This is a genomic window from Asticcacaulis sp. (assembly GCF_035497195.1).
Taxonomy (GTDB): Bacteria; Pseudomonadota; Alphaproteobacteria; order Caulobacterales; family Caulobacteraceae; genus Asticcacaulis.
Window position 1 is genome coordinate 54,695 of sequence record NZ_DATJDZ010000022.1, and the last position, 57,671, is coordinate 112,365.

General features: G+C 58.1%; 52 protein-coding genes and 2 pseudogenes (1 of these 54 cut by a window edge). 35 read left to right on the forward strand and 19 right to left on the reverse strand.

From position 1 onward, the window contains the following. Window positions 1-254: 254 nt before the first annotated feature. Window positions 255-2,423: an excinuclease ABC subunit UvrB gene (gene uvrB / locus VL130_RS13700; RefSeq protein ID WP_325363489.1), complete on the reverse strand. Its 2,169-nt coding sequence runs from the start codon at window positions 2,421-2,423 to the stop codon at window positions 255-257. 654 nt (window positions 2,424-3,077) lie between these two features. Between uvrB and VL130_RS13705 the strand changes: the two genes are divergently transcribed. The 4 genes from VL130_RS13705 to VL130_RS13720 all read left to right on the forward strand — a co-directional run bounded on the left by VL130_RS13705 (window position 3,078) and on the right by VL130_RS13720 (window position 7,417). Continuing rightward, window positions 3,078-4,193 carry a cell wall hydrolase gene (locus VL130_RS13705; RefSeq protein ID WP_325363490.1) on the forward strand — a complete coding sequence of 372 codons (1,116 nt, stop codon included), beginning with the start codon at window positions 3,078-3,080 and terminating at the stop codon, window positions 4,191-4,193. 270 nt (window positions 4,194-4,463) lie between these two features. Further along, window positions 4,464-6,188 carry a HAMP domain-containing methyl-accepting chemotaxis protein gene (locus VL130_RS13710; RefSeq protein ID WP_325363491.1) on the forward strand — a complete coding sequence of 575 codons (1,725 nt, stop codon included), beginning with the start codon at window positions 4,464-4,466 and terminating at the stop codon, window positions 6,186-6,188. 222 nt (window positions 6,189-6,410) lie between these two features. Beyond that, a complete protein-coding gene (locus VL130_RS13715) occupies window positions 6,411-6,794 on the forward strand; it encodes a hypothetical protein (RefSeq protein ID WP_325363492.1) in 384 nt (127 codons plus the stop codon). A 248-nt stretch (window positions 6,795-7,042) separates the two neighbouring features. Continuing rightward, a complete protein-coding gene (locus VL130_RS13720) occupies window positions 7,043-7,417 on the forward strand; it encodes a hypothetical protein (RefSeq protein ID WP_325363493.1) in 375 nt (124 codons plus the stop codon). Between the two features lie 106 nt (window positions 7,418-7,523). Here VL130_RS13720 and VL130_RS13725 read toward each other — a convergent pair whose 3' ends face one another. Beyond that, complete coding sequence (locus VL130_RS13725; RefSeq protein WP_325363494.1) at window positions 7,524-7,658, reverse strand: hypothetical protein; 135 nt, start codon at window positions 7,656-7,658, stop codon at window positions 7,524-7,526. Window positions 7,659-8,008: 350 nt separating this feature from the next. Between VL130_RS13725 and VL130_RS13730 the strand changes: the two genes are divergently transcribed. Beyond that, on the forward strand, window positions 8,009-8,527 hold the full coding sequence (locus tag VL130_RS13730; RefSeq protein WP_325363495.1) for a TIGR02281 family clan AA aspartic protease: 519 nt from the start codon (window positions 8,009-8,011) through the stop codon (window positions 8,525-8,527). On the opposite strand, the gene dusA is transcribed toward VL130_RS13730, so the two are convergent. After that, window positions 8,511-9,563, reverse strand: coding sequence for a tRNA dihydrouridine(20/20a) synthase DusA (dusA, locus tag VL130_RS13735; RefSeq protein ID WP_325363496.1), 1,053 nt, complete (start codon window positions 9,561-9,563; stop codon window positions 8,511-8,513). The two genes, VL130_RS13730 and dusA, sit on opposite strands and share 17 nt — an antisense overlap. Window positions 9,564-9,681: 118 nt before the next feature. Between dusA and VL130_RS13740 the strand changes: the two genes are divergently transcribed. The 5 genes and pseudogenes from VL130_RS13740 to VL130_RS19550 form a co-directional block, all read left to right on the forward strand. After that, a complete protein-coding gene (locus VL130_RS13740; protein WP_325363497.1) occupies window positions 9,682-10,818 on the forward strand; it encodes a tyrosine-type recombinase/integrase in 1,137 nt (378 codons plus the stop codon). A 247-nt stretch (window positions 10,819-11,065) separates the two neighbouring features. Beyond that, complete coding sequence (locus VL130_RS13745) at window positions 11,066-12,253, forward strand: Fic family protein (protein ID WP_325363498.1); 1,188 nt, start codon at window positions 11,066-11,068, stop codon at window positions 12,251-12,253. After that, a complete protein-coding gene (locus VL130_RS13750; protein WP_325363499.1) occupies window positions 12,250-13,587 on the forward strand; it encodes a hypothetical protein in 1,338 nt (445 codons plus the stop codon). The genes VL130_RS13745 and VL130_RS13750 overlap by 4 nt, the downstream gene beginning before the upstream one ends. A gap of 8 nt (window positions 13,588-13,595) precedes the next feature. Then, window positions 13,596-15,980 (forward strand): hypothetical protein, encoded by a 2,385-nt coding sequence (locus tag VL130_RS13755; RefSeq protein ID WP_325363500.1) that lies wholly within the window; start codon window positions 13,596-13,598, stop codon window positions 15,978-15,980. A 951-nt stretch (window positions 15,981-16,931) separates the two neighbouring features. Next, window positions 16,932-17,186, forward strand: a pseudogene (locus VL130_RS19550) (DUF4062 domain-containing protein); the annotation flags it as partial. Between the two features lie 363 nt (window positions 17,187-17,549). Here the strand turns inward: VL130_RS19550 and VL130_RS13760 are convergent. The 7 genes from VL130_RS13760 to VL130_RS13790 all read right to left on the reverse strand — a co-directional run bounded on the left by VL130_RS13760 (window position 17,550) and on the right by VL130_RS13790 (window position 28,309). Continuing rightward, on the reverse strand, window positions 17,550-18,179 hold the full coding sequence (locus VL130_RS13760) for a peptidoglycan-binding domain-containing protein (RefSeq protein WP_325363501.1): 630 nt from the start codon (window positions 18,177-18,179) through the stop codon (window positions 17,550-17,552). Further along, a complete protein-coding gene (hxsC, locus tag VL130_RS13765; protein WP_325363502.1) occupies window positions 18,166-19,311 on the reverse strand; it encodes a His-Xaa-Ser system radical SAM maturase HxsC in 1,146 nt (381 codons plus the stop codon). Before hxsC ends, VL130_RS13760 begins: the two co-directional genes overlap by 14 nt. Beyond that, entirely contained in the window at window positions 19,308-20,750 is a 1,443-nt protein-coding gene (gene hxsB / locus VL130_RS13770) for a His-Xaa-Ser system radical SAM maturase HxsB (RefSeq protein ID WP_325363503.1), read from the reverse strand. Before hxsB ends, hxsC begins: the two co-directional genes overlap by 4 nt. Window positions 20,751-21,363: 613 nt before the next feature. Further along, complete coding sequence (locus VL130_RS13775) at window positions 21,364-22,809, reverse strand: IS1182 family transposase (protein ID WP_325363504.1); 1,446 nt, start codon at window positions 22,807-22,809, stop codon at window positions 21,364-21,366. An 82-nt stretch (window positions 22,810-22,891) separates the two neighbouring features. Then, window positions 22,892-26,116 (reverse strand): error-prone DNA polymerase, encoded by a 3,225-nt coding sequence (locus VL130_RS13780; protein ID WP_325363505.1) that lies wholly within the window; start codon window positions 26,114-26,116, stop codon window positions 22,892-22,894. Then, window positions 26,116-27,579, reverse strand: a complete 1,464-nt coding sequence (locus VL130_RS13785; protein ID WP_325363506.1) for a DUF6504 family protein — start codon at window positions 27,577-27,579, stop codon at window positions 26,116-26,118. Before VL130_RS13785 ends, VL130_RS13780 begins: the two co-directional genes overlap by 1 nt. Then, the gene (locus VL130_RS13790) at window positions 27,554-28,309 is read right to left on the reverse strand and encodes a damage-inducible protein (RefSeq protein ID WP_325363507.1); all 756 of its coding nucleotides are present in this window, start codon (window positions 28,307-28,309) and stop codon (window positions 27,554-27,556) included. Before VL130_RS13790 ends, VL130_RS13785 begins: the two co-directional genes overlap by 26 nt. Window positions 28,310-28,945: 636 nt before the next feature. Between VL130_RS13790 and VL130_RS13795 the strand changes: the two genes are divergently transcribed. After that, on the forward strand, window positions 28,946-30,142 hold the full coding sequence (locus VL130_RS13795; RefSeq protein ID WP_325363508.1) for a DUF932 domain-containing protein: 1,197 nt from the start codon (window positions 28,946-28,948) through the stop codon (window positions 30,140-30,142). Between the two features lie 28 nt (window positions 30,143-30,170). Here VL130_RS13795 and VL130_RS13800 read toward each other — a convergent pair whose 3' ends face one another. Further along, window positions 30,171-30,446, reverse strand: coding sequence for an HU family DNA-binding protein (locus VL130_RS13800; RefSeq protein WP_325363509.1), 276 nt, complete (start codon window positions 30,444-30,446; stop codon window positions 30,171-30,173). A gap of 206 nt (window positions 30,447-30,652) precedes the next feature. Between VL130_RS13800 and VL130_RS13805 the strand changes: the two genes are divergently transcribed. The 7 genes from VL130_RS13805 (at window position 30,653) to VL130_RS13835 (ending at window position 36,982) form a co-directional block, all read left to right on the forward strand. Then, window positions 30,653-32,797 (forward strand): ParB/RepB/Spo0J family partition protein, encoded by a 2,145-nt coding sequence (locus VL130_RS13805; RefSeq protein ID WP_325363510.1) that lies wholly within the window; start codon window positions 30,653-30,655, stop codon window positions 32,795-32,797. A 58-nt stretch (window positions 32,798-32,855) separates the two neighbouring features. Beyond that, window positions 32,856-33,296 carry a DUF6878 family protein gene (locus tag VL130_RS13810; RefSeq protein ID WP_325363511.1) on the forward strand — a complete coding sequence of 147 codons (441 nt, stop codon included), beginning with the start codon at window positions 32,856-32,858 and terminating at the stop codon, window positions 33,294-33,296. Between the two features lie 7 nt (window positions 33,297-33,303). Next, complete coding sequence (locus VL130_RS13815) at window positions 33,304-33,660, forward strand: DUF6915 family protein (RefSeq protein ID WP_325363512.1); 357 nt, start codon at window positions 33,304-33,306, stop codon at window positions 33,658-33,660. 71 nt (window positions 33,661-33,731) lie between these two features. Beyond that, on the forward strand, window positions 33,732-34,253 hold the full coding sequence (locus VL130_RS13820; RefSeq protein ID WP_325363513.1) for a hypothetical protein: 522 nt from the start codon (window positions 33,732-33,734) through the stop codon (window positions 34,251-34,253). Then, a complete protein-coding gene (locus VL130_RS13825; protein ID WP_325363514.1) occupies window positions 34,253-35,260 on the forward strand; it encodes a DUF7146 domain-containing protein in 1,008 nt (335 codons plus the stop codon). The genes VL130_RS13820 and VL130_RS13825 overlap by 1 nt, the downstream gene beginning before the upstream one ends. Window positions 35,261-35,571: 311 nt before the next feature. Continuing rightward, window positions 35,572-36,492 carry a DUF2493 domain-containing protein gene (locus VL130_RS13830; protein ID WP_325363515.1) on the forward strand — a complete coding sequence of 307 codons (921 nt, stop codon included), beginning with the start codon at window positions 35,572-35,574 and terminating at the stop codon, window positions 36,490-36,492. Window positions 36,493-36,553: 61 nt separating this feature from the next. After that, complete coding sequence (locus tag VL130_RS13835; RefSeq protein WP_325363516.1) at window positions 36,554-36,982, forward strand: hypothetical protein; 429 nt, start codon at window positions 36,554-36,556, stop codon at window positions 36,980-36,982. Between the two features lie 41 nt (window positions 36,983-37,023). Here the strand turns inward: VL130_RS13835 and VL130_RS13840 are convergent. Then, a pseudogene (locus VL130_RS13840) lies at window positions 37,024-37,212 on the reverse strand (DUF736 family protein); the annotation flags it as partial. A 335-nt stretch (window positions 37,213-37,547) separates the two neighbouring features. Between VL130_RS13840 and VL130_RS13845 the strand changes: the two are divergent. From VL130_RS13845 to VL130_RS13895, 11 genes are all read left to right on the forward strand, one after another. Next, window positions 37,548-37,856 carry a DUF736 domain-containing protein gene (locus VL130_RS13845; RefSeq protein WP_325363517.1) on the forward strand — a complete coding sequence of 103 codons (309 nt, stop codon included), beginning with the start codon at window positions 37,548-37,550 and terminating at the stop codon, window positions 37,854-37,856. Between the two features lie 324 nt (window positions 37,857-38,180). After that, window positions 38,181-38,453 carry a helix-turn-helix transcriptional regulator gene (locus tag VL130_RS13850; protein WP_325363758.1) on the forward strand — a complete coding sequence of 91 codons (273 nt, stop codon included), beginning with the start codon at window positions 38,181-38,183 and terminating at the stop codon, window positions 38,451-38,453. Further along, the gene (locus VL130_RS13855; protein ID WP_325363518.1) at window positions 38,450-38,992 is read left to right on the forward strand and encodes a S26 family signal peptidase; all 543 of its coding nucleotides are present in this window, start codon (window positions 38,450-38,452) and stop codon (window positions 38,990-38,992) included. The genes VL130_RS13850 and VL130_RS13855 overlap by 4 nt, the downstream gene beginning before the upstream one ends. Window positions 38,993-39,040: 48 nt before the next feature. After that, window positions 39,041-39,391: a DUF736 domain-containing protein gene (locus VL130_RS13860; protein ID WP_325363519.1), complete on the forward strand. Its 351-nt coding sequence runs from the start codon at window positions 39,041-39,043 to the stop codon at window positions 39,389-39,391. Next, complete coding sequence (locus VL130_RS13865) at window positions 39,388-40,008, forward strand: lytic transglycosylase domain-containing protein (RefSeq protein WP_325363520.1); 621 nt, start codon at window positions 39,388-39,390, stop codon at window positions 40,006-40,008. The genes VL130_RS13860 and VL130_RS13865 overlap by 4 nt, the downstream gene beginning before the upstream one ends. A gap of 210 nt (window positions 40,009-40,218) precedes the next feature. Next, window positions 40,219-41,955, forward strand: coding sequence for a relaxase/mobilization nuclease domain-containing protein (locus VL130_RS13870; protein ID WP_325363521.1), 1,737 nt, complete (start codon window positions 40,219-40,221; stop codon window positions 41,953-41,955). A 198-nt stretch (window positions 41,956-42,153) separates the two neighbouring features. After that, the gene (locus VL130_RS13875) at window positions 42,154-42,765 is read left to right on the forward strand and encodes a GntR family transcriptional regulator (protein WP_325363522.1); all 612 of its coding nucleotides are present in this window, start codon (window positions 42,154-42,156) and stop codon (window positions 42,763-42,765) included. A 129-nt stretch (window positions 42,766-42,894) separates the two neighbouring features. Further along, on the forward strand, window positions 42,895-43,059 hold the full coding sequence (locus VL130_RS13880) for a hypothetical protein (RefSeq protein WP_325363523.1): 165 nt from the start codon (window positions 42,895-42,897) through the stop codon (window positions 43,057-43,059). A 216-nt stretch (window positions 43,060-43,275) separates the two neighbouring features. Further along, entirely contained in the window at window positions 43,276-43,437 is a 162-nt protein-coding gene (locus tag VL130_RS13885) for a hypothetical protein (RefSeq protein ID WP_325363524.1), read from the forward strand. Window positions 43,438-43,499: 62 nt separating this feature from the next. Further along, window positions 43,500-44,162, forward strand: coding sequence for a lasso peptide biosynthesis B2 protein (locus VL130_RS13890; RefSeq protein WP_325363525.1), 663 nt, complete (start codon window positions 43,500-43,502; stop codon window positions 44,160-44,162). A 1-nt stretch (window position 44,163) separates the two neighbouring features. After that, on the forward strand, window positions 44,164-45,936 hold the full coding sequence (locus VL130_RS13895; protein ID WP_325363526.1) for an asparagine synthase-related protein: 1,773 nt from the start codon (window positions 44,164-44,166) through the stop codon (window positions 45,934-45,936). A gap of 14 nt (window positions 45,937-45,950) precedes the next feature. Here the strand turns inward: VL130_RS13895 and VL130_RS13900 are convergent, their stop codons facing one another. The 5 genes from VL130_RS13900 to VL130_RS13920 all read right to left on the reverse strand — a co-directional run bounded on the left by VL130_RS13900 (window position 45,951) and on the right by VL130_RS13920 (window position 52,659). Next, on the reverse strand, window positions 45,951-48,131 hold the full coding sequence (locus VL130_RS13900; protein ID WP_325363527.1) for a prolyl oligopeptidase family serine peptidase: 2,181 nt from the start codon (window positions 48,129-48,131) through the stop codon (window positions 45,951-45,953). A 23-nt stretch (window positions 48,132-48,154) separates the two neighbouring features. Continuing rightward, a complete protein-coding gene (locus VL130_RS13905; protein ID WP_325363528.1) occupies window positions 48,155-50,695 on the reverse strand; it encodes a TonB-dependent receptor in 2,541 nt (846 codons plus the stop codon). A gap of 81 nt (window positions 50,696-50,776) precedes the next feature. Continuing rightward, window positions 50,777-51,721, reverse strand: a complete 945-nt coding sequence (locus tag VL130_RS13910) for a FecR family protein (RefSeq protein ID WP_325363529.1) — start codon at window positions 51,719-51,721, stop codon at window positions 50,777-50,779. A 66-nt stretch (window positions 51,722-51,787) separates the two neighbouring features. Beyond that, window positions 51,788-52,363, reverse strand: coding sequence for an RNA polymerase sigma factor (locus VL130_RS13915; RefSeq protein WP_325363530.1), 576 nt, complete (start codon window positions 52,361-52,363; stop codon window positions 51,788-51,790). After that, on the reverse strand, window positions 52,360-52,659 hold the full coding sequence (locus VL130_RS13920) for a helix-turn-helix transcriptional regulator (RefSeq protein ID WP_325363531.1): 300 nt from the start codon (window positions 52,657-52,659) through the stop codon (window positions 52,360-52,362). The genes VL130_RS13915 and VL130_RS13920 overlap by 4 nt, the downstream gene beginning before the upstream one ends. A 72-nt stretch (window positions 52,660-52,731) precedes the next feature. On the opposite strand from VL130_RS13920, the gene VL130_RS13925 reads away from it, so the two are divergent. The 4 genes from VL130_RS13925 (at window position 52,732) to VL130_RS13940 (ending at window position 54,166) form a co-directional block, all read left to right on the forward strand. Beyond that, window positions 52,732-53,064, forward strand: a complete 333-nt coding sequence (locus tag VL130_RS13925; protein WP_325363532.1) for a helix-turn-helix transcriptional regulator — start codon at window positions 52,732-52,734, stop codon at window positions 53,062-53,064. An 83-nt stretch (window positions 53,065-53,147) separates the two neighbouring features. Continuing rightward, window positions 53,148-53,429 (forward strand): helix-turn-helix transcriptional regulator, encoded by a 282-nt coding sequence (locus VL130_RS13930; protein ID WP_325363533.1) that lies wholly within the window; start codon window positions 53,148-53,150, stop codon window positions 53,427-53,429. 72 nt (window positions 53,430-53,501) lie between these two features. Continuing rightward, window positions 53,502-53,768 (forward strand): hypothetical protein, encoded by a 267-nt coding sequence (locus VL130_RS13935; RefSeq protein ID WP_325363534.1) that lies wholly within the window; start codon window positions 53,502-53,504, stop codon window positions 53,766-53,768. Continuing rightward, window positions 53,765-54,166 (forward strand): type II toxin-antitoxin system VapC family toxin, encoded by a 402-nt coding sequence (locus VL130_RS13940; protein WP_325363535.1) that lies wholly within the window; start codon window positions 53,765-53,767, stop codon window positions 54,164-54,166. The genes VL130_RS13935 and VL130_RS13940 overlap by 4 nt, the downstream gene beginning before the upstream one ends. Here the strand turns inward: VL130_RS13940 and VL130_RS13945 are convergent. Next, window positions 54,151-55,872, reverse strand: a complete 1,722-nt coding sequence (locus tag VL130_RS13945) for an ABC transporter ATP-binding protein (RefSeq protein ID WP_325363536.1) — start codon at window positions 55,870-55,872, stop codon at window positions 54,151-54,153. The two genes, VL130_RS13940 and VL130_RS13945, sit on opposite strands and share 16 nt — an antisense overlap. Before the next feature lie 194 nt (window positions 55,873-56,066). Here VL130_RS13945 and VL130_RS13950 point away from each other — a divergent pair, with 194 nt between their 5' ends. Together VL130_RS13950 and VL130_RS13955 are read left to right on the forward strand one after the other, a co-directional pair. Further along, a complete protein-coding gene (locus tag VL130_RS13950) occupies window positions 56,067-56,489 on the forward strand; it encodes a helix-turn-helix transcriptional regulator (RefSeq protein WP_325363538.1) in 423 nt (140 codons plus the stop codon). A 93-nt stretch (window positions 56,490-56,582) separates the two neighbouring features. Continuing rightward, window positions 56,583-57,332 (forward strand): helix-turn-helix transcriptional regulator, encoded by a 750-nt coding sequence (locus VL130_RS13955; protein WP_325363540.1) that lies wholly within the window; start codon window positions 56,583-56,585, stop codon window positions 57,330-57,332. 109 nt (window positions 57,333-57,441) lie between these two features. Here VL130_RS13955 and VL130_RS13960 read toward each other — a convergent pair whose 3' ends face one another. After that, window positions 57,442-57,671, reverse strand: partial view of a hypothetical protein gene (locus tag VL130_RS13960; RefSeq protein WP_325363542.1) — the 3' portion only. The gene runs 94 nt beyond the window's last position; the window shows 230 of its 324 coding nt (coding positions 95-324); its start codon lies beyond the right edge, outside the window; it ends in the stop codon at window positions 57,442-57,444.

Genomic DNA, 57,671 nt, shown 5'->3' on the forward strand with positions numbered 1-57,671 from the left:
TCATGCCTCAGCGCACATGTAGCCCACGACTGAGGGTCTCTCGAAATCAAATAAAAATCCAGTGGGAATGTTGTGTGGTTACGTCAAGAACGCATGTTTTATCCACAGCGTGGCCAGAATATAACGCTATTTGGTTAAAGCGGAGGTTGAGTGACCGTCATGGGCGAGTTTACGGCGCTCGGCACTCGCCCGCACGGTTTTTGCTGCACGGTATGTCCCTACTGCGACGTTTCCAGAATAAAGGAATTATATATTCAGCCGTTATCCAGCATATCCTTGGCGAATTCCAGATCGAGTGTTTTCAGGCGCTTGATCTCATCACGCAGGCGGGCGGCCGTCTCAAATTCGAGATTGCCGGCCGCCTCGCGCATCTTCGCCTCCAGGTCACGCAGGGTCGCCTGGAAGTTGGAACCGAGGAATGGCTTGGAATCCTTTTCGGCGACGCCCATCGGGATCTCGATCCGGCCGCTTTTCTCGAACGGCGAGTCGAGCACGTCCGAAATGCCGCGCTTGACCGATTCCGGCGTGATGCCATGCTCGGCATTATAAGCCATCTGCTTTTCACGGCGGCGGCTGGTTTCGGCCAGGGCGCGCTCCATCGAACCGGTCATCCGGTCGGCATAGAGGACGACCTTGCCGTCGACATTGCGCGCCGCGCGGCCAATGGTCTGGATCAGCGAGGTCTCAGACCGCAGGAAGCCTTCCTTGTCGGCGTCGAGGATGGCGACGAAGGCGCATTCCGGAATATCGAGGCCTTCGCGCAGCAAATTGATACCGATCAGCACGTCAAAGGCGCCCAGCCGCAGATCACGGATGATCTCGATGCGCTCCAGGGTCTCGACATCCGAGTGCATGTAGCGGACACGGATGCCCTGCTCGTGCATATAGTCGGTCAGGTTTTCGGCCATCTTCTTGGTCAGCACGGTCACGAGGCTGCGATAGCCCTGTTTCGCCACCTCACGCACCTCGGCGATAACGTCATCGACCTGGCTGAAATTATCCTTGTGCACCGGGCGGATCTCGACCGGCGGATCGATCAGGCCGGTGGGGCGGATAACCTGTTCGGCGAAAACGCCCTGGGTGCGCTCCATTTCCCATTTGCCGGGAGTCGCCGACACATAGATCGATTGCGGCCGCATGGCGTCCCATTCCTCGAACTTGAGCGGACGGTTATCCAGACACGACGGCAGGCGAAAGCCGTATTCGGCCAGCACCGACTTGCGCGCAAAGTCGCCCTTGTACATGCCGCCGATCTGCGACACCGAAACGTGGCTTTCATCGACGAACAGCAAAGCATTGTCCGGCATATATTCAAAGAAAGTCGGCGGCGGTTCGCCGGGACCCCGACCGGTCAGGTAACGGCTGTAATTTTCGATGCCGGCGCAGGCGCCCGTCGCCTCGATCATTTCCAGATCGAAGGTGGTGCGCTGGTCCAGCCGCTGCGCTTCCAGCAGCTTGCCCTCGGCATGAAGCTGTTCGAGGCGGTGCTTCAGTTCGGCCTTGATGCGGCCGACCGCCTGGTTGAGCGTCGGGCGTGGCGTGACATAGTGCGAGGCGGCATAGACGCGGACCTCTTTTAGGTCCTGCATCTTCTTGCCGGTCAGGGGATCGAATTCCTGGATGCTCTCGATCTCGTCGCCGAACATGTTGATACGCCAGGCGCGGTCTTCATAGTGGGCGGGGAATATCTCGATAACATCGCCGCGCCGGCGGAAGGTGCCGCGCTCGAAGGCCTGATCGTTGCGCTTGTATTGCAGGGCCACCAGATCAGCCCGAAGCTGGCCTTCGTCGATCGTCTGGCCGACCGTCAGATCGAAGGTCATGGCCGTATAGGTCTCGACCGAACCGATACCGTAGATGCAGGAGACCGAGGCGACGATGATGACATCATCGCGCTCCAAGACGGCGCGGGTGGCCGAGTGGCGCATCCGATCGATCTGCTCGTTGATCGACGAATCCTTCTCGATGAAGGTGTCGGTACGCGGCACATAGGCTTCCGGTTGGTAATAGTCGTAGTAGGAGACGAAATACTCGACCGCGTTATCGGGGAAGAAGGCCTTGAATTCGGAATAGAGCTGCGCCGCCAGGGTCTTGTTGTGCGCCATGATCAGGGCCGGCCGCTGGGTCTGCTCGATGATCTTGGCCATGGTGAAGGTCTTGCCGGAGCCGGTGACGCCGAGCAGGACCTGATCGTGCTCGTGGGCGTTAATCCCCTCCAGCAGGTCGGCGATGGCGGTCGGCTGGTCGCCCGCCGGTTCATAAGGCGCGGCCAGACGGAATTTCCGGCCGCCTTCCGACTTTTCCGGGCGCTCCGGTTTGTGCGGCACCCAGGCTGTCGGCTGGACGGGATGAAAGTCCGTCACGAACGCGCCGGAATTATCGGAGAAGCCGGGATTTTCAGGATTTTCGGGAGAACGCGCCATGAACACAACATAAGGGAGGATAAAAAAAATGAAAGGGGCGCATAAAATTTATGCCCCCGCCACGTGAGTTTTTGATAACGCCGTTTTAACTATTTCGGTCACCAGAACTTGTCAGCGGCGTCATCAAACAGGCCGGATTTCCGTTTGGATTCCAGCCGGTTATTTGGCTGCCTCAACCTTACGTTCGCGGAAAGGCGATTGAAATTCTGATGAAGACACCGCTTAACGCTTCGTTAAATTAAGCTTATCTGAATAAGAATTTGACTACAAAGCATTGGCAAATAATAAAGATTGGATGATATGTATAATCGATAAAACGATTACTTCACTCTTCCTGTCAATAAAAAGATTTTAAGCTGCAATCAATTCGCATGATATGCTTATATGTGAACATACAGAACGTCATACAACTATCCGTGACAAAGCATCATGACAGTTTCAACACATTTTGGCCACAATTGCCCCCTAGATAGCGGCCTGCTCAGCAGGTCCTATCTGTCCTGCTGGCGTGAGTCTCTGGCCTGTAAATTGCATTGAATAAGCGTATCGCAATCTACCCAGATGACTTTCCGGAGGGCACGTAACGCCCTCGTCACAGAGGACCAGATAGTCTTGATATCAATTTCGATTGCGCGCTATCGTATGCGCGCCCTCATGGCAGCGAGTGCAGTGGGTCTTCTGGTTGGCGCGTCGATTGGCGCGGCCTGTCTGGGTGGCCATCTGGCGCACGAAGGCAGCGCCCCCAAGGACGCCGCCCGCCTGATGATGGCGACACGCGACGGCAAGGTCGATATGGCGGCGCTCGATGCGGTCGGCACAGTCGATCAAAGCGCGCTCAATATAGCCATGCGCTTTTCGCAATATGCCGGCACCGGCACCGAGAACAGCCTGCTTGCCCAGAACCTGACCGCCATGCGAACCTCGGAGGACGCCCGTAATCAGCGCGACCTGCCTGACGCCAAACTGGTACTCGCCAGCAATATGACGCTGGCCTCCCCATTCAGCGCACCAGTCAACGCACCGGCCGTGGCCGCGCCTTCGGTTCGGGCCGCCGCCGCCATGAAGTTCAAAAGCGCCAACCGCAGCGATTCCGACTGCCTGACCCAGGCCGTCTATTATGAAGCGCGCGGCGAAGGCGTAGAGGGAATGCGCGCCGTCGCCCAGGTCATTCTCAACCGCGTCCGTCACCCCGCCTATCCGAAATCTATCTGCGGCGTCGTCTATCAGGGCGCCTACCAGCGCACCTCATGCCAGTTCAGCTTCGTCTGTAACGGCGCCATGGGCGCCCCGGTTGAAAGCTGGGCCTGGCGCCGCGCCAAGTCGGTCGCCGATGCAGCGCTTGGCGGTTATGTGATGGCGGCGGTCGGCACTTCGACCAGCTTCCACACCACTGGCGTCAAGCCGGGCTGGGGCGGCACCATGGACAAGGTCGCCCAGATCGGCTCGCACATCTTCTATCAATTCCGCGGTCGCGGTTCGCGCCTCGCTAATTCGACGGATGGCGTCCGTCCGTCCAGTGGCGTGCCGCAGATCAGCGCACCCGTTAACGCCGCACCGGCAGCGCCGGCGCTCGATACCCAGACCGTCGCCATGCTGAATGCCCAATCGAAAGCGGCCGCCCTGGCGGCCAAGCCGAACGCGGCCCGCCCCGTTCAGGTCTCGGCCCAGATCCACGGCAAATCGGCGCATGATATTATCGCCGAAGTGACTTCAGCCAAGGCCCCGGCCGTTTCGGCGCCGGTGGATACCGCCAAGGGCATCGCTCAATAAAAACAATACCTCCATCTACCTGAAAAGCGCGCCTACCCTTACCGGTCGGCGCGCTTTTTTGCATTTTCGCCATTGCTTTTTACACTTTCGTCATTCCGGGCAACGGCGTTAGGATTTCAACAACCTTAATCTGACAGGTTGACGCAAAGGCTCATCTTAACCATGAGTCGCAATGGGCGTTTGCGCGCCTATACGCGGCCTGTGGCGAGGAAAGTCTGAAAGAAATTCAACGCCTTTATCCTATTTACAAGTTTGTCAGGGGCCACAATAATGACGAAACTCAAAACCGCTAATCCCGCCGGCGGGATGAAAATCTCCAATTGGTCGTTCACCATAAAATTCATGGCGCCCGCTGCGGTCGCCACCGCCCTTATGGCCGTGCTGGCTTTCGGCGCCATTTATGTCATGAACGGCCAGGGCAAGACTATTGACGCCATCAACACCAAGGCCCTGCCTCAGATCGTTGAACTTGGCGATATCAAGTCTTCCATCAAGGAAGCCAACGGCCAGCTTTATAACGCCCTGACCAAGAAGGCGACCGACCCGACGGCCAACGCCTCGGCCACCGTCACCCAGGTCACTGAAGACCTCGGCAAGATTGAAGCCCGCGTCAAGGCTGACGCCGGCAAGACCGCCGATCCGGCGCAAAAGAAGCTGCTCGGCGATCTCGGCAAGGAAGTGAAAACCTATAAGGAAGCCGTCGAATTCGCCGGTTCCGTCATGGATGTCGATTTCGCTTCGGTCGGCCCGATGATGTCGCAGTTCGACGATGGCTACGCCAAGATGTCGGACATCAGCGACCAGTTGATCAAGGCCAATGTCGCCGCCGCCACCCAATCCGCCACCGACGCCAAGGCCGCCCAGACCACCGGCATCAGCCTGCTGACTATTTTCGCCGTCATCATGGCCTGTATTTCCGGCACGATCGCCTTCGTCTTCTCGCGCGTCACCGTCACCGGCATCAACCGCATCGCCAAGACGACCGAGGAACTGGCCAACGGCAACCTCGATGTCGATATCTCGGCCCTCGCCCGTCGTGACGAACTGAAGTCGGTCGTCGACAGCCTCAATGTCTTCAAGGCCAATGCCGAAGAAAAGCAGCGCCTGTCCGATATGGAAGCCGCCACGAACAAGACCCGCGAAGAACGCGCCAAGCAGATGGCTGAACTGGCCGAACGCTTCCGCCACGAAGCCCAGGACATGCTCGACGCCCTCGGTTCCGCCGCTTCGGATCTCGACGCCAACGGCCGCACCCTGCTGACCATCGCCCAGGAAAACGAGCGCCGTTCGCAAGACGCCGTTGGCTCGATCCGCAACTCGGCCGATAACGTCCAGAACGTCGCCTCGGCCACCACGGAACTTAGCGCCTCGATCGGCGTTATCGGCGACCAGGCCGTCCGCTCGGTTGAAATCGCCGCCGAAGCTGTTTCGGAAGCCGACCGCACCAACGCTTCGATGGCCGAACTCAGCCGCGCCGCCGATCAGATCGGTGAAGTGGTTGACCTGATCAACGCTATCGCCCAGCAGACCAACCTGCTGGCCCTGAACGCCACCATCGAATCCGCCCGTGCGGGTGAAGCCGGCAAGGGCTTCGCGGTCGTGGCCTCGGAAGTGAAGTCGCTGGCCCAGCAAACCGCCAAGGCCACCGACGAAATCCGCGAACGCATCAAGGACATCCAGTCGGCCGCCTCGAACGGCGTCAACGCCATCAAGGGTATCGGCGAAACGATCAAGCACATGAACGAAATCGCCTCGTCCATCGCCGACAGCGTTCACCAGCAGGGCGACGCCACTAACGAGATCGCCCGCAACGTCAACGAAGCGTCGGACGGCACCTCGATGGCCTCATCGTCGGTCTCGCAGCTTTCCGCTTCGGCCGCCGATACCGAAAAGGCCTCAACAGAAATGCTCGGCGCCGCCAACCAGCTGACGCAGCGCACCGAAGCCATGAGCGAAAATATCCGCCGCTTCCTGTCGGAACTGACGGCTGCTTAAAGCGTAAAAAGCCTGCATGGCCTCGCAGGCCTGACGCCAAGAAAAGGAACGGAGACACTTTATTGTGTCTTCGTTTTTTTTGACGAAATTTTAACCATATTGCACTGCGGTACGATTCATACGATGTTAAACCTTCGGTCGTATTTACGCAGCACGGGCCTATCATACCTCCTCCACAGGCCCTCAGAACCCTGTTGTAAAACCCTGCGTGAAAGTTGCAAAATGCACATCTCGACCTCCAAGGCCCTGCTGGCCGGCGCCCTCGCCCTCTCCTTCGCTCTCGTCACCACCCAAGCCTTCGCGGATTGCGATGAAGGCCAGGAAACAATGGTCGGCAAGGCTATCGCCGCCGCCGCCAGCGCCAAGATCGCCCCGGTCGTTCCGACTCAAAGCAAGAAAATGATCAATCTCGAAACCTGCGACTCCGCCGGCGGCAACCTGATTTCGGAATTCAAGTTCAATGTCATCGGTTCGGACGGCCTCTACTGGGTCACCGGCACGGCCAAGGTCGCCGGCGGTCAGGTCGCCGACATGAAGTTCAGCAGCCTTAGCCCGAACCTGGCCGCCGCCTCGTCCAAGGCCGGCGTCAAGCTCGCCGCCAACTAGGATTAAAACGAGGGCGGCATGATCCCCCCGTTTTTTGCGATTTAAAAAGATGCGGAAAATCTCCGCATCTTTTTTTATGTCTTTTCAGGCGGCTGGCGGTCGTTAATCTTTGCATCGTTACATGCCAAGGACTCGGCCCGCCTTCCGTTAAGCGACCTTAAGGAAGTCTTTCCAGCCGGTTTAACTGAATGTTTTCCTCTCTCGTATAACATCGGTCTTACCCTGAAGAACCTCAAGGAGAGAAACAGATGATCAAGAAAACCCTTTTCGCCGCCGTCGCCATCATGGCCCTGTCGGCCGCCGCCGCCAGCGCCACTCCCTGTTCCGACGACCAGGAATCAGCCGCCGGTATGCTGGCTGCCGGCGTCGCCAAAAACGCTGTATCCAAGGTTGTCGCCGTTACCGGCAAGCAGATGGTTAATATTGAATCCTGCGAGTTCCGCGCTGGCAACTACCAGGTTGACTACAAATACAATTTCCTCGCCGCTGACGGCCTCTATTGGGTTGAACTGTCGGCCAAGTTCGGCGCAGACGGTTCCGGTGCGACCACCAAGGTCACCAAGTCCAGCCCGAACATGGCCGCCGCTGAAGCCAAGGCCGGCGTCAAACTGGCCGCCAACTGATCCTGGCCACACGATCCGTTCTGAAAGCCTTTTGACTTCGGGCGAAATGAAAAACCCCTCGTGAGCGATCACGAGGGGTTTTTCATTTTAGGGGTAGTGCGAGCCTCTACTTACGGTGGATCGGCTTGAAATCCTGCGGACGACTGACCGCGCGAGGTTCCTTGCTGCGCGGACTGCCGAAAAGCCCTCCGAACAGGGCGAAGGACGTCATGGCGTGTTGTTTCTTGTCTTGATCTTGCATGGGTTGCGTCTCCTTTTCCAAATGCGTTGATGGACCAGAAGACGCGGCGCAGCTCGCAGGGGTTTTCACCCTCTCAGTCGTCGTCGCGTCGTAGGTTAACTATGACGAAAACATTCCCCCATTGCAAGAACTAATCCGAACACGGATCATATTATATTCTTAAAATTAAATAACTAATTGTTTTTATTTATATTAATTTATAATAATGCGCGTTGAATTTGTCTATTTTTTAAATCAGAAACACATCACGCCGATTCACCATAAAGCAACCCTCTTCGAATAAGATGAGCGCAGGGTCAAAATGACTCTTCGGCGAAGATCAGGCCGATGCGGCGCGGAGTGTCAGTTTTATGTTTAAATCAGCGATCGTTTTGGGCAGCGCCGTCTTCTGCGCCGTCCTGGCCGGCACGGGCGTTCTGTCACTCGGCCAGCACACGACCCAGGCCGATGTCGCCATGCCGGAAGCCGCCAGCGTCATCGACACCAGCACAACTACCGATACGCATGTCACCGCCATTCCCAAGGCGAAGGACGGCCATTTCTGGGCCAACGCCACGGTCAATACCAGGGCCGTGCGCTTTCTCGTCGATACCGGCGCCACGGTCGTGGCCCTCACCCCGGCCGACGCCCAGCGTCTCGGCTTCGATGCCAAAACCCTGACCTACGACCGCGAAGTCACTACCGCCAACGGCAAGACCTACGCCGCTTCGGTCAATCTCAGCGTCGTCGGCATCGGCCAGAGCACCGTGCGTAATGTCGACGCTATGGTGGTGAAAGAAGGCCTGACGACCTCACTGCTCGGCATGAGTTATCTCGGCCGGCTGTCGCGTTTTGAAGCGACACCATCGAGCCTTATCCTGCATCCTTAAGCAACTCATAGGCCTCACGACGACTATCGACCGCAGCCAGCGCTTCACGCACCGCCGCAATCGCCCGATCCATAACCTCAAGCCCGGCGCCCGGCGCAATTGACTCCACGGTCATGATCCGGCGGAACGCCCGTGCGCCCGGCAGGCCGTGCATGATCCCAAGCATATGGCGGCTCATATGCGAAAGCGGCACACCGATCGCCAGTTGCCCCGCCATATAGGGCCGATAGGCTTCCAGCGCCTCAAATGGCCCGACATCTGCCTGTTCGCCGAAAAACAGGCGATCAACCTGCCCCAATAGCGCCGGCTCATGATAGGCGGCGCGGCCGAGCATCACACCATCAACGCCCTGCGCCAGATGCGCCTGCGCCTCTTCGAGCGTGCCGATGCCGCCGTTGATAGCGATAATCAGGTCCGGATAGGCGCCTTTCAGTTCATAAACCAGTTCATAGTCGAGCGGCGGCACGTCGCGGTTTTCCTTGGGTGACAAGCCCTTCAGCCAGGCCTTACGGGCATGGACAGCGAAAGAGGTCACGCCGGCCTTGCGGCAGGCTTCCACCATGGCAAACAGGCTGTCGTGTGGATTTTGGTCATCCACACCAATGCGGCATTTGACGGTTACCGGCAACTTGGTCGCCTCGATCATGGCGCGCATACCATCGGCCACAAGTTCAGGCTCGCGCATCAGACAGGCGCCGAACGCGCCCGATTGCACACGATCCGACGGACAGCCGCAATTGAGATTGACTTCATCATAGCCCCAGTCTTCGGCGATCCGGGCGCATTGCGCCAGTTCATCCGGCTCAGAGCCGCCAAGTTGCAGCGCCACCGGATGCTCTACAGCGCTATAGCCGAGCAAGCGTTCGCGGTCGCCATGGATCACCGCCTTGGTGGTGACCATTTCGGTGTAGAGCAGGGCATGGCGTGTGAGTGTGCGATGAAAGGCGCGACAGTGCCGATCCGTCCAGTCCATCATCGGCGCAACGCTGAATCGGGAACTCTTTTCCACACCCTGTTTTTTAATAATATCAGTCATTTGCCGACTTATCCACGCTATTATTCACACCCGTTAAAGCTCGTTTTAGCCCATTTATACATCGCGAGCACATCAATGATGTGCTATTGAAACTCATGATGTGCTGCAGGAGAAGACTATGGGAACAGTCCATCCCAGAAAGCGAAAAGACGGTACCACAAGCTACCAGGCCCAAGTGTTTATAAGGCGTTCCGGCGAAATCGTACACCGTGAAGTGCGGACTTTCGACCGAAAGCAGGCCGCAGCGGCCTGGCTTGAGGTGCGGGAAAATGAGCTAAGCACGCCCGCGGGGCTGGCCTTAGCACATCATAAGGACCCCGTCTTGTCGGATATCATCGATCGGTATGTGGACGAATCCCTAAAGGCGATCCGCAAGACCAAGGGCCAGGTGCTGAAATCCATCAAGTCCTTCGAGCTTGCGGATCTGCATGCTTCTAAAATCACAAGCGAAGACCTTGTGGCGTTCGCAAGAGAATTGAACAAGACGCGCACGCCGCAAACCGCAGGGAACTATATATCCCACCTTGCCGCCATTTTCACGATCGCGCGCCCAGCCTGGGGCTACAGACTAAGCGATCAGGCGATGAAGGACGCAGTGACCGTCTGCAAGCGTTTGGGTCTCATCAGCAAGAGCCGTGAACGCGATCGCCGTCCGACACTTGAGGAATTAGACGATCTCCTGACCCACTACAGGGATCGTGAGACGCGAACCAATAGTATGCCGATGACAAAGATCGTACCCTTTGCGATGTTCAGCACACGACGCCAGGAGGAAATCGTTCGGATCAAGTGGTCTGATCTCGACGAACGGAACGCTCGCGTTTTGGTTCGGGACATGAAGAACCCAGGCGAGAAAGTGGGGAATGACGTCTGGTGCGACCTGCCTCCGGAGGCACTGAAGATTGCCTTGTCTATGCCGAAAGTGGCCGACGAGATCTTCCCCTACTCTGTCCATGCCGTGACCAAATCGTTCACCAACACCTGCAAGTTGCTCGACATCGACGACCTGCATTTCCATGATTTGCGCCACGACGGGATTTCCCGCCTGTTCGAACTCGGACACTCCATTCCGCGGACAGCCTGCGTAAGCGGACATAAATCCTGGGCGAGCCTGAAGCGCTACACGCACATTCGTGAGTGGGGCGACAAATACGCGGGATGGAAATGGTTTGACATGGCCTTCGCGCCCTACCTCAGCGAAATGGCAAATGGCAAGGTCCGATCGCCCAACGGTTCAACGAAGCGACGACGATAGTTGCGCAGCTTGGTGGGTTTGCAGTCATTCACGCCTAACGTAGCAGAGGATCGACAATATAGCGTTGATTGCCACTGGAACAACGTATTCTCGTCCAAAGACATCCATGCTCGATAACTGGCGCAGCAACCGGAATTTAAACCGGCAAATAAACCGGCAGAAGTTCAGCGATATAAATTATAGTACATTGTTTTATATAAATATTATACATTAGACAACCGGAACAAAAACCGGCATAACATACGGCATGAACATATCGGTCATGGAACCCATGGTGCCGTCGGAAGCCGCCGGCGCCCTCGAAAACGAAGTCGTCGACTTGATCGCCGAGGCGAGCCGGCTTGCGGGACGGGTACATCCAATTCTTCGGGAGTCGATAGGCACACTTGTCCGGTCAATGAATTGCTACTACTCCAATCTGATCGAGGGGCACGACACCCATCCGCGCGACATCGATCGCGCTTTGGCTAATGATTTTTCCGAAGAGCCGAAACGCCGTGAGCTTCAGTTGGAGGCGGTGGCGCACATCCATGTTCAAGAGCTGATAGATAGCGGGCGCGACCCTGACGTCTGGCCGGCTTCGCCTGCCTATGCCGCGTGGCTGCATGAAATGTTCTGTGAGCGCCTGCCGCCCGAGCTTTTGTGGGTCACCAACAAGGATACCGGTGAGCGCCTCCAGGTTATTCCCGGCGAATGGCGGACCCGCGACGTTCAGGTAGGACGCCATGTCGCGCCGCCAGCGGACGACCTGCCGGTTTTCATGGCGCGGTTCGAGCAGGCCTATAGCGCGCCGATGCTTAGCCGGCTGCGCCAGATCCAAACGGTCGGCGCGGCCCACCATCGCTTCCTGTGGATCCACCCCTTTTTGGATGGCAATGGTCGGGTCGCCCGCCTTATGTCGCATGCCTTGCTGAAGCGCCTGGGCATTGGCACCAGCTTGTGGTCGGTGGCCCGCGGGCTGGCGCGCCAAGAGGATCGGTACAAGAAGCTACTGGAGTGGGCCGATGCGCCGCGCCAAGGTGACCGAGACGGAAGGGGCAATCTAACTGAGGCCGGACTCATCGATTTCTGCAAGTTTTTCCTGGACACGTCTGTCGACCAAATCAGGTTTATGAGCGGGCTATTGGACACAGATGCCCTCCTGACACGGATAGCCATCCATATCGAGGAAGAGATCCGGGCGAAGCGACTGCTTAAGGGCAGCTATGAGGTGTTGCGCGAAGCCGTGTATTCGGGGGAGGTCGAGCGGTCAAAGATCCCGATGTTGACAGGATACGAGGAGCGCGGTGCCCGCAATGTCACGGCCGCGCTCGTCGACCGCGGCATGCTTACAGCGACATCTCATCGATCTCCGTTGCGCCTCGCCTTTCCGGCGGATGTCGCGGAGCGTTGGTTCCCCAATCTCTATCCAACAAATGCCGGTTCAAGGCCATGACAGATAAAGTTGTTCAATTGATACGCCGGTTCCGGCCGATGACGCACCTCGGTGAATGGGCCTTCCTTTTTCCCGACACCTCGAGCCGCGTCCAGCGCTGGCACGAGATGGAAAGCAGCTATCGGGTACTTATCCTTGCCGACCCGGGGGCCGGCAAGACTTTCGAGGCGTTGGATCGAGCAAATAAATACCACGAAGCCGGCCGAAAAGCCTTCTTCATCCGGATCGAGCGCATCGATGCCAATTTCGCAGAGGCGTTCGAGGTCGGAACTGCAACCGACTTCGAAACGTGGCTGTCATCCAGCGAGGAAGGTTGGTTTTTTCTCGATTCTGTCGACGAAGCGCAATTGGAAACACCACGCGCGCTGGAACGGGCCATCCAGGTCTTCGGCGACCGGATTTACGGCGCTCTGGAGCGGGCCCATATCTTCATCACCAGCCGCGAGGATGCTTGGGAAGGCCTTTCTGATCGCACGCTGATCAAAGAGCACTTGCCGCATAGCACCCTTCAAGATGACGGGAGCGATGACAAGGCCCCCCGACGCGGAGACGATGGCCTGGTCGCTTTCCGCCTTGCAGGCCTATCGTTGAACGAAATCAAGCTGTTTGCGATCCAGTACGGTGTTAGCGACGTCAATGCGTTCGTCAGCGCCATCGACCACGGCAATCTGATGCCCCTTGCTGAGCGCCCATTTGACCTGAAAGCCTTGACGAAGAAGTGGAACGCCGACGGCTACCTCGGCAGTCGCTTCGACGTCCTCACGCGCCTGGTTGACCTGCAGGTCGCACCCTTGGCAACCGCCAAAACCGGCCCGCGCATTTCGATGGAAAGGGGGCGTGACGGCGTCCGCAATCTTGCCGCAGCCGCCATGCTGACTGGAAAATCGATCATTCGCCTGCCCGAAGGGGTGCTCACGGCAGATCGCATCGATCCGGCGACCGTGCTGTCAGGATGGAGCGACGCTGAAATAGGCGCTCTTTTGCGGACCGGCATCTTCGACGATATCGTCTATGGCAGTGTCCGGTTCCGTCACCGGGAAATACGCGAGTTGCTAGCGGCGCAATGGGCGGCCGACCAGCTTCAAAATCCCAGTGCGCTGAACTCTGTCCAAGATTTGTTCTTCAGGTCGATCTACGACGTTACCGTCATTATCCCTCGCATGCGCCCGGCGCTGACCTGGATGATCCTACTGGATGACGCCATTCGCGACCGAGCGCTTACGCTCGAACCGGATCTGGCCACCGAAGGCGGAGACCCATCAAGATTGCCGCAACCGGTTCGCCAAGCCATGCTCGCGAATATCGTGGCCCGTATCGCTCAAGAGTCGGAGTAATCATTCCCATGGACAACACCGCGATTGAACGGATTGCCGCGGCCGATCTGGCGAACGACGCCAGTGATCTTCTGAAGAAGTACGGCGCCAACGACCAAGTCGCCTTTTTCCTCGGCCGGTTCGCCTGGAAGGGCGATATGATCACGTGCGTTCCGGATCTGCTGCCGATCGCATGCGACGCATCGAGAGGTCGCTACGCCCGTATTGCGTCGGCAAGAGCCGTGATGACCCTGGGGAATGATGAACAGAAGGATACGCTGTGGCAAGCCATCACGAGCCATCTTGGTCCGCTGGATAGGCGGTTACTCGCAGAACTGATCGAGCAAGCAGGACCGACAATGGCTAGCGTCGATATGCTTTTGTCAGCCCTTGAACGTCTCGAGCCCTACGAACGTTTCGAGGGAACGGGTTTGGAGCAGGCGTTGCACGAGTTCATCGATCGCCTAACCTTGATGGCTGACGCTATTTCAGATCAGCCGGTTAGTCGGCTACTGGATGGCTTGAACAAGCTTCTAAATCGTGAACCGCATCTGGAGCGAGGCGAGTGCTTCGTGTCGAAAGATTATGCTTGGCTTATGGGGTCGGCCCTTCACATAGTCGATCTTGTGGTCGGGGCGCGATCGGCGATCGCAATGTCTCCCAGCGCGATTTCGGTGATGCTGAAGCTGCCTACGGTCCGCTTTTGGAGCAGTGATAACATTCCTGAATACCGGTCGTCGCTCGGAGAGAACGTGCCGAGGTGGCGCGAGTTGAATGACCATCTCTATTGGCAAGGAATCGAGGAGCGACGCCGGCACCAAGCCGAAAAAGGTGAGCGAGTCTTTGACGAGTGGCATATCGCCTGGATGGACCACTTTTGGAGCTTTACGGCCAGCGACTTCGACCGCTGCCTCGGGTGGGTGACCGACAAGACGTTGGTGGATGACAGGATGGTGGCGGTCACCCGCTGTCTTGATTTATATTTCCGATCAGAACAGCCCGCTGCCTGGAAGGAATGCCTCATTGCCGCAGTGGCGGACTCGGCTGATTTATGCACCTTTCTTGACGCCCGGCTCAATCCGCAACCTTCGCCGGCAATGGAACGGATGCATGCCGACAATAAGAAGTTCGAACGGCAGGCAAAGGAGCGGAAGCGCCGATCCGATCGTAATCGGGCCGAATGGGTCGAGGCGCTTAAAGCGGACCCAGACCGCGTGCGTTATCCGACCATCGCACCGGGCGAGTTTAGCGGCGACCAGTACCATCTCTTGATAACGCTGCTTCACGATGGGGAAGGGTCTGATCATGACGCCGGGGCCCAATGGCAGCTCCTGATACCTGAGTTGGGCCAGGCGGTTGCCGAAGCGTATCGGGATGGCGCGATGGGCCACTGGCGCAACTATAAGGTGGAGGTAGGCTCCGAAGGGGCCAAGCTAGGATCAACACCTTATTCCTTGGTCTTTGCTATGGCCGGCCTTGCTATCGAGGCCGGAGACAATGCGGATTTTCCGGGCGGCCTTTCGGCTGATGACGCTAAGCAGGCCGTACGCTATGTAACATGGGAACTGAATGGCTTCCCGCGCTGGCTCGAAGCGCTTTATGGCATGCATCCGGATATTGTTCGTGACGCGGTGACGCGCGAGTTGCTGTGGGAGCTCGAGCACACCGGCCCCGAACATCCTATGCACTACATCCTGCACGACATCGTCTACCACACCCCCTGGCTCCATGGGGCCATGGCCCCCGTGGTCTATGGCTGGCTGGCCACGCATGATCTGCCGAACCCTGAAGCGCTACGCTACGCCTTGACGATCGTTCTGGGCGGGGACACGGCGGCCGCCGATCTGGCTGCGCTGGCGAAGACGAAGATCGCTTCATCTCTTCCGGCCGACCAAGGCCCAAGATGGTTCGCGCTATGGGTGGACAGCGATCCGGTGGATGCGATCACAGCCTTATCCGAAAAGCTCGCCAGTTTAAGTGAAGCGGATGCGACAAACTTTGCCGTGCTGTTCCTAGTCGGCCTGGTTGGTGGCCGGCATAGTGAAGGCGTCGGGAAACGCGTGAACGCCTTCAAGACGGTCGCGCACCTGAAGACACTGTACATCTTGATGCATCAATATATCCGCGTTGCAGAGGATATCGATCGTGCCGACGGCGGCGTCTACAGCCCTACCGCCCGGGATCACGCCCAGGATGCTCGCAACGGTCTTTTCGAGATGTTGACGGCGGTTCCCGGTGCCGACGCGTATGCCGCGATGAAAGCCCTTGAGGCCGAACACCCGGAATCGAATTATCGCAACTGGATGGGCCGAAGCGCTCACCGCCGCGCGCTTGCAGACGCTGATGAACCGGCTTGGGCCGACGCACAGGTGCCAGCGTTTGTGCAACAACTGCGAGCAAGAGGTATCGAATAGCAGGCGACGCTTCGACTAGTCTTCGCTGGCCACTGATGGTGCGAAATGTAGATCTTGTAGTAGTCTGGCACAGCGCCATTTTCGCGAAGACGAACCCTGTCAATTTTCGGGGCTACATATGTGTCATGGCGAAGGTGCTCTAAGACCATGCACTTCATTGTTACCCAGCGCGCGAGAACTTGAGCGTCGTCTCCAGACAAGATTACTGATTGCCCTAACTCCATAGGCTTCAGGAACGGCATCGCGGCATTTTCGAGCAGGCTCATCCAGCCTGAATTGCATTGGGCACATACTCGCCTGATCTTAAGCGTCAGTAGGTCACCTGGTTTCGGCTTTTCGCTTGTTACTTTCCGCCCCTCCCAAGGTGCATAGGTGATGTATGGTCCCTCATATGAAACCGACTCTTTTTTACCAATGAGGGGATGCATCCACTCAGGCCAGAAATGCTCTTTACTATTGGCTGCATTTTCGCAGAACACGCATATTCTCGGCGAAGGTATACGCTTTGCATGTAAAGAAGCCAGGGTTTGTCCTGCTGGAAAGTGATTTTTCAGCACTATGACATGAATCGCCTATGAATTTGGCAATTCGAGAATAGGCCTTTCAGTTGCACTCCTGGACGCTGAAGTAATCGCTTCGGCTGGCAAGGCTGAACCAATGGCCGCTTTGGGTCAAGACCAGCGCTTCCCATTAGGGATCGCGCCCGCAGGATGGATACCACTCGGGCTCCATCTTTGCCGACGAGCCCGGTGCCGGCCCTGCCGACGACCCGCGTCAATGCTTGGGCGGGGCGTCGAGGTCGGGGTGATGGGGCGGCGGTGACTACCGCTGCCGGCGTGCCATGATATATCTATCGTTGCACGGACGAACGATTCGTGCACGGTCGGGATGGCAGGAATACTGGTGCTGTATGTGACCGGTGATTGATGACAAGGCGAAAATGATAGGGCGATGGCGGACCAAAAATATCAAATATTTCTCTCGTCCACCTATGAGGATCTGCGGGAGGAACGCCTACAAGCGGCCCAAGCCATTCAACAACTCAACCATATTCCGTCCGGAATGGAGTGGTTCCCTGCCTCTGGCATCGAGCAGTTCGAATTCATTAAGCCGCTAATTGATGAATGCGACTACTACGTTCTGATACTCGGTGGGCGTTACGGTTCGATCTCGAAGAAGACGTCGAAGAGCTACACGGACATGGAGTACGAATACGCTCTCGCACAGGGCAAGCATATCCTGGTGTTTCCACACAGAGCGCCCGAATCCTTGCCAGGAAACAGGCTGGAAAAGTCGGACGCCGGCCGTCAGGCGTTTGCTGCATTCCGAACGAAGGTAATGGCAGACACTATGGCAGGGTTTTGGTCTCAGCCCACTGAACTACGCGCAGAAATAACAACTGCCCTCACGAACGCCTTCAGGACGCATCCCCGGGTCGGTTGGATACGTGCGGACGCAAGCCAGGAAAATAGCGCGAGACGAAATAGGGAATTTAAGCTCGCGCTTGGGCTTTGCGGCCACTTGGGTCATGCTTATCTTCCTCTTCGTACGGATCAGCGGCGGCGCTGGCTATTGGACGACATTGAGGAGCTTAAGGGTTTTCAGATCCATCAGGTGGGTGATCGGCAAGCTGTTGGCCGCCTGAAAATCACCGAGGGCGGATTTCATCTTCGCACTATAAACGCCATCGACGGGCCCGGGATCAAATCCCCGGACGATCAACGCGATCTGCACCTTTTGAACGATATCGATAAGTTCGTCCTTAGTGAAACGCTTGGCCTCTGTCGTTGTGGGTTCAGCACTGGTGGCAGCCGGTTCGTCGTCCGGAACGGTCGGTGTGCTGTATAGGCTTTGCGGCGTCGTGTAAGTCTTGGGGGCTGGTTTGGGCTTGGGAACTGATACCGGTGGGGTATAGACCGGCGTACTGTAGCTGCTACCACTGTAATGGCTGGAATGGCCACTGCTGCCACTGACGTGGCTGCTATGGCTGCTGTGACTTGAGTGCGAACGGTGGCCGGCGAGCATTATCAGTCGGCCGCGTTGCGCAGGATCGACAAAGACGAGCAGATCCTTGTGGGCCTCTGAGGCTTTTGGTTGGTCCCGCCAGGGGTCGGGTTGCGCATGTGCGGGCGACGCCGGATCGAGGGCGAACGGGCTTGCGGCGCCGAGGAGCAGCGCCAGTTTTTCACGCCATTGCATGTGTAAAGTCCCCCAGACTGATGGTTTGAATGTTTCGGCTCCGCCAGGCCGGACCGGCCGAGGCGAAAAAGCCCGCGCAGTGCGCCTTGACGACGCATGGGCCGCAGGTTTGCGGGAAATTGTTCTTCCATTCGGAGATCGATTGCCGGGCAAATGGCCACAGATGCCGCGGAAGGACGCAAAGCGGCAGGTTATAGAGCGAGACATTCACGGAGCGATTGGCGAGGAAAGCGACGGCATCGGATAGCACGTCGACATAGTCCGCTGGATCGATCCAAAGGCGGTCACGATTGCCCTTGGCGAACCCCATTGGCTCCAGCCCCATCAGGGCGACATGATCAACGAAAGGCAGCCGACGGTATATGAAGGCCGAAAGCTGGCGCAGGCGCGGCACGGTCAGCGCATGCAATACGACGCGCAACTCGACGCGGGCGCCGTTGCGCGCCAATTCGTATAGGCCGTCAAGGGTTTCATCAAACGCGCCCGGCGCCACCACCACCTCATCGTGAATATCAGGGACATCGGCATACAATGGAACCGCCCAGGTCGTCATTTGTCCGCCGGCGGCGATCCAGTTGGCCGCATCATTCGGCATGCGAAAGTTTCGGCCATTGGTCAGGACGTGGAGTTTGGTCTCCGGCAGCTCCCGCCGGCACGCATCAAGGACTTTTGTCAGCCCGTCCCCAAGCAGTGTTGGCTCGCCACCGGTAATTCCAAGATGGGCTTCGGCCTTGTCGACCAGTGGAATGATGTCGAGCATCTCCGCCACGCGCCAGTCATCGTCTACAACACGGGGCGGTTGGGAACACATCAGGCAGAGGCTGTTGCAACGTTCCGTGGCGAACAGGGTATTCGTCCGCGCGCCCCGGCGCCATAGAACGGTGACGACCGAGGCGCCGGAGCGAAGACGAATAACATTACCTGGCGCCAATACCGCTGGATCGCGAACATCTGAAATTGCGATCCCGCCTTCGCTCTGCGTTCCAACCCAGCCGCCTTCGCATTGAGTGAGCGTCCAATAGGGATGAAGGTAGGTGATCGCCGCTTCTTCCACGGATAAAAGCTTCAGAATCCGGATGTCGTCGACACCGTCAACCTTCGCATGCGTGCTGTTGGCCAGTCCGAGGGTCATGCTTCCGCAAAACCCGTCAGATGGATATCCTGCCTCGGCCGTTGAAATGCCCAGGCCTGAAAGGTGCGCAGCGTATCCGGATCGGCTCTGCCAATGTGTTCGAAAAGGATTTTGAACAAACCCGTATGCTTCTGACAGAACTCGCTCGTCGCCCGATTGCCTATCGGGTCACCTTGAGCCGTGGCATGGTAGACCGGGTCAGCGCCGCAAAAGGGCACAAAGGCACAATCAGAGCAACCCGGCAGCGTTTCGGCAACGGCGCCGGTCGCAAGCCAACGCATGGTGCCGGAGCCAAGCAGTTGATCGAGCGTGTCGTTGACCGTGCCGAGCGCAAACCGCGCGTCGCCAGTTTCGGCAGCCATTCGGGCTTCATCCGCCGGATAGACCTGGCCATCATAGTTGTAAACCAGTACGCCAAGACCCGCGCCGGCGGGCGAGCGCAGATCGACATAGTTCGATCCAAACGGTGTAAAGATATGCCGCAGCAGGATAGCGCTATAGCTTTCCACGATTTCAACACCGGCAGCATTGAGGGCTAATATATAATCCAAAGCCTCCGCATAGAAAGCGATATAGGCCTCCATATCGTAGCCAATGGCCTTACGTGTCTTAAGGGCAAAACCGTAAGGGCTGATCGGGCGAAGGAAAATCGATGCGAAACCTAGGTCGACATATGTGTCGACAATCTCCTTTGGCATCGCCAAGGCCGTACGCGTGATCGTGGGCATAGCAACCACGCCCTGATGCCCGACGATAGATCGCGCGTAATCAAGCTGGCGAGTGGTTCGCTCCCAGGCGTCCTTAGAGGGGTTATGCCGCTGGGCGTTATGAACGGCAGGAGGACCATCTATCGAGGTCGATATATGAATGCTGTGATCCCGGCAGAACTCCAGCTCTGCTTCACCCAACTGGTGCAGGGTCGAGACCATGGAGAAGTTGATTGACCGCCCCTCAGTGCGGTTACGCGTCTCAACGGTCTCAATAATATGCCGGATCAGGTCAAACCGAAGGGCAGGCTCACCGCCCTGGAATTCGATTGTAAGGCTCTGTGAAGGGCTTTCAAATACGCGTTCGACGGCCAGGTTGGCATGTTCAATCGACATATCCTTACCGGTGGCCGCGAGAGATGCACGCGACACCTGGCAATAGGCGCAGGCATGATCACAGCGCAGGGTTACGACGAAGATGTGGAGGGACGGACCTTGCCAGGCCGAGGCTTTGCGCGTGTGGGCGACCGACCGCTCTAAGCCCTGGCCACCCCTCTCTGGTCGATTGACAAAACCCTTGGCGAGGAGATCCCGATATCGGGGATGGTCAGATGACAGGCGGCCAGCCGTGAGGGCCTCGGTCACCTGTGAGGGCAGGATCGCGTATTCACCTAGATCGTTCGACACCAGCACGCTGTCGTTCGTCAATGAAAGCCACGTCGACCGAAACATTTCGCCCCCTGATTGTTATTTTTACACCTTACAGCATTTGAGAGAATTTCAAGGAAAATCGTCAGCAGTTTCCATGCCGAGGCTATTGGGCAGGGCCGTCGCACCACTAGATAGATTTGGATATTTACGCTTTTAGTGATGGCATACCCCACGCAAGGGCGTTTCCATTGGTGGTCTGCCGACCCGAGTAAATCTTGAGGCTCACTTCTGTCTTAATCTGCCCGATCTCACCGATTGCGGCGGTTCTCACCAGAATCAGCGGTCATAGAGCCTCTAAAAACGGTCTTTTTTTGAGACAATTGCGAAATTTAGAAGCCGCATGAGTTTCTAAACCTTCTTCCCTCTCGCAGCTGTGTCTGTAGATTATCTCGTAATTTGACGTCTTTGACGAGGTTTTGCGGAGACAAGTACGACCGCTTTAGCTCCATTATTTTCTGATCCTTCGTCTCCTTTGGGCCCAGGCTGTGTGAGAACTCCGCAAAAATCGTACTGAAGACGTGCCGATTGCTGGTTTTCTCTTTCTAACGCCTGGATCTGTTTTACGCTGGGTGAGCGGGCATCAGACGTGCCGTTAAATCGCTAGTTGACCGCGGCTTTAAGCCTTTTTCCCCCTTTATGCCCTTAGAGCATCGGTAAGGCGGCGGACTCCAAGAATCGCCATCACACGTTTTAGATTGTAGGCGAGGACGTTCAGCGCCATTTCGGCTGAGACCTTAGGCTTCGTCGTGCACAAAAAGTGCGTTGCCCCCATCCAGCATTTAATCGTGCCGAATGGGTGTTCGACGGTCGAGCGGCGGACACGCATTGCATCAGGATTATTGTCGAGCCGAGCCTGAACTTTTTCAAGCACCGCCTCGTGTTCCCAACGCGTCACCCGCCGTTCGTGGCTTGGCGTGCATTGCGCCTTCATTGGACAGGTGCCGCATGCGTTTGTCCAATAGCGGTGAAGCCTTTTTCCTTCTTCTACCGTTGTCATTCGGCGTGGCAACACTTGGCCCGCAGGACAACGATAAACATCATCGGCGTCGACGTAGACGAAATCTAGCTTGCTGAACCGTCCCTCAGCTTTCGCGTTCGATGTCTGCGGCTTCGGCAGCGTGACCGTTATTCCAGACTGCTCACAGGCGAGAAGCTGCTCGCTGTTGAAGTAGCCTCGATCAGCAACGACATCGAGCATAGTCGCATTGATCTCAATGCGAGCCATTTCGGCCATTTCGGCCAGCGCGCCGCGATCCGTTCCAACGTTGGTCACCTCGTGCGCAACAATTATATGGTGCGTCGTGTCGACGGCCGCTTGGACATTATAGCCAACAATTCCAGTATCTTTTCCGCTCGTCGCCATCGAACGCGCATCTGGATCGGAAAGCGAGACCTGTTTGCTTTCGCTCGCTTGAAGCTGGACATTGATTGCGTTTAGGCGGTCGATCTCTTCCTTCAATTTACCGATTTTGTCCTGGAGCCGAGTAACTTTAGCTGCTGGCGCATCGCTCCCCTGCGCTGCCTGGCGATCGGCCGTCTCAAGTTGTGACATGTAGCGCGCGATGCTTTCATCAATCCGCTCAAGGCGCCGTCTCATTTTGGCTACGGTGAAATTTTTGTCTCGTGCATTCACAGCTTTAAACTTCGAGCCGTCGATGGCGATGCTGGCCTTGCTAAGCAATTCGAGCTTGCTGCAGATTGCGACGAATGCACGACAGGTCTGGCGAAGCGGCTCGCCGTGGTCTTTACGGAAATCTGCAATTGTCTTGAAGTCAGGCGCGAGCTTCCCCGTCAGCCAGATCAGTTCGAGATTGCGCCGGCACTCGCGCTCTAAACGGCGGCTCGAAGGGATGCGATTGAGATATCCGAAAATATAGAGCTTCAGCATCGTCGCTGGATGATAGCCGGGGCGCCCTGTCTCATGAGGAGAGACGCCAAAGAAGCCCAGCGCCTTGAGATTGAGCCCGTCGACGAACACGTCGACGGCGCGAACAGGATTGTCCTCGCTAACATAATCGTCTAGCGCAGGCGGAAACAAAGTGCACTGGTTGCGATCAACACCTTCAACGAACCTGGCCATCTAATCCCTCGATTCAGTTGAGGCATTCTAGCACAATTCGCGCACGTTTTCACACAGCCTGGGCCAACTGCGGACGAACATCTCACTTAAAATCCCGGCTGCGATGCTGAATTTGCGCCATGTTATTTCGCGCCACTCTCGGATCGACCCCAGGTCCGCCGTTTCGGAATTCATCCCCGGGCTGGTGCGGCAACTGCAGGGCGGCATTCCGTTCACCAATGGTCGCCAGCATATGAGACAGATCGACCGCCGTTCGGGCAATGAGGTGGACCACCTCCCCTTCCTTCTGAATATAGCCTGTGATCAGAACCAGACTGGCGCCAAAGACGGCCTGCTTGTACTGCTTCCCCACCTTCTCCCAGACGACGACATTGGCGTCGCCGCTTTCGTCCTCGATGGTCATGAAGATCACACCGTTGGCAGACCCCGGCCGCTGACGGACATTGACCATGCCGGCAACAGAGACATAACGCTTGTCCTTTGAAGTCATGGCCTCCTGACAGGTGATATAGCCCCTTTCCTTCAGGTCGGGCCGGAGGAAGTGAACGGGATGAACGGTCTGGCTAAAGCCCACACTATTATAGTCCTCGATGACTTTCTGGCCGTCAGTCATGTTTTTGAGTTCGATGACCGGCTGGTTGTATTCGGACGCGCTGCGGCCTTTTTCATCCAGGACGCAGTCAAACAGGGGCAGGACATCATTGCCTAGCGATTTGATGGCCAGGGTCGCGTCCCGGCATATGATACTAAACGACTCCTCGTAGGCATTAGCCTTGGCCAGCTTACGCAAGGTAGGCTCGGGCGTCTTGGCCCGGCGCCACAGATCAGGAATGGATTTGTACGGCGTGTCACCACGATGGAAAATCAGGCTGGCAACGTCCTCGCTGCGAATGTTCTTTATCAGACGATAGCCCAATCGCACAGCGAACTTGCCTGGCCGGTTGGTCGGCTCCAGGGTGCAGTCCCACCGGCTGTTATTGACGCAGAACCAGCGGATGTCGACGCCGTGGACCTTGGCGTCGCGGATCAGCTGGGCGGGTGCATAGAATCCCATGGGCTGGCTGTTCAGGATGGAGGCCAGGAAGACGTCCGGATGATGGCATTTCATCCAGGCAGAGGCTTCGGCGATGATAGCGAAGCTGAACGCATGACTCTCCGGAAAGCCGTAAGAGCCGAAGCCCTCAAGCTGCTTGACCAGGGACAGGGCGAAGGCTTCGGTGTAACCGTTCTTCAGCATGCCATTGATGATGTCCTGGCTGATGGCGCCAATACCGCCTGTCTTTTTGAACGTTGCCTGGGCGCGACGGACAAGGTCCGCCTGACCGGGCGAGAAACCGGCGCAGGTGATGACGACCTTCATCGCCTGCTCCTGGAACAGCGGAACGCCCAGGGTCTTGCCCAGAATACCTTCCAGTTCCGGGCTGGGATAATCGGGCTTTTCCAGCCCCTCCAGCCGGCGCAGATAGGGATGGACCATATCACCCTGGATCGGTCCGGGCCGGACGATGGCAACCTGAATCACCAGATCGTAGAAGGTCCGCGGCTTCGTGCGCGGAAGCATGGACATCTGTGCCCGGCTCTCGATCTGGAAGGTGCCGACAGTGTCGGCGCGACGGATCATGGCATAGGTCTTGGGGTCTTCCGGTGGAATGCAGGACATATCCATGTGGATGCCCTTGGTCTCCGCCAGCATGTCGAAACACCGCTTCATGCAGGACATCATACCCAGAGCCAGGCAATCGACCTTCATGAATTTCAGCGCGTCGATATCGTCCTTATCCCACTCGATAACCTGCCGGTCCTTCATCCGTGCCGGCTCGATCGGCACCATCTCATCGAGCCGGTTTTCCGTCAGGACAAACCCGCCCGGGTGCTGACTGAGCTGGCGCGGAATGTCGAGCAACATCAGGTGGATTTCGAATGCCAGCTTAATGCGGCGGTCCTTAGTATTGATGTTCAGCTCGGCCGCCATCTCTTCCGTGCAGCCTTCCGTGTGCCAGTAGCGGATATTCTTGGCCAGAACCTTGATCGTATCTTCAGGAAAGCCCAGAACCTTCAAGGTATCGCGCATGGCGCCGCGTGTACGGAACCGGCTGACGACGGCGGTCAATGCCGAACGGTTTCGGCCATAGGTGTTAAACACCCATTGCATCACTTCTTCCCGGCGCTGGTGCTCGAAATCGACATCGATATCAGGCGGTTCTTTGCGTTCAGCCGAAATGAAGCGTTCGAACAGCAGGTCGTTCCGGTCTGGATCGACCGAGGTGATGCCGAGCACATAGCAAACGCAGGAATTTGCCGCGGAGCCGCGGCCCTGGCACAGGATATCCTTCGAGCGGGCAAACTGGACAATGGCGTTGACCGTCAGGAAGTATGGCGCATATTCCAGTTGCTCGATGAGGGTCAGCTCGTGTTTGAGCAAATCGATGACCTTTTGCGGCACCCCTTCCGGGTATCGCCATTTGGCGCCGGCCCACGTCAGCCGCTTCAGGGCTTCGATCGCCGACATGCCCGGCATCAGCTTTTCTTCCGGGTACTGGTATTCCAGTTCACTTAAAGAGAACCGGCAGCGATTGGCGATTTCCTCCGTCCGCGCGAGCGCCTGCCGGTAGTCGGAAAACAGCCGTCCCATTTCTTCCGGCGATTTCAGGAAGCGATCGGCGTAGAGGTGCCGCAGATCGCCCATCGTATCGATGGTGCACCGGTTCCGGATGCAGGTGATGACGTCGTGCAACAGAGAATGCTCATGCACATGATAGAGGACGTCATTGGTGGCCACCGTCGGCACGCAATGCTTGGCCGCCAGGTCCGACAGCTCATACAAACGCAAATGGTCGTTTTGCCGGTGGCGTAAGGAAAGCGCCATATAGGCCCGGCCGCCGAACAATGCCTTGAAACGACGCAGGCGAACCGCGCACAACTCATCAGCCTGGTCCGGAATAAAGACCGCCATCAACCCTTCATGAAAATCCTCGACATCTTCCCAATCGAAATCGCAGCCCCCTTTTCCCGCCCGGGTCTTGCCCAGCGACAACAGACGACAGAGACGACCGTAGCCGTCACGATCAATCGGGTAGACGAGCAGTGACGTGCCGTCACGCAGATCCAGCCGGCATCCTATGATCAAACGCACACCATGCTCCTCGGCCGCGACATGAGCACGGACTATGCCCGCGAGTGTATTGCGATCGGCGATCGCGAGGGCCTCCATGCCAAGCGCCTTGGCGCGCGCGAACAGATCGTCCGGCGCGCTGCACCCCTGGAGGAAAGAGAAATACGAGGCGCATTGCAGTTCCACGTAAGCCATTAGTCAAATTTTCCGTGCATGAACCAGTTGAGCGAGCCCGTCTCCTCGTGTTGACCGTCACCACCGCGGAACACCCAAAAGCGTTCACCGTTCTCGACTTCCAGCACGAAATAGTCGCGAACCTTGCCCTTCTCGTTGTCCGAGACCCACCACTCACCGCGTACGCGTTCAGGCCCGTCGGCCCGCGCCACAGCGTAACGCTGGCCGCGCCAGGTAAACGCCCGGGGCGGATGATCAGGAAGGACAGCCAGCGCCATGATCGATTCAGGCGGACGGATCATCCGTTGCGGGCGGCGAAAGGCCGCATTCCGTGTCGATCCCACATCGTCAGACGTGGGCGGCATGCGCTTGACGGCACGCTCTGGAATATCGGTTGCGACAGACACGGCGCGGTAAAGACTATCGGTGCCGTAACGGTTTGCCAATGCGTCCCACAATTCCTCGACATCCGGGCGAGCCGGCTCGGAATAACTGGCAATGACCTGTTGCATCGACAGATGCTCGACGAACGCAGCCGTCATCACCATCTTATCTATGCCCCAACCCGGATCGACGGTTTCAATCTTGTCGCACAGCAGTTTCGTCAGCCGTTTCGGTTCTCGCACTGGCTTGGCCGTCGCGACAAAGATGGTCTCGATCCGATTATCGACACGGGTAAAATGCAGATCGAGACGCCTGACCCCGAGGCCTGCTTCTTCCAGGCGATCGCAAATCTGACCAACCAGGCGCCGCGTATATTTTGCGATCGTCTCCGGCGCGCCGATGGGCTCGGCAAAGATGCGTTGAATCGAGATCAGCTCGGGCGATTGGACGGGTTCAATAGGCTCAGCCAGACGCCCTAAAGCCTGATCGACACGGCGGAACAGTTTCTGCCCGAAACTCCTGGCCAGAGGCGCGCGCGGTTTCGCGGCCAGTTCCCCAATTGTATCGAGGCCAAGCAAGCGCATGTCCGGGAGCATGTCCTCAGGCAGGCGCAGCGCATCGACGGGTAAATGGACCAGAGCCTCGCCCGCACCACCCGGTATGACAATGCGTTTGGCCTGACCACCGAAACGAGCCAAGGCGTGCGCGGCACCCCAGGTATCGGCCAGAGCGGCATAGGCCGTAATCTGCATTTCCGATAAGCGTCTGACGACGTCGTCCACCAGTCCTGTCTCGCCACCGTACAAGTGCGCCGCGCCCAGGATATCGAGAACAATCCCCGCCGGCGGATCGGCGGCCACCATTGGCGAATAGTGTCGCAATGCCCAGATCGCCAGCTTTTCCAGGGCTAACGCATCGGCCGCTGGATCGGAATCCATAATCACCAGATCCGCGAACAAGGACTCGGCCTGCGCGACCGGCATCCCCACCCGCGCGCCTATGTGAACCGCCAGGTCGTCAGCGGCCGTTATCACCCGGCGCCGACCATCGGATCCCTTGAGCACCAACGGCACATCAGCCGACGGCCCGGTAGCGCCCATCTTCCGTCTCAGCCGGTCCGTCGGCCAATAGGGAAGGAACAGCGATAAAACCCTTGCCATCACACGCCTCTACTTCACATTCAAAATCCTCTCCGCCCCGCGTCCGCATCTGCTCCATGAACCACCGGGACCGCCCGACGCCTCTTACAGGTAATGCGCCCGAATTGACCGGGGTCACGCGCCACCGCGTGAACGAAGCGGTAGAGTTTCCGAAATCGCGCGCATCGACATGGCGCCGCCAGCGGCGTATCGCCAATGCCATAGTGCCGCTCTTTTCCGCCGCCATCTGCAGACGCTGGGACGCGACGAGGGGCAAGCCGGAGACTTCCCCGACAACCGCGGTCAATCCACCATGACGAAGCGCCTTCTCAAAGGCATCGAGAATGGCCGTCTCATCCGCGGCTTCGAAGAAAACAACCTTATCGGCGGTGAGCCCCGATTGCGCCAGCGCTGGCGCGAAGAGATCAGGCTGGCAATGGCACCAAAGGACGTTGCCCCCGGTTCGCGCCGCGATACCCGCCGCAAATGAGGCCGCGGCCGCGCCATCTACCGCTCCATTGGCGCCACCGGCAATTTCATGAAGCGCGCCAAAGGCCAACCCGCCCTTTCGAAGCTTTCGGTCAATTTCCGGAATGCCGAAGGGCAGAACCATGCGCGTGCGCACGGTTCTGCCTGAAATGACCTCGATCCTTGCCTTGAGTTCTGAGATGACAGCATCGGCGGCGGGCATGACATAAACGATCCATTCTGGAGCTAAATTGAATAATACGGACCACACGGAGGTCGATATTTGTTCTATGTTTGTTCTTTTTGGAAAGGGAGTCAATCGGGACTTTTTGTGGTACGCGCCCTCTGTTACCGGTTGGCATCGTGAGTCATCGTCAATTGTTTCGCTGGATCAAAGAGTTCATGCACGGCTCGGTATCCAAAAAAAATCTGATATAAGATTTCATCAACCGTCGCGGGGGACAGTCATTTCGCTTTTCGGATCAGAGTTCACGGTGTCATGTTGACATGGCTGATGACCGAGACAACCGTGGACAGTTGATGCCATCCCAGCGCCGAACAGAGGCGCCTGCCTTCTTCCGTCGCGATCAGAAGACCTCGCTTAACACCGGCCTCGGCGACCCTTTGCGACAGTTATTCCATGATCACCGTGCCGGACCCCTGCCGCTGATGCTCCGGCTCGACCGCGATTTAACGCTCCGCCCCTTAAGAGACCACCGCCAGTCCGGCCCCTCCTGTGATGGACGGCCGAAGGGTCAGCGCCTTTACGCATATGAGTAGATGAGAGTGAGAGAGCCGTGACGGTTCCGCGACGGACAAGCCGAAGAGTTGGTCTTTGGCACCGTCAAGGAGCGTTCTGATGAACCAAGTTATCCTTCCTCCCCCTCCCCCTGCCGCATCCAGCGGTTACAAGGTCGATCCAGGCCGCGGTGAGCGCATCGGCCGCGTGTCTTCCGAATGGTTTTCGCGGCCGGACGATGAGCGCTACCTGTCGCTGTCGGCATTGTACGCCTCCGTCCATGGCCGCACCGATCGTAGCCGCACACGCACTGTCCCGAGTTCGGAAATGCGCGTCGAAGCCCGGCGTGAGGATAGTGAGGTCCTGACCCTGCACCTGCCGGGCTCAGACCGGCCGCTCGCACCCACGCATTGGAGCTTTGGCCAACTCGCCGGTCTGGTCGGCGCACCGGCTGCGTACTTGCGCCAGTTGCCGGCACCTCTGGCCGCCATCAATCTGCAATATGGCCTGAGTTCCCACCGCGCTGAACAGATCAAGACGCTTGAAGTCGATGACGGGCGGATCGAATTGCGCGCCGTCACCGGTCCGGATTACGGACGCATCTATGACCACGAACTGGTGTCGGCCGTACAGCGTATTGCTGGCGACGGCATAGGCGACACACGATGGAAGGTGCCCGGCGTTCTCGATTGGACGACCAATACCTATAATCCCTTTGTCGACATTACGAAGGAAACGACGACGCTCTATGCATCCGATCGCGATATCTTCCTATTCCTGGTCGACGATCTGAACCCGATCGAGGCAGGCACCTTGCCCGACGGGTCGCCTGACCTGTTCTTCCGTGGCTTCTATTGCTGGAACTCGGAGGTCGGCGCCAAAACCCTGGGCATGGCCAGCTTCTATCTGCGCGCCGTTTGCGCCAATCGTAATTTGTGGGGCGTGGAAGATTTTCAGGAAATCACGATCCGCCACTCGAAATACGCCGCCACCCGGTTTGCGCACGAGGCGGCGCCTGCCCTGGAGAACTTCGCCAACTCATCGCCCCTGCCCTTCATCAATGGCATCAAGGCGGCCCGGTCAACGATCGTCGCCAGGACGGACGAAGATCGCCACGATTTCCTGCGCAAGCGCGGGTTCGCCAAGGCGGAAACCGCGAAAATCATCGAGACAGTCCTGAATGAGGAAGGGCATGCCGCTTCATCGGTGTTCGACTTCGTCCAGGGCATTACGGCCGTCGCCCGCGCGAAACCGCATCAGGACGCCCGGCTGGATATGGAGGCGCGGGCCAAGAAGATGCTCGATGCCGTCTGTTGACATCGGCCTTCCAGCCCGCGCCATCGCCTTATTTGTTCAGACGATCCTGGACGGCCTTCGCGGGCTGGAAGGCCAGCTTCTTCGACGCGGCGATCTGGATCGTGGCGCCCGTCGACGGGTTGCGGCCTTCGCGCGCCGCACGGGCCTGGATCTTGAACTTGCCGAAACCCGGCAGATTGATTTCTTCGCCGCCGGCGGCCGCGTCGGTGATCGCCTTGAAAACGCCGTCGACAACGGTCTTGGCCGCAGCCTTGGTCAGGCCGTTATCAGCAGCAACTTTTTCGATCAAATCCGTGGTGTTCATATTAGTCTCCTGTGGTCAGTGCGGACAGCATCCGACGTGTGTGGGCCGGTGACTATCCGGTGACTCGTTGTTTTCCGCAATTACAAGGCCCGCCCGCTAACGCGGGCGGGCCTTTGCTGCGTCCGCCAGAGAGATAGAGGGGAGTCTTGATGTGATGACGGTTGAGACGGAGAGAGAGGCTTTCCGTTGCCGTTCGGAGTCACATCATGACCAAGACGTCTAAAATCACGCTTGCAGGTGGCCGCGATCTCTCGTTTTCGCTGCTTCGTCTGTCCCAATCCAATGTCCGGCGCATCCAGGATGGCCAGTCGATCGAAGACCTGGCCGAAGACATCGCCCGGCGCGGTTTGCTGCAAAGCCTATCCGTCCGCCCGATCCTCGACGACGCCGGGGCCGATACCGGTCTGTTCGAAGTCCCTGCCGGCGGCCGGCGTTTCCGTGCCCTGGAACTGCTGGTCAAGCAGAAGCGCCTGGCCAAGGACGCGCCCATTCCCTGCATCATTCGCACCGGTGGCCTCGCCGAGGAAGACTCCCTGGCGGAAAATGTCCAAAGGCTCAATCTGCATCCGATCGAGCAATTTTATGCCTTCAAAATCCTGGCGGATAAGGGCCTGTCCGAGGAAGACATAGCGGCGCGCTTCTTCGTGCCCGTCACCGTCGTCAAACAGCGGCTGAAACTTGCGCTCGTGTCCCCCGTTATCCTGAATGCCTACGAGGCCGGCACTATCGCTCTGGAAATTGTTATGGCCTTCACGGTGAACCCGGATACGGAGCGGCAGGAAGCGGTCTATAACCAACTGACGACAAATCGCGATCTCGGCACTTACCGGATCAAGCGCCTTCTGACGGAATCAACGGTCGCCGCCAATGACCGGCGCGTCCGGTTCGTCACCATGGACGCCTATATCGAAGCCGGTGGCGTCGTGCTGCGCGATCTATTCACCGATGACAACGGCGGATGGCTCAGCGATCCGGCCCTTCTTGATCGGCTGGTAGCGGAACAACTGTCTGCTGCCGCCGAGGAGATAAAGGCGCAGGGCTGGAAATGGGTCGAGACAGCGGTCGACTTCCCCTACGGCCATACCTTGGACCTCGACGAACTGGTCCCCGAAGTCCCGATGTTGTCGGACGATGACAGCGGGAGGCTGAAGGTAGCCGTCGAGGAATATAACGGCATAATGGCCATACCGGAAGAGACTGGCGAAGAGCTGTCTGACACGACCGCCGCACGTGCCGACGAGCTGGACACCCTGATTCAGCAGTTGGAAAACCCGGCCCCGGTCTACAAGCCCGAAGACATGGCCATAGCCGGCGTGTTCATCGAACTCGAACGCGACGGCACCCTGGTTATCGACCCGGGTTTCGTCCGGCCGGAAGACCGGCGCCCCGAACCGAACGATCCGGTCGAGGGCGAGGCTTCCATCGATTCTGCCGCATTTGAGCAGGCATTGCACGATACCTTCTCAAACGATCCGGACGGCGGTGACGAAGGCGTCGCCGGGCAATCGAACGTCGCGCCCGAATCGCTCGAACCCGAAGACATGTCGATCAAGCCGCTCCAGGACAGTCTGCACCGTGAACTGACAGCATACCGAACCCTTGTATTGCGCAATGCTGTCGCTCAAAACCCGGCGGTCGCCCTCACCGCCTTGCTTCATAAGCTTTGCCGCGACGCTTTCAACCCGAACTCGCTGCTCGACTGTCTGGAAGTTCGCGTGACCTCCGCCAGCCTGTCATTCGTCGGCGGGCCAGACTTGAAGGACTGCCTGGCCGGTCAGGAAATCGCAGACCGGGCCGCAACCTGGCGCGGCCTCCTGCCCAAGGACGATGCCGAACTCTGGGACTACCTGGTTGTCCTGTCGGATGACTTGCGCGCTGAGCTTCTGGCCCACCTGGTGTCCAGCGGCATCAATGCCCTTTACGAAGCCGCCGCCAAGCCGGGTTACAATGGAACGTCCGCGATCAGTGTCCAGCACCGCCTGGCCGACTCTAACCGGATTGCAGAAACCGTCGGGCTCGACCTCGTCGCATCCGGCTGGGCGCCTTCGATCGACAACTATCTGGGCCGCGTGCCGAAACCGCGCATCTTGCTGGCTGTCGAACAAGGCTGTGGCGCCGACGCGGCAGGTCGCATCGATCACCTGAAAAAACCCGATATGGCTGCGGAAGCCGAAGCCCTGCTCAAGACCTCGGGTTGGCTGCCTGAGCCCTTGCGCGGACCGCAACGCAAGGCGGCGCCTGTCCCGCCCAATGACAACGAGCCAACCGCGGCTGCGATCCCCAGCGAGGACGCCACGCGGGAGGACGCGCTGGCAGACCAAGCCGACGGTTTCGCTGAGGCAGCCGAATAATCAATCTTAACCTTGGAGCCCGGCCATCGCGTCGGGCTCTCTTTTTCTGGAGATCATTATGACACATGACCGGATATTGGACGTGGAAGCCGCCAAGGCGCTGTGCACCGCACTTAACACCGCCAATCGTAAAGCCCTCTTCGACGCTTTAGCCACGGCCGGAATTACAACCGTCACCGTCGAGTTCAATGGGTATGGCGACGAAGGACAAATCGAATCCATCAAATATGACGTGGATGGGAATGAGACGACCCCGCTCATCCAAGACCTGGCCTTTATACGGCAATCTAGCCTCACTGAGGCACCCTCATCTGAACCTATTTCGGTTGACGATGCCGTGGAAGAGCTGTTGTACGACCTCCTGTCACAGCATTATTGCGGCTGGCAGGATAGTGAAGGCTCTTACGGAGAATTCACCTTCGATATCACTGCCCGTACCGTCGACCTCGACATCGCTTTGCGCTTCGTCGATGCCAATCATTATCAAAGCACGGTCTGAGAGCGCCATGGGACACTGTTATCACCATGCCTTGTCATCCGTGCGCAAATGGGGCGGACAACCGGAGGAATTCCTGCCGCTGCATCAATGGTTCGATGAATCGAAAATGCTGGTTGGCGACTTTCGCCATCGCATGCTGCGCCATCACGCCGAAGGTATCTTCATGCTGGAACGATTTTTCGGTGCCACCCTGACCTTGTCCACGGGACGGATCGTACCCGTTCGTCTGATCGGGGAGCAGCACGTCATCGAAGACCTGGGTCGCATTCCCTCGTTCGCCGACTGGGCGAAATGTCTCCAACCGGAGCCGTGGATGGGGCGGGCGCAGCCCCTGCACAAGACCTTCGATTCGTTCGCTCAATAGACCTCGCAATCCACATTTTCCTTAATCAAGCCCGGCTGGGATGTCGGGCTTCTCTCTTTCTGGAGACCCCTATGGCAGACTATTACAATCCGAGTGTCATCTGGCCCGCGATACCGATGGCCGACATGACCATGTGCGAACGCCTCCTGCTGACCGGCATGTTCGAGCACGACATAGACGATGATGCTGAGACAATCTCCTTCCATACTTGGACCGGCGTCAATGACATGCCGGAATTCGAACGGGACGAGGTCGAACAGGTACTGAATATCGACGACGGTTTTGAGACCAATGCCCATCGGCTCCTTACGGAGGCGATGGCACATGCGGGGAACGGTGGCGAGGTCATTTGTCCAGACCTCTCGACGACCTCCTATGAGGGTCTGCTGCAGGACATCATCAAGCGATCGACGCACCTGAACTATATAACGGTCGAGACAAGCTTCATGTGTTCGAAAATGCGCCTGGACGGGTTTGGCGGTATGGCCGTTCTGATTACCGCAGATCGCATCCTGGGTAAGTCAACGAACGACCTGCTGCAGGACTTTTTGAAGGAGGTCGATCCCGACGGGCGGTTCGACCAAGGCGCGTGATGACGGCGTCGGAAGTCGCTGAGCGGCTGGCATCGAGGGCGCTTTCAGTCTGCCGCCACTACCTGCCGAGCGGTTGCCGGCAGGGCAATTTCTGGGTCGTCGGCGATGTCCGCAATACGCCAGGCCGGTCCATGTTCGTTCGCCTTGTTGGCGATGAGGCAGGTCACAGGGCTGGGCGTTGGACCGATGCCGCAACGGGCGAATATGGCGACCTGCTCGACATAATCCGTACAAGGAGCGCCTCTGGATCATTTGCCGACGTCCTGGCAGAGGCCGAAGCCTTCGTCGGCAATAGTCCTCCGGTCCGGGCATCGCGATTTCGCGCAGATCGGCCACACCACTCAAACACCTCACGGCAGGCACAGCGGCTCTTCTGCGAATGTACGGCGATCGCGCACACGCTCGGTGAAGCCTACCTGGTCAACCGAGCCATTGATCCCTCTATCGCGGCAGGTCTTCGCTTTCATCCCGTCTGCTACTGCAAACCTCAGTGCATGGACGGCCTAAACGCCTGGCCAGCGCTGATTGCGCCGGTTACCAGTGATGACGATGAACTGACTGCGGTTCATCGCATCTATCTGGACCCTGCCGGGTTCGCGGGCGGAAATCTCGGCAAGGCACCGCTTGACGAGGCCAAACGGTCATTGGGACGCGTACAGGGTCATGCTGTGCGGTTCGGTCCCCTATCTCCCCTGATTGTTGCTGCGGAGGGTATCGAAAACGCCTTGTCGGTGCGCACCGCATGCCCGGATCTGACGGTTCATGCGGCGCTTACCGCCGGCAACCTGGCAGCTTATACGCCGCCAGTGATCGCCCGCCGTTTGCTCATTGCCTTGGACAACGATGAGGCTGGATGGCGGGCGGCTCACACCCTCACAAAGCGTAGTCGTTTCGCCGGTCTGTCGGTATCCATACTGAAACCGTGCGCCGAAGATCACAATCGCGACCTGATGACCTTCGGGCGGGAAGCCTACCGCGCGGCTTTGCTCGACCAGTTGGCGGCGTAGCCACATGTGGGCAAACGGTTGGGTGCTCGCCGTCAAGGTCGTGGCGTATCGCGTGTTCGGCCTTGCCATCGATCCCGTCGGCACCATCGGGCCTTTGAGAGGGCGACGGCGCCACGGCCTCCGTCCCGGCGCAACCGGTCCCGTCCGGCTATTTTCCGCCGCGCGGCAAGGAGGCCGCGCTTTGCATCGCGAGGCAAAATAACCGTCCGGGCCGGTCAAGCCCCTGAAGGGGTGCGCCGAGCCTGAGCCCGTGGCGGGCCAGTCGCCGTAAGGCCCGCGGATGGCGCGGGTCGACATCGGAGGACAAGGACATGTCACCACACGATACGAACGACTTTGACGGCGAGGTCTCGCAGACCGAAACCGCGATGCAGCACATGCGGCTACACGGCGCTTTCTTTACCGAGGACGAGCCCGACACGCGCGACCTTCCCGACGAAGATCATATGCAGGGCGCAATTACCGATATGTTCGATGCGCTCGATGTCTGTTTGTCGAACAGTCCGCTCGAAGCGGATCGCGACGGATTGCTGTGGGGTCTGGTCAACCTGTTCCATCGCGCCACTGATCGGCTCGACCATCAGCTCGACGATAACACGGTGGCACAACAGTCGGCACAGCATCATCAGGACGGCTCCGAGGTGAAAGCGGTCGAACTGGAACGCCTGATCACGCGCGGTCGCGCCCTGACTGCCCGGTACGAGGCACTCGAAACCCTGCGCGACCTGGCGGCGGATCACTTTGTACGGATGACCCACGATGTCTGGCGCCCAAAAGCCGGATCTCTCACCAGCCATCGCCACATGACGGCTGCCCTGCTCGATAGCCGCGACTATATCGCCGCCCGCCAGGCGAGCCGGCTGAAACTCCTGGCTCCCACGGGCACCCTCGTCGCCTTCACCGGTGGGACCGACTTCCAGGACGTGAGCGCGATCTGGACCGTGCTCGACAAGCTCCTGGCCAAGCATGCGGACCTGGTGTTGCTCAATACGGCCTCTCCGACCGGAGCCGATCTGATCGCCTCGAAATGGGCGGCAGCGCGCCGGGTTACCGAGGTCACTTTTAAACCCGACTGGCAACGCCATAGGCGCGCAGCGCCCTTCAAACGTAACGACACGCTCCTCGACATGATGCCGACGGGCGTGGTGGTCTTCCCTGGATCAGGCGTGCAGGACAATCTCGCCGACAAGGCGCGCGCCATCGGAATCCCGGTGTTGAGAGGCGGCGCCTAAGCCGCCCTTTCCCTCATCTCTCATTTCGTTATCGGAGGCGCGGCGCGAGCCGCGATGGCTCATGCTCGTCTTTGTCCTTGCCCTCATTGCGGTGGGTGTGTTCGCGGCCGCCAACCTGCTCATTTTCTTTTGCGAAAACCTGTTTGCCCTGTGGTGCGCAGCCCTGGCAGGGAAAATCGCCCTCGCGAGCGGCGGCGGATGGCCCGGCGCATTCGTCGCCGTGGCCCTGACCTTCGCGGCAGCCTCTGCAGGATTACGGCTGGCAATTTTGCATGTCCGACCCTTGGGTCTGCAACTGGCGCTAGCCGTCCTGATTGTTGCGCCCACCGCCCTATCGGCCTTCGGCCTCGTCGAAGCGATCCTTTGGCCCTTCGTTCCGCAGAGCCTGTGGCGACTCGCCCTCGCGGCATTGACCGCAACGATCGTCGCCACCGGGGCGTGCCGGAGACTGTGGTCGCTCCAACCGGCACATGACCAGACAAGGGTATAGTCGCCGGGCGCATCCTGAAACAGGTTGGCGAACAGCGGCTGGCTGAACGACGGATCGTCGATTTTCAGCGACAGGCGGGATTTCTGGTCGTGCGAGGTCATGGACCACGCAGGGCGGAGGTCGGCACGGCCGACAAGGATACAGTGGGCCGGGGCGACTTCGTTCGACGGAGCGTCTTCACGAACGATAGGGACATTCTGGAGCTGTACCGCGAGGGTGAAGATTTCGATACCGGGATATCACCGTTGGTGGATTGGAACTTCCCGCTTCCAGCCATGTGGGTCTCCTATGACACTGGCGATCGCGGAGCAACCCTGAACAGCCATCGACGGACGCACATTTCCATGAGTTGTGTCCGATTGCGTCAATGGCCGCTGACAGCTTTTTTCCCCCTGACGGATTTAGAGGGACGCGCCAAGAGGGCGCGCCTTTTTTTGCTTTCCGTCAGTTCCTCGCGAGTCAAAAAAGACCGTCATCAACCATGACGCAGGCCACGTCTCCTGGCCCTTGGCGCCATCGAGGCCGCACAGGGCGGCTTCGGAACCCCACTATCAAGGAGACCAACATGTCTGTCATCGGTAAGTTCCAATCCACCAACGGCGAAATCCTCGGCGAAATCTTCACCCTCACCGTACAGCTCCAGAACGTCCGCATCGTTCGCGAAGAGGGCACGTCGAACGAAGACGCCCCAACCCACCGCATCTTCGTCGGTCGCGCCGAAATCGGCGCCGCCTGGTCAAAGACCTCGCGTGACCAGAAGGCCTACCTGTCGCTGAAAATCGACGATCCGTCGTTCAGCCAGCCGCTGTTCGCCAACCTGTTTCAGGATGCGCCCGGCGACTATACCCTCGTCTGGTCACGCAGCCGGTCGTAACGCCCGCAGCCCCCGGTCACGCCGACCGGGGGCTTTTTCGTGCGATCGCGAAGAGTATTACGGCTTTGACCCGTATCACCCGAACAGGTGAACCCGGTCCAGTTTTACCCCAGTCACAGACAAAACCGTTGCCAATCAATGGCATAGATTCCATTCGGGGTTGCCGCTGGTGGCGGGCGGTTCAATTTACAGATGTACTTCCATCACACCGCCAAATCGAGGCGGTCGAACGGAGGTACAATGACCACTTCCTTGTCGCAAATCTGGCTTTTCGTTGCCGCTAATGCGTTCATCTGGTTAGCTTTGGGGCTTGTGGCCTACCCGTTGTGGCGCCGCCGCATCGCGCCGCAACGCTACCTCAGAACGCCTGAGGCCGCGCGATTTCTGGGCCTATCCGACCGCACGCTCGAAAAGCATCGCGTGTTCGGCACGGGTCCAACCTTCCTCAAGCTGGGCGGTCGGGTTGTCTATACCATGGACGATCTGACGAAGTGGGCCGCCAAGGGGTGCCGCAAATCGACCGCCGATAAAGGCCACGGCCGCATTCTCCCAACAACCCGTCGCGTGGACCGTCCGAGCAAAGGGCCATTGGCATGAGACGACCGAATTTACGCATCCATAGGTCAAGGCGCCCGCTTGGCATCGCCATCGCCGCAGTCGCAGTGATGGGCATTTCAGCGTTCGTTTCAGCGCCTAAACTACTCCTTTGGAATGCATCCGCCAGTGTGCCCGTCGGGCTCTATGCCGTCCTGCCAAAGGCCCCCGTTCAGGTCGGCGATCTGGCCGTATCCGCTTTGCCACCGGACATTCGCGACCTCGCGTCCGAACGGAACTATCTGCCGACCGACGTCCTCTTGATCAAGCCTGTGGGTGCTGTCGCGGGCATGACCGTTTGCCGCTCCGCCGCGCAGACCAGCGTCAACGGCAAGCCGGCTGGCGACGCGAAACCCGTCGATAGGATGCGGCGGCCAATGCCTGTGTGGAGCGGGTGCCACCACCTGACCAGGCGGGAGATTTTCCTAATGAACGCCACCGTCCCTGATAGCTTCGACGGCCGCTATTTCGGACCGACGTCCGTCAGGCTTATCCGAGGCCGCGCCATTCCCCTGCTCACTTTCCACGCATCACAGCCCTGAAACCTTCCAGCGCATTCCCCTTACACCATCAAACTGGATATATTCGCCATGCCTCAAATCGGACAGTTTACACGCCTACGCGGCATTTTCACGGGTACAATCCGGACGCTGACCTTCGACCGCCATATCGTCCTGGTGCCGACAAATCAGGCTGATGTTCAGGGCCAGCCGCACTACACCATTCACCTTAAGGATGCCGATGGTCCGGAGGTGGGCGTAGCCTGGAAGAAAACCGGAGACCGCGCCGGGGAATATGTCAGTTTGTCGCTGGACGACCCCACCCTGCCCGCACCTATTCGCGCCAATCTGTTCCAGCGTGACGCGGATAAAAAGGAGTGGGTGCTCATCTGGAAACGGGAGAACCATCGCACACCACGCACGGATGAGGCCAACGCATGATCCCGGGCCTGCTCATTCTCACGGCACTGACACCCGCCGCATTCTCGCCGCCCGCCGACAGTGACGTGTCCCCATTTGTGACCGAAGCCTCGCAAAAAACGGAAGTCCCGGAGTCTGTTATCTGGGCGGTTATCAGCGTGGAATCGCGCGGGAAACTACGGGCCATTTCGCCAAAGGGCGCGATGGGACTGATGCAGCTCATGCCAGGCACATGGTCGCACCTTACGCGTCAATTGGACCTGGGACAGGACCCATTTGATCCGCACGACAACATCATCGCCGGCACATATTATCTCCGGTATCTCTACGATCGATACGGTTGGAACGGCATGTTCGCCGCCTACAATGCGGGTCCCGGGCGATACGAGTCCTTTCGCGATAAGCGCCAGACGCTACCCTCTGAAACCAAGGCCTATATCGCTCTCATTGCGAAAAAGTTGGGCGGCAAGTCATACGCATTCACGCCTATGACTGTGGCAAAAGCCTCTGCGCTCTGGACGGAGGCGGCACTGTTTACGGCCGAAGCTGATGCCAGACAGGAGGCAGAACCACGGATATTCAGCACCGCGACTCCGTTTGTGGACCTGGTTCCGCCGTCTTCGAACGCACCACAATAAGCCTCGTCTATATCGAAATCGGGCGATCCAGCTATTGAAAGGGAGAGGCAGGATAAAAGAGAGAGGGGGGCTGGGGCGGAGTTTTGAAGAGAATGGCTTTTATTTCAATGGCTTCATGCGCCGTCATGAGAGGTGCGCAGAGGTCTTCGTGAGGCCCGTGGACATTAACTGTTTGTTTTTTCGTGCAAATTCGAGAGGGGGTTGGGATTTATGCGTCACGATGATGACTTTCAGGTCCGGCCAGGCCGTATTCGCTCAAAGAGCGCACAACGCATCCGGCCCTTCATACATCAGGCGCTTGCCGCCGCACAAAAGGCCGGCGCCACCGTCCGGAAAGGGCGCATCACCAGCGGGCGTTCTCGCATTGGCCGAGGTCGGCAAGCCAGCCTTGCCGCCAATCGCTTGTTGACCAACCGCACCCGCCTTGCAGTGGTCAAGGCACGGGTCGTTCGGCATCGCGGTCGCACTACCCCCTTGAAGGCTCATCTGCGTTATCTGCGCCGGGAGGGCGTCACCCGTGACGGCGACAAGGCGGTGCTCTTCGGGCGTGATCGCGAGGTCGTCGATGGCGCGGATTTCGCCGATCGTTGCGCTGATGACCGGCATCATTTTCGCTTCATTGTCTCGCCGGAAGATGCCGTCCAAATGGCGGACCTGACAGTCTTCACGCACGACCTGATGAGCCAGGCCGAAGTGGATCTCGGCACCTCGCTCGACTGGGTCGCGGTCAGCCATTGGAACACCGAGCACCCCCATGTGCACGTCATTGTCCGCGGCGTCACCGATACCGGTGAAGACCTGGTCATCAGCCGCGAATATATCAAGGACGGGATGCGCGCCCGCGCCCAGGGACTGATCACTGATGAGTTGGGACCACGCACCGACACCGACATCCGGCAAGCGCTCCATCGCCAGATTGACGCTGAACGGTTTACCCAGCTTGATCGGCAGTTGCTACTGGACAGCAAGCAGGATGGCTTCGTCGATCTCGCACCGGCAGGCGGCAGTCAAGGTGATGACTTGCAGGTCCTAAAGGCTGGTCGACTGCGAAAGCTCGAAGCCTTGGGTCTGGCTGATCAATTCGCCCCCGGACAATGGATTATCTCGGAGCGCGCAGAGCATGTGCTGCGCGAACTCGGAGATCGCGGCGACATCATCAAGCGCATCCATCGTGGATTGACTGATTCCGAACTGGACCGTGCCGCGCAGACCTTTGTTGTCGGCGCGGAAGGCAGGTCTGGCACCGTTATTGGCCGCCTGCTCGCCCGAGGGCTCGACGATGAGCTGAAGGGTACAGCCTATATCGTGGTGGACGGCATCGACGGTCGGACGCAGCATTTCGCGCTCCCCAGTTTGGAAGCTTCGGGCGATTCCGGAATGGGCTCGATTATAAGCGTCCATTTCCTCCCGGGTGATGAGACCACACGCACGATGGTCCGTGTCGAAAGCGATCTCGATTTGAAATCACAAATTGCCGCTGAAGGCGCGACGTGGCTTGATCGGCAATTGGTCAGAGCGGATCAGGACGGCATCGCATCCTTAGGTTTTGGCGCCGAGGTTAAAGAGGCTATGGAAAGGCGGAGAGGTCACCTTGTGGACATGGGCCTGGCAAGTCAGAACGGCGCCGATGTCGCGTTGGCGCCAAACCTCTTGCACACCCTGAAACAGCGCGAATTGAAAGAGGTGGCCGAGGCACTGATCAAGTCGGGCGCGCGTGGTGTGCACATTGCCTCTGAAGGCGAGGAGATTGCAGGTGTGTACACGCGCCGCATTAATCTGGCCTCCGGCCGTTTCGCCGTCCTTGACGATGGGATGGGTTTCCAACTCGTACCTTGGTCCCCTAAAATCGACCGCCATTTAGGAGAAGCCATCTCCGGTCACATGCGTTCCCGAACCGCCATGTCCTGGGATTTGGGCCGATCGCGATCTGCCGGTATCGAGATGTAAATCGACCGAAAATGAATATTTGCCCGAAGCCAACAAAAAGGCGAGTGAAAACCATATAATCAACTTTTAGTTTTCCAATGCCGTATTTAATGGTACATTCGTGGATCAAAGCAAAAACTGACTCGGGCGTTCCTTCACCGCGCAACGATGAATGTCCAATTCAGACATGCCCAAATCGTTGCGCAACCAGGGGGCCAGATGACGCCCAAGATTTTCGAGCGAATCTATATAGAATTGAAGCGGGAAGTGACGAGTGGGCGGTACATGCCAGGCCAACGCCTTCAGGCACGCAGCCTGGCCGACACCTTGCGCACCAGCACCTCACCGCTCACTCACGCGATGCGACAACTCATCGGCGAAAACGTGCTTGAGTATTCTGCTCAGGACGGCTTCATCGTGCCACGCGTCACCGAACGCCGCCTCCGCGATCAGTACGTATGGTGCCGGCATTTAACCTCAATCGGATTGAGCAGCGCATCGTCAAACGAACCATCACCGTTGCCACCGCCGGGCGACACCGAGATCATCGGATCGACAGAGCATTTGTTCGGAGTGATTGCCGCAACGGCTGGCAATCTCGATCTGACCCAGGCGATGGCGAATATCAGCGACCGGCTACGTGCCACACGTTTGCTCGAAGGCCAGTTGTTTGTTGACTGCCCGGTCGAACTCACCGATCTGATTGAATTGTGGAACGCGGCAAGGATAACTGCCCTTCGGCGCGCCCTTACGGCCTATCACCAGCGTCGCCTGACGGCCGTGCCGCAACTCCTGAGTTTGTCATATCAGGACCGGACAGCGTCCATCTGAGGCTAAGGCCAGAAATCTGCCGAAAACTTCCGGCAAATCAAAACCGTATCGCGGCTCAGTTTCGGTGCGTCAGTGTTAGCGTCCTCGTGTCATGATGGTCATGACGGTCTCAACACTAAGGAGGTTGCTATGAATACGCGTACGATCACCACCAAGGCTCACGCCGAAGACCAAATCGATCTCGGCGCCATCGTCGTCGAAACCAAGGGGGCTGCGAACCACGATGTGCAGGACGACGGCCAAACCGGCCAAAATCAAAAGTTTCCGCTCGCCGGAAGCCTGAGCGCGGACTGATATATGTGACTTTGCGCGGGCGTACGGCCCGCGCAACAGTCTAAAGAGCGGCGGGCAAGCGCACAGCTTGTCGCGCCGCTTTTACGTTATGCCCCAAACATTCCCCCAGAAACTTGCTGGAAATCTGCGACGTATCGACGATCGATTTCGGAACGCTAGTGGTAGCCTCTTGAGGTCATGATTAGCATGACATTCCCCATCTCACAGGAGGTTGCTATGAATTCGCGTACGATCACCGATACCCATGCCGCAGATCTCGTTGATCTCGGCGCCATTGCGTCCGAAACCAAGGGCACTGCGATCAAGGACATCCAGGACGACAATACGACTGGTGCCAACCAAAAGTTCCCGATCATGGGCAGTCTCACCACCGACTGACTGCGACCGGCCTGCGCGACCTACGGGCCCCGCAGGCCGTCTACAGCTGTGAAAGGATTTTCATGTCTTTCGGTCTTCATCAAGGTGTTCATTTTTGTATCGCCAACGACCAATTGACGTTTCTCGACCTGAATTCGGGACGCTATTCGTCCCTGTCCGGCGTGACCTATGAGGCATTCCGGAAACTCGCAGACAATGTGCCGCTCGGGGATGCGGACCTCGACGCATTGGACCTTCTGGTCGATAGGAAATTGCTTTGCCGGATCGAGCGCAATAGCCCGCCTCTAATGCCGACCGAATTTTCGATGCCCGACACCGATCTGCCCGATCCGCCGAGGCACTTCCATTGGCGCCTGACAGCCAGGGCGCTAGCAAGCCAAGCCTGGGTGGGATGGCAAATGCGGCGGCGCCCCCTATCGCAGATGTTGTCAGGGACGGCCGTTTTCAAACCGCCCGCGCCTGACCGACAGGCGTCATTTCAGGACATAGTGACGGCGGCGACGGCATTTCAGAACACGCGCATGCTGGTCACGACCCAAGACCAATGTCTGAACTGGTCCTTGGCTATGCGGCTCTACCTTTCAGGGCTGTGCATTGGTGCAAATTTGGTGGTGGGCGTACGGCGCACCCCGTGGAGTGCTCATGCCTGGGTTCAAAAGGATCGACTTTTGCTCTCGGACAGTCTGGATCACGTGCGTCAGTACACGCCTATTCTGGTGGTCTGACATGGCGTTCCGGTACTTAGCGATTTTCACGGATGATCCAGCGCAGCAACACCGTTTGGCCAGCCAGGTCAAGGCAGCCCTGCCGCTGCTGAGTGTCGCAGCCGAGCCCCTTCTCTTCACGAGCAGCGAACCCGGCCTCTGCCGGCAATGGCCGAAAGGCGCGGTCCTCGGCCACCTTTTCACTCGGTCCGACGCCCCCCGCCCGACGAGCGGTCTCTCATCCAGCGAGATTGCGTCTATCGAGCAGACGTCAGGCGACTACCTCCTTGCTCAGTTCTGGGGTGGCTATTTAGGCATCGTTCCGGGAAAACGGATCGGCCATTGGGATATCGTCCGCGATCCGTCTGGAGCCCTGCCCTGCTATTTTACCACCTACGCAGGCGCATTGATCGTCGCTTCAGACGTCGACGCCCTTTTCGAGGCCGGCTTTATCGGTCAGGCGCTAAACTGGGAGGCAATCGGACGCGATGTCCTGAGTGGCGGACCGCCGACCCAAAGGACCGCGCTGCGCGATGTGACGGAACTGCTCGCCGGTTGGCGGCTGACCTGGTCGGGCGGCAGGACGGAGCTTCGACCGTGGTGGTCGCCCTGGAATTATGTAGCAGAGTCTGCTGTGCCGGTGGACGACTTGGTCACCAGACTACGCACCACCATCATGGCATGCGTCGGCGCCTGGGGACTGGCATTCCGACGTCCGCTGCTTGGCGTCTCTGGCGGATTGGATTCGTCAATCGTCGCGGCCTCGCTGAAAGCCGCTGGAACCGACGTCTGCGCCTTCACGATGGCGACCAACGAGCCGTTCGGAGATGAACGAAGTTTTGCGCAGAGCCTTTGCGACCACCTGGGCATTCCGCTTTTCGCGCAGGTCTACGACTTGGCACACATCGATATCGAGCGGTCGACCTCATTGCACCTTGCACGACCGGGCATCTCGGCATTCGGCCAAAGCAACCTGGCGACCCGCCGGGCGCTCGCGCAGTCCCAAAGTACGGATGCGTTCTTCAGTGGGATCGGTGGCGATAACGTCTTCTATCTAACCATGTCGGCGACGCCCCTTCTCGATTGCTTCCTGAAGAACGGCCTGTCGATCGGGACATGGCGAGCCTTACGGGACATCTGTCACCTCACACGGTGCAGCATTTGGGATGCCATCGCGGCCGCCACTGCCAGAGCACGGGAGGGAGGGCCGGCCTACCCTTGGAGACTGGACACCCGCTTTTTGAACCCCGACCTCTGCCCGGGTGGCCTATCACCTGTTGAGCCTGGTTCCTGGCTATCGACGCCGAAGTTGGCCCTGCCTGGGAAGGCCGTTCACATCGCGCGTATTATCGGGCTGCAATATCCAAATGACCTGTTTCCGCGGTCGGAAGCCGGCCCGCAGATCCAGCCGTTGTTTTCTCAGCCGATTGTTGAGCTTTGCCTCAGCATACCAAGCTGGCTTTGGTGCACTGACGGACAAAACCGTTCGCTAGCCAGGCGAGCCTTTGCTCCGTCCCTGCCCCGTGAACTCATTGCGCGCAAATCGAAGGGCGGACCAGACAGCTTTGCCTATGACGTAACCTTGGCGAATTGCGACCAGATCCGCGAATTGCTTCTGGACGGCGTCCTGGCAAGACAAGGCCTACTGGACCGGGGCGCCGTCGACTCCGCGCTTCGAGACACCAGCAGGTTCGCCAAAGGGGACCACCTTCTGTTTCTGAGTCTTACGGAAGCCGAAACCTGGGCGCGAGGCTGGCTGGCCCGCACCCGATTAGCCAGTCCTCGCACCGCATAGGGTCCACATGATCGTCAACGTATCTCTTGCCCACTGGTCGTCTCGCTGCCGTTTGGTTGAAGCCATGCGTCATGCATAGCCTCCCACCGGACATATTGAGCTGCCTTTTCCGGCACGGGGTCGCGCACGTCTTTCAACCAGAAATCAAACCAATCGAGGTTTTGCTCAAGCGCTAGGGCGCGATCAATCGGGTAGTGAAACAGGTGGGTTTCGTCCTGAAAATCGACAAATTCCGCCGGCACGCCCGCCTCCTGTAAAGCGCCAAAATAATCCTGAATGCCGGCCTTGTTCGCGGCCGATTGAAACAGGACAGCGGCAGAAGTCTTTTCCGCCCGGAATGCAGGCGATAGGCGTTGCCATTTGGGATAGGACGAGGCGTGACCGGGCGCACCGCCAAACAGCGTACGGTAATAGATTTGATTGTCGCCAACCCAATAACTTGAGGGGGAAAAGAATGAGCCATCCCCGCTTGATGCCGCTCTGAACAGTTGAGTCTGAGTGACCGCAACATTGGTCATTTGCGATCCGCGGCTATATCCCGCAATCCCGACCCGCGTGCGGTCGATACTGCCATCGGCGCTCAACTCGTCGATAGCCTGGCGATAGATCTTCAGATGGTCGAGCCACGCGATTTGCGCGACACGCAGCGGATCCATCGTCCCTTCACCTGTGTTCCATTGCACGTAGGCTGCCTTTTGTTCGAGTGAACGCACCGGGATATCGTTGATGCACAGCACCACATATCCGCGCTCAGCCCAGAGCTGAACTGGGTAACTCCATTGCAGGGCCCAATAGGCAAAAGTGTCATCCGCATCGTAGCCGTGCGTCACGACAATTGCCGGATATCTCTTGCCTTTCCGGAAGTTACGAGGCCACACAATAAACCCGCTAGCGCTCAGCCCCTCAGTCGTCCAAACCCGGGGCGAATAGGTCAGCGGCGAAATGCCGGCATACGAACCGTCAAGCGGCCCAACAAGCGTCGTTCGCCACGCCTTGACATCTACCGTCACGACCTCTGGCGGCACGCTCAGACTCTCGCGTATGCAAAGTCCTTGGGGGGCAATTGCGGCCAGGACACAGTGCGTCAAACTGCGTTTTGATTCGAGTGACGTCACGCGTCCGACGGCATCGAGACGGACAAGGTCTGAACGGTAAGGTAGTTCGTGCCGGACCGGTATCACGCTCATCTGCGATGCCGGATATGTCCACCCGCGTGGTGACCAAAACCCGCCCACGGTGAAATCCACCTTCCCATATTGCCTAGCTGGACGGCCGGCTGGTGTTTCGGAAAGTTTCCACGTGCCCGCCTCCCAAACGCTATGCAGGGCCCCGCCCAGAGGACCAACGAAAGTCTCGGGTTGTGGCGTGTTGCCGTCTGTGACCTGGAAGTTGACCAGGTCGAAATGTTTCGGTCGGTTGACAGTCGGACCGCCATCCTCCCCTTCGGGCACTGAGAAATTGAGACTAGGCGAACGCTTATCGGTCCCACTGGACCAGTAGGCCGCCTGGTCGTGAAACGCGATGACTGTGTGAGGATTGGATCGCCCGGGTGCCGAGGCGACGAGATAATCCTTACCGGTTAAGGTGGCGACATGCAGTTCCGAGACATGTGGCTGGAACGTTGCGTACGGCATAGCGGCCGTGAGTTGGACCGTCGGTGCACGGTATCCCTTAGGCACAAGATGGGCTGTCGAATACCACAAGGCATTTCCGTCATTTGCCCATCCATAATCGAAGACGCCGAACGCTTGATCGAAATCATAGACGGACTGCGTGATAGCAATTGCCCGATCCGTGCCAACCGTGGTCAATGTCTTTCGTACGATCAGGGGTACGACCTTGAAGTCTCGGGTCAGGCGATAGAGTTGAACACCTTGGCCAAGATCAGCCAGAAAACTCCAGTCGCTACTGTGCGGGATATTGTCCAGACGCGATATCCAGGTCGCAGAAAGCCGTCCCTGCATCGTTCCTTTCACAAGGTCGACCGAGATTAGCTTGAAAGCGCGCGCGTTGCTTTGCAGGTTGTCCTTTCGAACCAGAACGAGCCCTGCCCGGCCGTCATCCGATACGACGGTGTCCATCACCACCGGCACTTCGACCTCGTCCTTGAGCGTCCAATCTCGTCCGGGCCCGCTCATCTGATCCGCCGCCCAAGTAGGGGAAAGACTGGCGCTCGCAAATGCGAGTGCCAGCATCGAGGTTGCCAATAGCGAAGTCATCACCAGGCCTTGGTGACGGTGAAGCTGACGTAACGCCCCAGAATGGATGCGTTCGTTTGATCAAAATGCGGGAGCGTCGCGGCCGGGCTATAGGTTCGAGGCGGTATTTTGTCGAATAGGTTGCTGGCGGCCAGGGCGAATTTTACACCAGACAACGCGCCGTGAGATGTGCGCAAAGCGTAGTTGACCGTGGCATCGACAGTGGTCCATGACGCAATTTCTGCGGCGGGCGTAACCCCTGTATCCGTTTCGGACGATAGAAAGTTCACAATGCCAGTGGCAGAAAACCCGCCGGATTGCCAAGACAGCCCGCCACGTGCCCGAAATTTGGGCGCGTAGTAAAGGTTACCGGACAAGGTGCGAACCGGCTGCGTAATCAGGGTCTGCTGTCTCAAGGTAAGCCACGTCGCATTGGCGAAAACGCTCAGGTCTCCCTGGCCGACCGCAAAGTTATCTCGGACTGAGAGGTCAATCCCTTTGGCCGTCTGTGCCGCTGCATTGGTGTATTGATCGTGAAGGATCGCCACAACAGTCGTCGGATCATAGGAGCCGACATCATTGTAGAACACATCCGCGCTTGCGATCATCGCAGACTGCGCCGCCGCCGAGGGCGCCATATCGAAAAATGGCGCATACTGAGGATCGGGCAAGGAGGTCGTCCAGTCAGGGACAGGCGTGACGACACGATCCGTATAGTCGATGTCAAAATAAGACGCTGAGATACGCAGATTTTTCATGGTGGTCGGCGCGTAATCGAAGCCGGCTGTCCAGGAGCGAGACCTCTCTGGCTTGAGCGAAGGATTACCGCCGGTGCTAAGTAGGACGGTGTCGTTAGAGGCGCCACCCAGGTTTGCCGCGCTGTCTAACGTCACATAGTGGGCACTGTACATCTGCAGCAATGACGGGGCCTTGAACGACCTGCCCCAGGTGCCACGCAGCGTCAGGTCCGACGTCGGCATATAGCGAAAGCCAATCTTTGGATTGGTGCTGGTGCCAAGATCGTCGTATTGCTCTGTTCGAAACGACGCATCAACGGAGAACTCGTGAAGCCCGACACGCGTAGTGGACGGTGCGACCAAGGGGATACTCGTTTCACCATAAATGTACGAAATCCGACGGTGGGCACGAACATAGCTGCTGCCCGAGAAGCCTTGCTGGAACGTTTCATCGCGATAGCCTGCACCAAAGGCCGTTTTAACATCACCTGAGGGCAACGTCAGCAAACGGCCGTCTGCCGTCACTTCGAACGACTGAAGTTCGTTTTTGTAGATCGTGTGAGCTGTGAGGTTATAGGCAGGATAGCGGATGAAATAGCTGTTTCGGCTCCCGGAGCCAACTGCCGAGGCGCGCAGGTGCCAGTCGCGAGGCAGCGATACATCCAGAGTGAGCGCTGCATTCAACGATGGTGTAAATTGTGCACCGTTGCTCAGCAGAGAGGTCGGCGACAGACGGCTCGTACTGTGCGATTTTCGTTCGCTGTAAAGCGCATCGAACGACAACTTGGCCACTTCGCCAAAGTCATGCCCGGCACTGAGGAACAAGCTCTGCCGTTCCTGCGCCCGTAGCAAGGTCGTGATCGGATACATGTTTGACAAAGCGCGACGTTCCCCCGTGCGAACCGGGTCCTGTTTGGAGTAGTCGTAATCCATCACGAGATAGCTGTTGTAGCCCGACATCCCGGTAAGCGCACTAAAACCGCGCTCGTCTCCCCCGCCCTCAGCCGAGGTGCCGGCCCTCGCGCTGATCTCTCCACCCTTGAAATTGCGGCGCAATACGACGTTCATCACACCTGCCACAGCATCAGCTCCGTAAAGCGCTGAAGCGCCATCCGGCACGACATCAATCCGCTGGATGGCCGACAGCGGAATAGCGGAGATATCGGCGCCCTGGAAAAACGCGTCCGCGCCGAGACGATGTCCGTTCAATAGGACAAGCGTCGCGTCTGATCCCAGGCCGCGGAGATTGACAGTCGAGGCATTCGAAATGTTCTGGTTGGTGAGATCGCCACCTGCATAGGCAACGCCCGGATTTTGACCGCCATTGAAATTTTCAGGAAGGCTGCGGACGAGGTCGCCCATTTGTGAGTAACCCGATTGTTCTATGTCTTTTCGGGTGAGAGTATGCACGGGAGAACTTGGATTGGCTCCGCGAATGTGTGTTCCCGTGACGATCACTTCGGTCGGCGTCTCAGCCGAATTTCCCGAGACGGGGGCAGCCGTCCTGACGGCGCGAAGTGTTATCGCAGTTTCGGTTTGCTCAGCAACTTCAAGCCCTGTATCTTTGAGCAAAAACGCCAGGCACTCATCGCGCGTATACTTCCCTGAGATGGCGGGCGCTGTATGCGCGGCAGCCAAATCGTATGGAAACAGGATACGGACCCCGGCCTGCTTCGCAAAATCGTTCAGCGCCCGCGCTGCATTTTCCCTCGGTATCTGGAAAGTGAACGTCCTTTCCGCTGCCATAGCGGTACCTGACAGCAATAGAACGACCGCCAGCGCTGAGCTACATTGACGAATGGCTTTGCGTGAAATTTGAAACATGTGCCGCCCCTTTTCTATGTCACTTTCGTGACGTGTAAGGTGCAGTCCATTGCTCAAGGCAAAGCGTTCAATCGGTGGGCATTATTTTGTCAGAGCGATATTGCCGGTACCGTCGTCGACGACGCGGATGCCAAAACCGGCATGCAGGGCGCGCAGGAACCCATCAGGGTCCTGCGTCGGATATCGACCGCCAAGCCTGACGCCCGCGAGCGACCCATCAGCGATAACAATCTTACGCGTCAGGTAACGATTATATTCCGCCACAGCGCTCTCAAGGGTCTGACCTTGAAATACCAATTCATTTTGGGGCCAGGCCTCAAGTGCAGCCGTGTCCATGGCATCCAGCGGCCGAACAATATTTTGCTGCGCACTCGCAAGCACCGCATGGTTCGATTGTATTTGGGTAGCAACAGAGGATTTGGTTTGCCGCCCGGATCGAAGGGCGCAGGTCCCAGACACGACCGCCAGATCAAGCAAATTTCCGCGCAGGCGTGCATTGATAGTCGCGCGCTGAAACTCAGCTACCCGTTCGTCGGTATGCAGCATGCCGGGCCGGTCACTGTTCCCAAAATCGGCGGATACCTCGCCTCTTCGTAACCAGACATCGATGCGGTCAGGCTCAGCACGCCATTGCACCTTCGAGTCCGTATTTAGCTCCAATTTCCCCCCGCCGGGCAAGGCCACACTTTGCCGTTCACCGATAGCGGTCGTTACTGTCGCCTTGGCTTGCGAAAAAGCAAAGAACGCGCCGCCAACGCTGGCGACGGCCACGGATGCTGCCGAAACAAGCAGGTGTCTTCGCGAAAGGGTACTGGCTTTGGGAGGATTTTCCTTCAAACCTGGTTTCGCGCGATCCAGTATAGACAGGGCGTTAACGACCTGCACGAAGGCGGCGGCGTGTCGGGGGTCTTTGTCACGCCATGCCTCGAATGCAACACGATCGGCCGTGCCAGTATCCATACCGGCAAGCCAGTCGGCCGCTTCATCCCTTAGCTCATCCCAGGAAGTCTTGTCGTTGTCAGTCACAATGCCTCCCCGGCCGCTCTGATTCATGTTGCCGGGTACTTTCATAATCCGTTTGCCGCAAATCGTCTATTCGTCGTTCACAGCAAGGCCGTCACCACTGACAACAATCCTTTGCCGCCGGACGCTGCCTCTTTCAGCGAGTCGCTGGGTCAATATGGCCAAGCCGCGTGCCATATGACGTCTAACGGTAACCAGGTCTATCCCGAGCCGGCGCGCGATTTCTCGGGGCGGGAGGTCTTCGACCCGCCGCATTATGATCACCTGCCGACAGCGGACCGGCATGCCGTCAAGAATCTCGAACACGGCCTCAAGTTCTTCCCGGCCCGATAGATTGTCAAACGCATCGGGGCCGACGTCCGAATGGGCCAGGCCCTCGTAGGTCGCAAGCTGATGTATGGGAATGATCTTCTGACGATTTACCCAGTTCACGGAACGGCAGTAGACAATCCGAAGCACGTAGGCCTTAGGATCAATGGCCTTCTGCCAGTTCGTCCCCGCCAAGATCTCAGCATAGACGTCTTGCACGACGTCGCGCGCAACCTCGATGTTGCCGGTCAGTCGCCTGGCCAGCGCTTGATACGCATATTGATGCGGGAGAACTTCCGCGCACATCCAGCGGTCGACGTCGCGCAGCCAGCTCATTGCGTGGCACCGTCATGACTGAAGAAGTCGGCGACAGGCACGTTGAAGCACTTGGCCAGGGCAAAGAGTTGCTGCGCCGAAATGCGCTGACGGCCCGCTTCAAATCGGCCAAAAGTCTTGTCCGATACCCCAACTGATGTCGCGATAAAAGCGATCGGTATGCCGGACTGCACGCGGATCGACCGCAGGCGATTTCCGACGAATTGATCGATGGCATTGGCCCGCCCGAACGCACAATGCCCTAACCAGGTCGTCGCGTGGCGTAATTGATCCTTTGTGTGCGAAATCCCAAACAAAACCACACTCCCCTGTCGTTTTATACAATAGATTGTATAGAGTAAAATACTGAAAAACTGTCCAATATTGGCATGAAGTTGGCCGATCTAGTTGGATGGAATTTGAATAGAATCCGGCTTGATGCCGAGATGACTCAGGAAGAGTTGTCTCATCGCTGCGAAATTATCCATCAAGGATTCATCAGTGATTTGGAAAACGGCAAACATAACGCTTCGATCGAAACACTTGTTATACTAGCGAACGCTTTAGACGTCACAATCTCGGAGTTCTATTCCTTGAATCGCGCCCCTTCAAACCTGACGACCGGGCCACTGATCGTTGAGACACGAAACCACGGCACCAAAGTGTTGGATATTGATCCCAAGGTTTACGGCTTACCCAAGCTAACCCCCAATAACGGTTGATAGTTCACAAATTAGGTCCACTCCGACGCATTTATACAATCGATTGTATAGAGAAACAAGAGCGAAACCTTGATCCATACTCAATGGATATCGAACGCTTGATCGGCTGGAATGTGCAGCGTCTTCGCAAGGATCGACGGCTGTCTCAAGAGGAACTTGCGCTTAGGATTGAGACAGTTGCACAATCGTATGTGAGCTTTCTCGAAGGCGGCAAGAGAAATCCAACAGCGGTCACACTTTATCTTATCGCGAAAAGTCTAAATGTGTCTGTCGGCGATTTGTTTGATGAAGGTGGGGCACCAGACAGCATTGCCAAAGGGCCGGTTGTGATACGCAGTTCTCGATCGGGCAAAAAGCGGATATAACTGTTCAACTCAAGAGCTAGCTTGCCATTCTTACGAAAATTGTGTACACAATTTGAACGGTTGGAGTACCACATGCCCCGCGTTTCTGCCAATATCCCTTCGCCCCGCCGCATCGGCATTCGCGAGTTCAGAGGCAACCTGAATGGCTTCCTGCAGGAAGTGCAGGCTGGGCAATCCTTTGTGCTGACGTCGCACCATAAGGCCGTCGCTGAAGTCCGGCCGGCCCAATCGGTAGACATCGAACGCCGGCCCGGTGCCCTACGGGGGCGGATCAAGTTGTCGAAAGACTTTGATGTGATGCCAGATGAAGAGCTGAAGGCGATGGAGTCCGGCGATTGAGGCTGCTCCTCGACACGCATGCCCTCCTCTGGTGGCTCAACGACGATCCGAAACTGGAAGATGACGCGCGGGCGCTTATCCTCGACCCGGACAACGAAATCCTCGTGAGCGTTGTGTCCCTGTGGGAAATCGCGGTAAAATCGCGCATCGGAAAACTCAACGTCACGGTCGATGATGTTCTGGCTGTCCTGCCTGATCAGGGCTTCGATCGGATTGGCATTGAAGACGCCCATCTCAGCGCACTCCAACAGCTCCCCCTTCACCACCGCGACCCGTTCGATCATTTGCTGCTTGCGCAGGCCATGGCCGAGGCTGCGGTATTCTTGACCGAGGATGCACACGCGGCGTCGTACGGCGTATCGATCAAGACCTGTTCGAACGTTCAGTCGACCTCTTGAGCCGCTTCGTGCCCATCCGGATCATCGCCAGCCCATAGGGCCCGATAAGCGGCGAACCGGAGCAGTTCATCGTGGCCACCAACTCCGGCGAGTCGCCCATCCACCATCCAAAGCACCTGGTCGGCATCTTGCACGACCGACAGCCGGTGCGTGACCACGATAATCGTCGTCGCCGTGCCACGGATAGCTCTCAGATCCGCAAGCGCCTTTTGTTCGCTCGCCGGGTCCATGGCCGAGGTGCTTTCATCGAGGATCAGGCAAGGCACGTCGATGCCGGCGACTCTCGCAAGTTCCATCTTCTGCAATTGCCCGCCTGATAGTTTGGCGCCAGCCTCCCCGACTGGCTGATCGAGGTCTATCACCTGCCCCGACTCAAAGAAGTCCCATCGCTTGAGACGGTCGACCGCGCATGCCGCGGCCTGCACGGCAGGGGGATATGTCAGATTGGCACGCAGACTCCGATTAAGCACGCCCGGCCGCTGAGGGACGTATAGAACGCTCCTGTGGCGCCACACCGGCGGCACCTCCGATAGAGGCAGCCCGTTGTGAGTGATCAGACCACTTTCTGGCGCGAGCCGGCCGGCGATTAGCTTCGACAAGGTGGACTTCCCGGAGCCATTTCGACCGACGATGGCGCTGAATGAGGCGTGCGGGAACTCGGCCGATACCTTGTCAATAACGGGACCTCCGAGCGCATAGCTGAAACTGACATCGCTAACCTCCACACTGGAGGCCCGGCGGCACATCGAAGGGGCAGTTGGCCGGTCCGGGACCTCCGTCACTACGGTCACAGACATGACCTCTGAGATATTGGCGATCGCCGCGGCGGACTGACTGATGATGAAGCCAACCGCGGCCATCGGGAGGACGAGGTTCAGCCCGTAGGCTTGGAGAAGGACGAAATCACCCGTGGTGATGGCGCCCCGATTGAGATCTATGGCCGCCAGCAGCAGCAATAAGAACATGCCGCTGGCGACCATCGCGTACTGCATGCCGCTTAGCCCAACCAGTGACCACCCCATACAAGTCGCCGCCCTGGTCCGATCTGACAAGGCGACTTCGACGGCATTCACCTCGTAATCAATCGCCCCATTGCACACGACCCGTTCCATGTTGCGAAGGACGTCGCCAATTAGGCCCGCATTTGTGCCACTGGCGATGACGAAGCCCTTCGCCGCTTCGTTTATCCGGCGGCCGCCCAGCCAGCTGATGGCAACGAATCCCACGGCAAGCAGCGCCAGGATGATCAGATACCGCCACGACATGAGCCGGACGATGACGGCCAAGCTCAAGACGAACTGAATCAGAAGCGGCGCAATTCTCCAGATGCATCCATCAATGACGACCATAAGGCTGTAGCCGAGTCGTTCCAGATCGCCGAGCAGTTTGCCACTGTCCTGGTCGCCCGGCCGGTCGTCTACAAGGCGCCCACGGATAGCTCTGGAGATCAGGTGCTCCGCGAGCCGCCCGTTGATGCGGGTGGAATAGATACTGCGCAGTGACCCGATAAAGCTGGTTCCGGTCCAAGCGATCACGAAGGCGGCGATATCGAGCGCAAGCCCTTCGCCCACAAAGTGAGGTGAGGACGCAGTATCGATCAGCCGCTTTAGCAACAAGGGCCCGACCGTGCCCAGTCCTACGCCAAATAACTCCAGGCTAAGGCATAGACAGACCAGCGATCGCGCGCCCAGTCTCTGGCTGATCATAAGTGCCCACAGTCGTGACGCTACCCCTAACCCACCCATTGGTTGTCTCCAAATTCACCAAACAACCTATATTATTTTAATGTGCAAAACAACAATAAGGCGATTGAGTGTTGAAACGCTCTACAATGTGTTACGTTGGCAGGGGAATCACTCATCGCGTAGCCATCTTCTTCAGACACTTCGAGGATACATTCATGACCGAGGGCAGCAAGCAACCAGAGCCGGTTGACGTTCATGTGGGAATGGCAATTCGCCGCAGGCGCAGAAGCATCGGCATGTCGCAGGGCACTTTAGCCGAAGAGATGGGCGTTACGCCGCAACAGGTCCAGAAATACGAGACGGCCGCCTCCCGCATCAGTGCGTCTAAGGTTTTCCAGGCGGGGCGCGCCCTGAAGGTCCCGGTATCCTACTTCTTCGCAGAGATAGACGATCAGGAACTCCAAGATTTTTCCGCTGAGATCGAAGCCAATGTCTCGGCATTTCTAAAAACCAGTGACGGACAGGAACTCGCGACGATCTTCCCACAGATCGAAGATACGACGGTGCGCAAGCAGTTCCTCGGCCTCGCGCGCGCCATGGCCAATGCCAGTCAGGCTGGCAAGCCCGCTCAAACCTAGCGAGCCCATGGCGCCTTCAGTTTGCGCGCTCCCCCCGAGCGCCAAATCACGACCGATTGGCCGTGGCCTTCGCTTTGGAAGAAAGGTGCCAAAATGCCGTTATCAATTGCCGGTCCTGTATTCATTGAATTCGCCCTCGGTTGCGCGGCCGCCCCCACCAAGGAAGCGCTCTCCGCCCTCCTCATCAAGACCGTGGGCAGGCTCGGGTTTGACCAGGTCAATGTGTCGATCATGCGCGACTGCAGCCTGCCGAGTGAGGAACTGATGTTTGGCTTGGCCAACACCTACCCCGAGGATTGGCAGCAATACTACGCCGACAAGGCGTGCATGCGTTTCGATCCGGTCGCCCAGAATGCCCGAGGCAACGGCAACCCATTCTTCTGGTCCGACCTGCATACCACTATGAACCTGACGTCCCTGCAAACGGGTTTTCTCGGTCTGGCCGGTGAGGCGGGCCTGAACAACGGCATCGGCCTGCCATTCCCCGGTGCGCATGCCCTTCATGGCGGCATAGCCTTGGCAACATCCAACCCCGCCGACGAGCATCTGCGCGACCTGAATATCCTTTGGGCCATCTCGAACCTGTTTTACAAACGCCTTCGCGAAATCCTGGCCCCTGCGAAATCGTTGCTCAATGAACGGGTGGAAATGACCGTCCGCGAAACCGACATCCTGATCCTGTCCGCAAAGGGTCTAAGCGACCGGAGGATTGCGAACCAGATCGGCAGATCCGAAAACACGGTCAACACACACATGCGTCGCATATACCATAAGCTGGGCGCTCACACGCGGCTACAGGCGTTTTCCAATGCGGTAAAGCAACAGCTTATCGATTTGCCGTAAAGATATGCTCTCCAAGCCTGATACAATCCGTCTGCCGCCAACAAGCGCAGGACAAAGGCGGCAACTCAGACGGCAATGTTTCGGAAGATGAGTTGATGTCGTTAGGTCCTTACTTGCCACGCGCCTGACGGCGCGCCTCGCCCGCTTTCTCTTCGCGGACCGCCCGCTTCCAAATCTTTATGGGTACAACAGGCGTCGTTTCGCTCAATGCACTGAGTTGTCGAATGATGACCTTCAGATCGGCTGCCGTGTCCGGCAATCCCAACCGAATAATTTCGAGCTTCCGTCGTATTGTAGAATAGGCATGGGCTGCAATCATGTGGCTCTGGGCGCGCTCTG

Excerpts from the sequence above, each read along its gene's own strand:
- uvrB (WP_325363489.1), bottom strand. The coding sequence starts at position 2,423 with ATGGCGCGTTCTCCCGAAAATCCTGAAAATCCCGGCTTCTCCGATAAT.
- VL130_RS13705 (WP_325363490.1), top strand. The coding sequence starts at position 3,078 with ATGGCAGCGAGTGCAGTGGGTCTTCTGGTTGGCGCGTCGATTGGCGCG.
- VL130_RS13710 (WP_325363491.1), top strand. The coding sequence starts at position 4,464 with ATGACGAAACTCAAAACCGCTAATCCCGCCGGCGGGATGAAAATCTCC.
- VL130_RS13715 (WP_325363492.1), top strand. The coding sequence starts at position 6,411 with ATGCACATCTCGACCTCCAAGGCCCTGCTGGCCGGCGCCCTCGCCCTC.
- VL130_RS13720 (WP_325363493.1), top strand. The coding sequence starts at position 7,043 with ATGATCAAGAAAACCCTTTTCGCCGCCGTCGCCATCATGGCCCTGTCG.
- VL130_RS13725 (WP_325363494.1), bottom strand. The coding sequence starts at position 7,658 with ATGCAAGATCAAGACAAGAAACAACACGCCATGACGTCCTTCGCCCTG.
- VL130_RS13730 (WP_325363495.1), top strand. The coding sequence starts at position 8,009 with ATGTTTAAATCAGCGATCGTTTTGGGCAGCGCCGTCTTCTGCGCCGTC.
- dusA (WP_325363496.1), bottom strand. The coding sequence starts at position 9,563 with ATGACTGATATTATTAAAAAACAGGGTGTGGAAAAGAGTTCCCGATTC.
- VL130_RS13740 (WP_325363497.1), top strand. The coding sequence starts at position 9,682 with ATGGGAACAGTCCATCCCAGAAAGCGAAAAGACGGTACCACAAGCTAC.
- VL130_RS13745 (WP_325363498.1), top strand. The coding sequence starts at position 11,066 with ATGAACATATCGGTCATGGAACCCATGGTGCCGTCGGAAGCCGCCGGC.
- VL130_RS13750 (WP_325363499.1), top strand. The coding sequence starts at position 12,250 with ATGACAGATAAAGTTGTTCAATTGATACGCCGGTTCCGGCCGATGACG.
- VL130_RS13755 (WP_325363500.1), top strand. The coding sequence starts at position 13,596 with ATGGACAACACCGCGATTGAACGGATTGCCGCGGCCGATCTGGCGAAC.
- VL130_RS13760 (WP_325363501.1), bottom strand. The coding sequence starts at position 18,179 with ATGCAATGGCGTGAAAAACTGGCGCTGCTCCTCGGCGCCGCAAGCCCG.
- hxsC (WP_325363502.1), bottom strand. The coding sequence starts at position 19,311 with ATGACCCTCGGACTGGCCAACAGCACGCATGCGAAGGTTGACGGTGTC.
- hxsB (WP_325363503.1), bottom strand. The coding sequence starts at position 20,750 with ATGTTTCGGTCGACGTGGCTTTCATTGACGAACGACAGCGTGCTGGTG.
- VL130_RS13775 (WP_325363504.1), bottom strand. The coding sequence starts at position 22,809 with ATGGCCAGGTTCGTTGAAGGTGTTGATCGCAACCAGTGCACTTTGTTT.
- VL130_RS13780 (WP_325363505.1), bottom strand. The coding sequence starts at position 26,116 with ATGGCTTACGTGGAACTGCAATGCGCCTCGTATTTCTCTTTCCTCCAG.
- VL130_RS13785 (WP_325363506.1), bottom strand. The coding sequence starts at position 27,579 with ATGGGCGCTACCGGGCCGTCGGCTGATGTGCCGTTGGTGCTCAAGGGA.
- VL130_RS13790 (WP_325363507.1), bottom strand. The coding sequence starts at position 28,309 with ATGCCCGCCGCCGATGCTGTCATCTCAGAACTCAAGGCAAGGATCGAG.
- VL130_RS13795 (WP_325363508.1), top strand. The coding sequence starts at position 28,946 with ATGAACCAAGTTATCCTTCCTCCCCCTCCCCCTGCCGCATCCAGCGGT.
- VL130_RS13800 (WP_325363509.1), bottom strand. The coding sequence starts at position 30,446 with ATGAACACCACGGATTTGATCGAAAAAGTTGCTGCTGATAACGGCCTG.
- VL130_RS13805 (WP_325363510.1), top strand. The coding sequence starts at position 30,653 with ATGACCAAGACGTCTAAAATCACGCTTGCAGGTGGCCGCGATCTCTCG.
- VL130_RS13810 (WP_325363511.1), top strand. The coding sequence starts at position 32,856 with ATGACACATGACCGGATATTGGACGTGGAAGCCGCCAAGGCGCTGTGC.
- VL130_RS13815 (WP_325363512.1), top strand. The coding sequence starts at position 33,304 with ATGGGACACTGTTATCACCATGCCTTGTCATCCGTGCGCAAATGGGGC.
- VL130_RS13820 (WP_325363513.1), top strand. The coding sequence starts at position 33,732 with ATGGCAGACTATTACAATCCGAGTGTCATCTGGCCCGCGATACCGATG.
- VL130_RS13825 (WP_325363514.1), top strand. The coding sequence starts at position 34,253 with ATGACGGCGTCGGAAGTCGCTGAGCGGCTGGCATCGAGGGCGCTTTCA.
- VL130_RS13830 (WP_325363515.1), top strand. The coding sequence starts at position 35,572 with ATGTCACCACACGATACGAACGACTTTGACGGCGAGGTCTCGCAGACC.
- VL130_RS13835 (WP_325363516.1), top strand. The coding sequence starts at position 36,554 with ATGCTCGTCTTTGTCCTTGCCCTCATTGCGGTGGGTGTGTTCGCGGCC.
- VL130_RS13845 (WP_325363517.1), top strand. The coding sequence starts at position 37,548 with ATGTCTGTCATCGGTAAGTTCCAATCCACCAACGGCGAAATCCTCGGC.
- VL130_RS13855 (WP_325363518.1), top strand. The coding sequence starts at position 38,450 with ATGAGACGACCGAATTTACGCATCCATAGGTCAAGGCGCCCGCTTGGC.
- VL130_RS13860 (WP_325363519.1), top strand. The coding sequence starts at position 39,041 with ATGCCTCAAATCGGACAGTTTACACGCCTACGCGGCATTTTCACGGGT.
- VL130_RS13865 (WP_325363520.1), top strand. The coding sequence starts at position 39,388 with ATGATCCCGGGCCTGCTCATTCTCACGGCACTGACACCCGCCGCATTC.
- VL130_RS13870 (WP_325363521.1), top strand. The coding sequence starts at position 40,219 with ATGCGTCACGATGATGACTTTCAGGTCCGGCCAGGCCGTATTCGCTCA.
- VL130_RS13875 (WP_325363522.1), top strand. The coding sequence starts at position 42,154 with ATGACGCCCAAGATTTTCGAGCGAATCTATATAGAATTGAAGCGGGAA.
- VL130_RS13880 (WP_325363523.1), top strand. The coding sequence starts at position 42,895 with ATGAATACGCGTACGATCACCACCAAGGCTCACGCCGAAGACCAAATC.
- VL130_RS13885 (WP_325363524.1), top strand. The coding sequence starts at position 43,276 with ATGAATTCGCGTACGATCACCGATACCCATGCCGCAGATCTCGTTGAT.
- VL130_RS13890 (WP_325363525.1), top strand. The coding sequence starts at position 43,500 with ATGTCTTTCGGTCTTCATCAAGGTGTTCATTTTTGTATCGCCAACGAC.
- VL130_RS13895 (WP_325363526.1), top strand. The coding sequence starts at position 44,164 with ATGGCGTTCCGGTACTTAGCGATTTTCACGGATGATCCAGCGCAGCAA.
- VL130_RS13900 (WP_325363527.1), bottom strand. The coding sequence starts at position 48,131 with ATGCTGGCACTCGCATTTGCGAGCGCCAGTCTTTCCCCTACTTGGGCG.
- VL130_RS13905 (WP_325363528.1), bottom strand. The coding sequence starts at position 50,695 with ATGTTTCAAATTTCACGCAAAGCCATTCGTCAATGTAGCTCAGCGCTG.
- VL130_RS13915 (WP_325363530.1), bottom strand. The coding sequence starts at position 52,363 with ATGAGCTGGCTGCGCGACGTCGACCGCTGGATGTGCGCGGAAGTTCTC.
- VL130_RS13925 (WP_325363532.1), top strand. The coding sequence starts at position 52,732 with ATGAAGTTGGCCGATCTAGTTGGATGGAATTTGAATAGAATCCGGCTT.
- VL130_RS13930 (WP_325363533.1), top strand. The coding sequence starts at position 53,148 with ATGGATATCGAACGCTTGATCGGCTGGAATGTGCAGCGTCTTCGCAAG.
- VL130_RS13935 (WP_325363534.1), top strand. The coding sequence starts at position 53,502 with ATGCCCCGCGTTTCTGCCAATATCCCTTCGCCCCGCCGCATCGGCATT.
- VL130_RS13945 (WP_325363536.1), bottom strand. The coding sequence starts at position 55,872 with ATGATCAGCCAGAGACTGGGCGCGCGATCGCTGGTCTGTCTATGCCTT.
- VL130_RS13950 (WP_325363538.1), top strand. The coding sequence starts at position 56,067 with ATGACCGAGGGCAGCAAGCAACCAGAGCCGGTTGACGTTCATGTGGGA.
- VL130_RS13955 (WP_325363540.1), top strand. The coding sequence starts at position 56,583 with ATGCCGTTATCAATTGCCGGTCCTGTATTCATTGAATTCGCCCTCGGT.